The organism is Duganella sp. SG902 (assembly GCF_013376005.1).
In the GTDB taxonomy this organism is placed as follows: Bacteria; Pseudomonadota; Gammaproteobacteria; order Burkholderiales; family Burkholderiaceae_D; genus Rugamonas.
The window spans coordinates 1-57671 of sequence record NZ_JABMJK010000024.1; the positions used below are offsets into that span (position 1 = coordinate 1).

The 57671-nt window shown below is 65.1% G+C and carries 50 protein-coding genes (1 of these 50 running past the window's edge); 16 read left to right on the plus strand and 34 right to left on the minus strand.

What is annotated here, in order from left to right:
- Nucleotides 1–112: 112 nt before the first annotated feature.
- From FHW83_RS28730 to rpsB, 17 genes are all read right to left on the minus strand, one after another.
- Nucleotides 113–1312 carry an EAL domain-containing protein gene (locus FHW83_RS28730; protein ID WP_176649785.1) on the minus strand — a complete coding sequence of 400 codons (1200 nt, stop codon included), beginning with the start codon at nucleotides 1310–1312 and terminating at the stop codon, nucleotides 113–115.
- 30 nt (nucleotides 1313–1342) lie between these two features.
- On the minus strand, nucleotides 1343–2128 hold the full coding sequence (locus FHW83_RS28735; RefSeq protein ID WP_176649786.1) for an RNA methyltransferase: 786 nt from the start codon (nucleotides 2126–2128) through the stop codon (nucleotides 1343–1345).
- A complete protein-coding gene (gene rnhB, locus FHW83_RS28740) occupies nucleotides 2125–2766 on the minus strand; it encodes a ribonuclease HII (protein WP_176649787.1) in 642 nt (213 codons plus the stop codon). Before rnhB ends, FHW83_RS28735 begins: the two co-directional genes overlap by 4 nt.
- Complete coding sequence (lpxB, locus tag FHW83_RS28745) at nucleotides 2763–3941, minus strand: lipid-A-disaccharide synthase (RefSeq protein WP_373997282.1); 1179 nt, start codon at nucleotides 3939–3941, stop codon at nucleotides 2763–2765. Before lpxB ends, rnhB begins: the two co-directional genes overlap by 4 nt.
- Nucleotides 3925–4716 carry an acyl-ACP--UDP-N-acetylglucosamine O-acyltransferase gene (gene lpxA / locus FHW83_RS28750; protein ID WP_176649788.1) on the minus strand — a complete coding sequence of 264 codons (792 nt, stop codon included), beginning with the start codon at nucleotides 4714–4716 and terminating at the stop codon, nucleotides 3925–3927. The genes lpxB and lpxA overlap by 17 nt, the downstream gene beginning before the upstream one ends.
- A gap of 5 nt (nucleotides 4717–4721) precedes the next feature.
- Nucleotides 4722–5207 (minus strand): 3-hydroxyacyl-ACP dehydratase FabZ, encoded by a 486-nt coding sequence (fabZ, locus tag FHW83_RS28755; protein WP_176649789.1) that lies wholly within the window; start codon nucleotides 5205–5207, stop codon nucleotides 4722–4724.
- The gene (gene lpxD / locus FHW83_RS28760) at nucleotides 5204–6259 is read right to left on the minus strand and encodes a UDP-3-O-(3-hydroxymyristoyl)glucosamine N-acyltransferase (protein WP_176649790.1); all 1056 of its coding nucleotides are present in this window, start codon (nucleotides 6257–6259) and stop codon (nucleotides 5204–5206) included. Before lpxD ends, fabZ begins: the two co-directional genes overlap by 4 nt.
- 19 nt (nucleotides 6260–6278) lie before the next feature.
- Complete coding sequence (locus tag FHW83_RS28765; protein ID WP_176649791.1) at nucleotides 6279–6782, minus strand: OmpH family outer membrane protein; 504 nt, start codon at nucleotides 6780–6782, stop codon at nucleotides 6279–6281.
- Between the two features lie 58 nt (nucleotides 6783–6840).
- Complete coding sequence (gene bamA, locus FHW83_RS28770) at nucleotides 6841–9177, minus strand: outer membrane protein assembly factor BamA (RefSeq protein WP_176649792.1); 2337 nt, start codon at nucleotides 9175–9177, stop codon at nucleotides 6841–6843.
- A 30-nt stretch (nucleotides 9178–9207) separates the two neighbouring features.
- Nucleotides 9208–10563 (minus strand): RIP metalloprotease RseP, encoded by a 1356-nt coding sequence (gene rseP / locus FHW83_RS28775; RefSeq protein ID WP_176649793.1) that lies wholly within the window; start codon nucleotides 10561–10563, stop codon nucleotides 9208–9210.
- Nucleotides 10560–11753 (minus strand): 1-deoxy-D-xylulose-5-phosphate reductoisomerase, encoded by a 1194-nt coding sequence (gene ispC, locus FHW83_RS28780; protein ID WP_176649794.1) that lies wholly within the window; start codon nucleotides 11751–11753, stop codon nucleotides 10560–10562. The genes rseP and ispC overlap by 4 nt, the downstream gene beginning before the upstream one ends.
- Before the next feature lie 10 nt (nucleotides 11754–11763).
- Complete coding sequence (locus tag FHW83_RS28785; protein ID WP_176649795.1) at nucleotides 11764–12603, minus strand: phosphatidate cytidylyltransferase; 840 nt, start codon at nucleotides 12601–12603, stop codon at nucleotides 11764–11766.
- On the minus strand, nucleotides 12603–13355 hold the full coding sequence (uppS, locus tag FHW83_RS28790) for a polyprenyl diphosphate synthase (protein ID WP_176649796.1): 753 nt from the start codon (nucleotides 13353–13355) through the stop codon (nucleotides 12603–12605). The genes FHW83_RS28785 and uppS overlap by 1 nt, the downstream gene beginning before the upstream one ends.
- 156 nt (nucleotides 13356–13511) lie before the next feature.
- Nucleotides 13512–14072, minus strand: a complete 561-nt coding sequence (frr, locus tag FHW83_RS28795) for a ribosome recycling factor (RefSeq protein ID WP_176649797.1) — start codon at nucleotides 14070–14072, stop codon at nucleotides 13512–13514.
- Between the two features lie 36 nt (nucleotides 14073–14108).
- Nucleotides 14109–14825 (minus strand): UMP kinase, encoded by a 717-nt coding sequence (gene pyrH, locus FHW83_RS28800; RefSeq protein WP_176649798.1) that lies wholly within the window; start codon nucleotides 14823–14825, stop codon nucleotides 14109–14111.
- Nucleotides 14826–14946: 121 nt separating this feature from the next.
- A complete protein-coding gene (tsf, locus tag FHW83_RS28805) occupies nucleotides 14947–15861 on the minus strand; it encodes a translation elongation factor Ts (protein WP_176649799.1) in 915 nt (304 codons plus the stop codon).
- 97 nt (nucleotides 15862–15958) lie between these two features.
- The gene (rpsB, locus tag FHW83_RS28810) at nucleotides 15959–16711 is read right to left on the minus strand and encodes a 30S ribosomal protein S2 (RefSeq protein WP_161013578.1); all 753 of its coding nucleotides are present in this window, start codon (nucleotides 16709–16711) and stop codon (nucleotides 15959–15961) included.
- Between the two features lie 359 nt (nucleotides 16712–17070).
- Here rpsB and FHW83_RS28815 point away from each other — a divergent pair, with 359 nt between their 5' ends.
- The 8 genes from FHW83_RS28815 (at nucleotide 17071) to FHW83_RS28850 (ending at nucleotide 28661) form a co-directional block, all read left to right on the plus strand.
- On the plus strand, nucleotides 17071–17853 hold the full coding sequence (locus tag FHW83_RS28815) for an MHFG family PEP-CTERM protein (RefSeq protein WP_176649800.1): 783 nt from the start codon (nucleotides 17071–17073) through the stop codon (nucleotides 17851–17853).
- Nucleotides 17854–17987: 134 nt separating this feature from the next.
- Entirely contained in the window at nucleotides 17988–18809 is an 822-nt protein-coding gene (map, locus tag FHW83_RS28820) for a type I methionyl aminopeptidase (RefSeq protein ID WP_176649801.1), read from the plus strand.
- A gap of 18 nt (nucleotides 18810–18827) precedes the next feature.
- The gene (locus tag FHW83_RS28825) at nucleotides 18828–21395 is read left to right on the plus strand and encodes a [protein-PII] uridylyltransferase (protein ID WP_176649802.1); all 2568 of its coding nucleotides are present in this window, start codon (nucleotides 18828–18830) and stop codon (nucleotides 21393–21395) included.
- 21 nt (nucleotides 21396–21416) lie between these two features.
- On the plus strand, nucleotides 21417–22166 hold the full coding sequence (locus FHW83_RS28830) for a pseudouridine synthase (protein WP_176649803.1): 750 nt from the start codon (nucleotides 21417–21419) through the stop codon (nucleotides 22164–22166).
- 205 nt (nucleotides 22167–22371) lie between these two features.
- Entirely contained in the window at nucleotides 22372–23049 is a 678-nt protein-coding gene (locus tag FHW83_RS28835) for a flagellar brake protein (protein WP_176649804.1), read from the plus strand.
- A gap of 58 nt (nucleotides 23050–23107) precedes the next feature.
- Complete coding sequence (locus FHW83_RS28840; RefSeq protein WP_176649805.1) at nucleotides 23108–26476, plus strand: ATP-binding protein; 3369 nt, start codon at nucleotides 23108–23110, stop codon at nucleotides 26474–26476.
- A complete protein-coding gene (locus FHW83_RS28845; protein ID WP_176649806.1) occupies nucleotides 26460–27362 on the plus strand; it encodes a response regulator in 903 nt (300 codons plus the stop codon). The genes FHW83_RS28840 and FHW83_RS28845 overlap by 17 nt, the downstream gene beginning before the upstream one ends.
- A 33-nt stretch (nucleotides 27363–27395) precedes the next feature.
- Nucleotides 27396–28661 (plus strand): DUF445 family protein, encoded by a 1266-nt coding sequence (locus FHW83_RS28850; protein ID WP_176649807.1) that lies wholly within the window; start codon nucleotides 27396–27398, stop codon nucleotides 28659–28661.
- Here FHW83_RS28850 and ctaD read toward each other — a convergent pair.
- From ctaD to FHW83_RS28865, 3 genes are read right to left on the minus strand one after another with little or no spacing between them, the layout of a single operon-like run.
- Nucleotides 28648–31143, minus strand: coding sequence for a cytochrome c oxidase subunit I (gene ctaD / locus FHW83_RS28855; protein WP_176649808.1), 2496 nt, complete (start codon nucleotides 31141–31143; stop codon nucleotides 28648–28650). The genes FHW83_RS28850 and ctaD overlap by 14 nt on opposite strands.
- Complete coding sequence (locus tag FHW83_RS28860) at nucleotides 31140–32084, minus strand: cytochrome c oxidase subunit II (protein ID WP_176649809.1); 945 nt, start codon at nucleotides 32082–32084, stop codon at nucleotides 31140–31142. The genes ctaD and FHW83_RS28860 overlap by 4 nt, the downstream gene beginning before the upstream one ends.
- Nucleotides 32081–32440: a cytochrome c family protein gene (locus FHW83_RS28865; RefSeq protein WP_373997283.1), complete on the minus strand. Its 360-nt coding sequence runs from the start codon at nucleotides 32438–32440 to the stop codon at nucleotides 32081–32083. Before FHW83_RS28865 ends, FHW83_RS28860 begins: the two co-directional genes overlap by 4 nt.
- 81 nt (nucleotides 32441–32521) lie before the next feature.
- On the opposite strand from FHW83_RS28865, the gene FHW83_RS28870 reads away from it, so the two are divergent.
- The 3 genes from FHW83_RS28870 to FHW83_RS28880 are packed head-to-tail and all read left to right on the plus strand — an operon-like array spanning nucleotide 32522 to nucleotide 35224.
- Nucleotides 32522–33367, plus strand: coding sequence for a c-type cytochrome (locus FHW83_RS28870; RefSeq protein ID WP_176649810.1), 846 nt, complete (start codon nucleotides 32522–32524; stop codon nucleotides 33365–33367).
- 13 nt (nucleotides 33368–33380) lie between these two features.
- Nucleotides 33381–34445: an AI-2E family transporter gene (locus tag FHW83_RS28875; protein ID WP_176649811.1), complete on the plus strand. Its 1065-nt coding sequence runs from the start codon at nucleotides 33381–33383 to the stop codon at nucleotides 34443–34445.
- A 50-nt stretch (nucleotides 34446–34495) separates the two neighbouring features.
- Nucleotides 34496–35224, plus strand: coding sequence for a PEP-CTERM sorting domain-containing protein (locus FHW83_RS28880; RefSeq protein WP_176649812.1), 729 nt, complete (start codon nucleotides 34496–34498; stop codon nucleotides 35222–35224).
- On the opposite strand, the gene urtE is transcribed toward FHW83_RS28880, so the two are convergent.
- The 6 genes from urtE to FHW83_RS28910 all read right to left on the minus strand — a co-directional run bounded on the left by urtE (nucleotide 35221) and on the right by FHW83_RS28910 (nucleotide 41867).
- Nucleotides 35221–35919, minus strand: a complete 699-nt coding sequence (gene urtE, locus FHW83_RS28885) for an urea ABC transporter ATP-binding subunit UrtE (protein WP_176649813.1) — start codon at nucleotides 35917–35919, stop codon at nucleotides 35221–35223. The genes FHW83_RS28880 and urtE overlap by 4 nt on opposite strands.
- A gap of 4 nt (nucleotides 35920–35923) precedes the next feature.
- Nucleotides 35924–36718, minus strand: a complete 795-nt coding sequence (gene urtD, locus FHW83_RS28890) for an urea ABC transporter ATP-binding protein UrtD (protein ID WP_176649814.1) — start codon at nucleotides 36716–36718, stop codon at nucleotides 35924–35926.
- Nucleotides 36715–37788 (minus strand): urea ABC transporter permease subunit UrtC, encoded by a 1074-nt coding sequence (urtC, locus tag FHW83_RS28895; protein WP_176649815.1) that lies wholly within the window; start codon nucleotides 37786–37788, stop codon nucleotides 36715–36717. Before urtC ends, urtD begins: the two co-directional genes overlap by 4 nt.
- Nucleotides 37785–39365, minus strand: coding sequence for an urea ABC transporter permease subunit UrtB (urtB, locus tag FHW83_RS28900; RefSeq protein WP_373997284.1), 1581 nt, complete (start codon nucleotides 39363–39365; stop codon nucleotides 37785–37787). Before urtB ends, urtC begins: the two co-directional genes overlap by 4 nt.
- Before the next feature lie 110 nt (nucleotides 39366–39475).
- Nucleotides 39476–40672 carry an urea ABC transporter substrate-binding protein gene (gene urtA / locus FHW83_RS28905; RefSeq protein WP_229224408.1) on the minus strand — a complete coding sequence of 399 codons (1197 nt, stop codon included), beginning with the start codon at nucleotides 40670–40672 and terminating at the stop codon, nucleotides 39476–39478.
- 82 nt (nucleotides 40673–40754) lie between these two features.
- Nucleotides 40755–41867 carry a porin gene (locus FHW83_RS28910; RefSeq protein ID WP_218106483.1) on the minus strand — a complete coding sequence of 371 codons (1113 nt, stop codon included), beginning with the start codon at nucleotides 41865–41867 and terminating at the stop codon, nucleotides 40755–40757.
- Between the two features lie 119 nt (nucleotides 41868–41986).
- Here FHW83_RS28910 and FHW83_RS28915 point away from each other — a divergent pair, with 119 nt between their 5' ends.
- The 3 genes from FHW83_RS28915 (at nucleotide 41987) to FHW83_RS28925 (ending at nucleotide 43873) form a co-directional block, all read left to right on the plus strand.
- Nucleotides 41987–42214: a hypothetical protein gene (locus FHW83_RS28915; RefSeq protein ID WP_176649818.1), complete on the plus strand. Its 228-nt coding sequence runs from the start codon at nucleotides 41987–41989 to the stop codon at nucleotides 42212–42214.
- Nucleotides 42215–42307: 93 nt separating this feature from the next.
- On the plus strand, nucleotides 42308–43429 hold the full coding sequence (locus FHW83_RS28920; RefSeq protein WP_176649839.1) for a DNA topoisomerase IB: 1122 nt from the start codon (nucleotides 42308–42310) through the stop codon (nucleotides 43427–43429).
- Between the two features lie 30 nt (nucleotides 43430–43459).
- Entirely contained in the window at nucleotides 43460–43873 is a 414-nt protein-coding gene (locus FHW83_RS28925; protein ID WP_176649819.1) for a hypothetical protein, read from the plus strand.
- On the opposite strand, the gene FHW83_RS28930 is transcribed toward FHW83_RS28925, so the two are convergent.
- From FHW83_RS28930 to FHW83_RS28960, 7 genes are all read right to left on the minus strand, one after another.
- The gene (locus FHW83_RS28930) at nucleotides 43870–44823 is read right to left on the minus strand and encodes an ion channel (RefSeq protein ID WP_176649820.1); all 954 of its coding nucleotides are present in this window, start codon (nucleotides 44821–44823) and stop codon (nucleotides 43870–43872) included. The genes FHW83_RS28925 and FHW83_RS28930 overlap by 4 nt on opposite strands.
- 4 nt (nucleotides 44824–44827) lie before the next feature.
- Nucleotides 44828–45364: a peptide deformylase gene (def, locus tag FHW83_RS28935; RefSeq protein WP_176649821.1), complete on the minus strand. Its 537-nt coding sequence runs from the start codon at nucleotides 45362–45364 to the stop codon at nucleotides 44828–44830.
- Entirely contained in the window at nucleotides 45361–46260 is a 900-nt protein-coding gene (gene galU / locus FHW83_RS28940) for a UTP--glucose-1-phosphate uridylyltransferase GalU (protein WP_176649822.1), read from the minus strand. The genes def and galU overlap by 4 nt, the downstream gene beginning before the upstream one ends.
- A 2-nt stretch (nucleotides 46261–46262) precedes the next feature.
- Nucleotides 46263–48599: an NAD-dependent DNA ligase LigA gene (ligA, locus tag FHW83_RS28945; protein WP_176649823.1), complete on the minus strand. Its 2337-nt coding sequence runs from the start codon at nucleotides 48597–48599 to the stop codon at nucleotides 46263–46265.
- Nucleotides 48600–48611: 12 nt separating this feature from the next.
- Nucleotides 48612–49760: a cell division protein ZipA C-terminal FtsZ-binding domain-containing protein gene (locus tag FHW83_RS28950; protein ID WP_176649824.1), complete on the minus strand. Its 1149-nt coding sequence runs from the start codon at nucleotides 49758–49760 to the stop codon at nucleotides 48612–48614.
- Nucleotides 49757–53284: a chromosome segregation protein SMC gene (gene smc / locus FHW83_RS28955; RefSeq protein WP_176649825.1), complete on the minus strand. Its 3528-nt coding sequence runs from the start codon at nucleotides 53282–53284 to the stop codon at nucleotides 49757–49759. Before smc ends, FHW83_RS28950 begins: the two co-directional genes overlap by 4 nt.
- A 91-nt stretch (nucleotides 53285–53375) precedes the next feature.
- Nucleotides 53376–54008: a phosphatase PAP2 family protein gene (locus tag FHW83_RS28960; protein WP_176649826.1), complete on the minus strand. Its 633-nt coding sequence runs from the start codon at nucleotides 54006–54008 to the stop codon at nucleotides 53376–53378.
- A gap of 112 nt (nucleotides 54009–54120) precedes the next feature.
- Between FHW83_RS28960 and FHW83_RS28965 the strand changes: the two genes are divergently transcribed.
- Nucleotides 54121–54720 (plus strand): glutathione S-transferase family protein, encoded by a 600-nt coding sequence (locus tag FHW83_RS28965; RefSeq protein ID WP_176649827.1) that lies wholly within the window; start codon nucleotides 54121–54123, stop codon nucleotides 54718–54720.
- Here FHW83_RS28965 and FHW83_RS28970 read toward each other — a convergent pair whose 3' ends face one another.
- Nucleotides 54721–57201, minus strand: a complete 2481-nt coding sequence (locus tag FHW83_RS28970) for a DUF1631 family protein (RefSeq protein ID WP_176649828.1) — start codon at nucleotides 57199–57201, stop codon at nucleotides 54721–54723.
- Between the two features lie 194 nt (nucleotides 57202–57395).
- Between FHW83_RS28970 and FHW83_RS28975 the strand changes: the two genes are divergently transcribed.
- A protein-coding gene (locus FHW83_RS28975) for a methyl-accepting chemotaxis protein (RefSeq protein WP_176649829.1) crosses the window boundary here: on the plus strand, nucleotides 57396–57671 show its 5' portion. Its footprint extends 1137 nt past the window's final position; the window shows 276 of its 1413 coding nt (coding positions 1–276); it begins with the start codon at nucleotides 57396–57398; the stop codon falls past the right edge of the window.

The window sequence follows — 57671 nt, forward strand, 5'->3', positions numbered from 1 at the left end:
GAATTCGCACAACTGCAACCTTCACTCTTTTGAAACCATGTCAACAAAATTATTCCGGACAGCAGTGCGCCTGCGCGGGAATGACGGCTCTTAACTTGGCTGCCCCCGGATTTTAGAAAAAATGTTGCCAGTCGGCCAGCCAGGCCGGGAAGTCTTCCACCGGCATCGGCTTGGCGATGTAGTAGCCCTGGGCGTAGGTGCAGCCCAGCCCTTGCAGGAAGTCCCAGTCCTGCTTGGTCTCGACGCCCACCGCCACCGAGCGCCGGTCCAGGCTGCGGGCGAGCCCCAGGCAGGAGCGCAGCACGGTGCCGATGGCGGCCCGCTTGGCCGCGCCGTCCACAAAACTACGGTCGATCTTCAGTTCGGAGAACGGGATCCGCGCCAGCAGTTGCAGGTTGCTGCGCCCGGTGCCGTAGTCGTCGATCGCCAGCCCGAAGCCTTTCATGCGCAACCGCAGCAGGCGCTCGAGGAAGTGCGGGTCGGTGCTCAGCACCGCCGATTCGGTCATTTCGAAAGTGAGGTAGTCGGCCATGATCTGGTGCCGGTCCAGGCACGCCGCGATCTGCTCCATGAACTGCGGGTGCGCCAGCGTGCCTTGGTCGACATTGACGGAGACCGAGATCGGCACGCCCTGGTCGTGCAGCTTGCGGCAGGCCGCCACCGATTTCTCGATCATGGTCCAGTCGAGGAAGTCGACCCGCTGCGCCGCTTCCAGCGCCGGCATGAAGGCCGCCGGCCCCAGCACCCCGCGCAGGGGATGGCGCCAGCGCGCGAACATTTCCAGTCCTTTTACCTGACCGGTCTCCAGCTCGATCTTGGGCTGGAAGAAGGGATCGAATTCGCGGTTCTGCAAGCCCTGCCCCACTTCGGCGAACGACATGGCTTGTCCCGCCTCGCCCGCGCCATGCGGCTCGGCGGGTTGCAGGTGGTTGTTCACGAGCGCCATCAGGCGGCCGCCGATCACCGGCTTGCCGATCGCGCCCAGCACGTTGACGCCATACGCCAGCGCCATCGTCTCCACCGAGAACAGCACGGCGTTGCTTTGCGCGCCCACCACAATCACGCCGGCCTTGCAGCGCATCTCGCCCAGGCGGCGTATCAGCTCCAATGCATCCATGCCCGGCAGCGCCAGGTCGATGATGGCGATGTCCACCGCCGGCGTGATGCCGGCGCTGAAGTGGCGCAGCGCGGTGTGGCCGTCCGGCGCCTGCGTGATCCGTCCGACGCCGACGTGCACCAGGATGTCGGCCAGCGCGTGGCGTTGTACCTGATCCCCTTCGGCTACCAGAAAGTGCAACTGCGCGATATCCATGACGGCTCCACGTTTGTGCTTGAATCTTGCTTACGTCTGATTCTGCCTTACTTGCTCGAAAAAGCAAACCGCCGCGCACGCCGCCACGTTGAGCGACTCCACCTGCCCCAGGTGCGGTATCACCACCTTGTGCGTGGCCAGCGACAGCAGGTCGTCCGCCACGCCCTGCCCTTCATGGCCGAAGATCCAGGCCACCGGCTGGCGCAGATCGATGTCGTACAGCCGCTGCGCCGCGTAGCCGCTGGTGGCCAGCGTGGGCACGCGCGCATTGCGCACCAGTTCCGCCAGGTCGACGTTTTCAAAGATGTCGAGCACGAAGTGCGCGCCCATGGCCGCGCGCAGCACCTTGGGCGACCAGCAGAACGCCGATCCGGCGCTGCAATACACCTGCTTGATGCCGGCCGCCGCCGCGCTGCGCAGGATGGAGCCGACGTTGCCCGGGTCCTGCACGCCGTCCAGCAGCACCGCCGAGACGCTCAGCGCCTCAGTCACCGCGCGCTCCGGCGTGGCGATCAGGAACATCACGCCGACGCCGTGTTCGACCTGGCTGACCGCGTTGTACAGCGCATCCGGCAAGGCCAGCACGTGGCCGCGCCGCGCTTCCAGCTGGCCGATGATGTCCATCACTTCAGGATTGTGCAGCGCGCCTTCGCTGACCACGCACTGTTCCGGCAGGCCGCGCAGCTGCAGGTAGGACTGGCACAGGTGCACGCCGTCCAGCAGCGTGCGGCCGGCCTTGCGGCGCGCCTGCTGGCTGCCGGCCAGCTTGACCAGTTCCTTGTATTGCGCGTTGTCGCGCGAGCTGATGGTCTTCATGCCAGGCCTCCGGCACGCAGCGAGAACACTTCGATCACTTCACGCACCGGCGCGAACGAGCGGCGATGCACCGGCGAGGCGCCATGTTCGCGCAGACGCTCCAGATGCAGCGCGGTGCCATAGCCTTTGTGCTGGTCGAAGCAGTATTGCGGATATTGCGCGTGCAGCGCCACCAGCGCGGCGTCGCGCGCGGTCTTGGCCAGGATGGAGGCGGCGGAGATGGCTTCCACCTTGTCGTCGCCACCAACGATGGCGATGCTCTGGATTTTCATCACGGGGCAGCGGTTGCCGTCGATCAGGGCCAGCGTCGGCACGGTGCTCAGCGCTTCTACCGCGCGCCGCATGGCCAGCATGGACGCCTGCAGGATGTTGTGTTTGTCGATTTCCTCTTCCGACGCCTGCGCGATGGCCCACGCCAGCGCTTGCGCCTTGATCAGCGGCGCCAGCATGTCGCGTTTTGCCTCGTTGAGTTTTTTCGAGTCGCGCAGGCCCTCGATGGGACGCGCGGGGTCGAGGATGACGGCGGCCGCGAACACCGGGCCGGCCAGCGGCCCGCGGCCCGCTTCGTCCACGCCGCAGATGATTTCGTCCGGCGATTCCGGCAGGTCGTCGAACAGGCCGAGATTTTGGTTCTTCACTTTCGTCCTTCAATAACGCGCAGCACGGCGGCCGCGCTCTCCACCGCGCTGTTGCGCAGCAGGCTGTGATGCATGTCGGTGAAGCGCTGCGCCAGCCGCAGACGGTGCGGCGCATCGCTCAGCTGCTTCCACATGGCTTCCGCCAGCGCTTCCGGATTGGCCGCGTGCTGCAGCAGCTCCGGCACCAGGAATTCGCGCGCCAGGATGTTCGGCAAGCCGATCCACGGCTGGTAGCCGAAGTGGCGCAGGATCTGCCATTCCAGTTCCATCATCCGGTAGGCGATCACCATCGGCTTCTTGAACAGCGCCACTTCCAGCGAGGCGGTGCCGGAGGCCACCAGCACGGCGTCGGCGGCCGCGATCGCGGTGTGCGACTGACCGTCCAGCAGCTGGATCTCGATGTCCTGCAGGCCCGCCTGCGCCACCAGCTGCAGGAAGTACTGCTTCTGGCGCTCGCCCGCCATCGGCGCGACGAAACGCAGCGTGCGGTCGCGCGCCTTCAGCAGCCTGGCCGCCTGCATGAAGGCCACGCTGTTGTACTTGATCTCCGACATGCGGCTGCCCGGCATGATGGTGACCACGTTGGCGTCTTCCGGCATGCCCAGCGCGCGCCGCGCGGCGCCCACGTCCGGCGTCATCGGTATCAGCTCGGCCAGCGGATGGCCGACGTAGCTGACCGGCACGCCAGCTTTCTTGTAGATCTCTTCCTCGAACGGGAACACCACCAGCATGTGCGACACGGCGCGCTGGATTTTCTTGATGCGGCCACCACGCCAGGCCCAGATCTGCGGCCCGATGTAGTGCACGGTCGGGATGCCGGCCGCCTTCAGTTGCTCTTCCAGCCCGAGGTTGAAGCCCGGGTAGTCGGCGCCGATGAAGGCGGCCGGACGCTCGGCCAGCAGACGGTCGCGCAGCTGGTTCTGGATGCCTTTCAGTTCGCGGTAGCGCATCAGCACCGGCACCAGGCCGCGCACGGTCAGCTGGTCCATGGGCCAGTGCGACTCAAAGCCCTGCTCCATCATCGCCGGACCGCCGATGCCGTGGAAGTAAGCGTCGGGCAGGTGCGGACGCAGGCCCGAAAGCAAACGAGCCGCCAGCATGTCGCCGGACGGCTCGCCTGCCACGAGGGCGATGGCGGGACCGCGTCCCGCCTGCGTTTTATCGGACGATGCCACGGGTCGCCGTATCGAGGAACTCGCGCATGGCGCGCATGTGCTGCGCCACGTCGGCCGGCACCGCCGCCTCCTCGGCGATCAGCGCCGCCTTGGCTTCTTCCAGCGTCAGGCCCGAGCGGTAAATGATCTTGTAGGCCGCACGGATGCCGTTGATCTGCTCGCGCGTGAAGCCGCGGCGTTTCAGGCCTTCGATGTTGACGCCGTGCGCCGCCGCCGGATTCCCGTTCAGCAGCACGAACGGCGGCACGTCCTGGGTCAGCGAGGTGCTCATGCCGACAAACGCGTGCGCGCCGATCTTGCAGAACTGGTGCACGTTGGCGAAGCCGCTCATGATGACCCAGTCGCCGATCTCCACGTGGCCCGCGATCTGCGCGTTGTTCGAGAAGATGGTGTTGCTGCCGACCTGGCAGTCGTGCGCCAGGTGGACGTAGGCCGAGATCCAGTTGTCGTTGCCGAGCGAGGTCACGCCCTTGTCCTGCACCGTGCCGGTGTTGAAGGTGCAGAATTCGCGGATGGTGTTGCGGTCGCCGATGGTCAGGCGGGTCGGCTCGCCCTTCCACTTCTTGTCCTGCGGCGCGGCGCCGATCGACGAGAACTGGAAGAACTTGTTGTCGCTGCCGATGGTCGTGTGGCCTTCGATCACCACGTGCGGCCCCACCACCGTGCCGGAGCCGATGGTCACGTTCGGGCCGATGACCGAGTACGGGCCGATCTCGACGCTCTCGTGCAGCTCGGCCTTGCTGTCAACGATGGCGGTGGCGTGTATCTTTGCCATGATGCTTAACCCGCAGGCTGCGAAGCGTCGGTGGCGCTACGGATGGTGCACATCAGTTCCGCCTCGACCGCCACCTGGCCGTCGACCGAGCCGACCGCCTTGTATTTCCAGATGCCGCGCGCGTTGCGCAGGATCTCGACGTCCATTTTCAGCTGGTCGCCGGGACCGACCGGACGCTTGAAGCGCGCGTTGTCGATGCCGACGAAGTACACCACCGAGTTCTCGTCCGGCTTGAGGTTCATGGTCTTGAACGACAGCAGCGCGGCGGTCTGCGCCATCGCCTCGATCATCAGCACGCCCGGCATGACCGGCTTGTGCGGGAAGTGGCCGTTGAAGAATTCCTCGTTCACGGTCACGTTCTTGATGGCGGTGATGGACTTGCCCTCTTCGTACGAGATCACGCGGTCCACCAGCAGCAGCGGGTAGCGGTGCGGCAGGTAGGATTTGATCTCGCAGATATCCATGGTTTTGGAGGTTTCGGTAGTGGTCATGATTCGTTATTTTCTGATTGAGTCTTGATGATTTTTTCCAGCGCGCGGATCTTATCGCGCATGGCCGACAGGTTGCGCACGATGACGGCCGACTTTTCCCAGTCGGCGTTCTTGGCCAGCGGGTAGAAGCCGGTGTACTGCCCCGGCTCCAGGATCGAGCGCGACACCATGCTGCCCGAGCCCACGTGCACCTTGTCGACGATGGTCAGGTGGCCCAGCACCATGGCGGCGCCGCCGAAGGTGCAATACTTGCCGATCTTGGCGCTGCCGGCCACGCCGACGCAGCCGGCCATGGCCGTGTGCGCGCCGATGTGGCAGTTATGGCCGATCTGGATCTGGTTGTCGAGCTTCACGCCGTCTTCGATTATCGTATCGGCCAGCGCGCCACGGTCGATGGTGGTGTTGGCACCGATGTCGACGTCGTCGCCGATCAACACCCGGCCGGTCTGCGGAATCTTGATGTAGACGCCGCCCTCGTTGGCGAAGCCGAAGCCGTCGGTGCCGATCACCGCGCCGGAGTGGATGATGCCGCGCTGGCCGATCTGGCAGTAGGCGTGGAAGGTGACGTTGGCGAAGAACCTGGTCCCGGCGCCGATCAGCGCCTCGCGGCCGATGAAGCAGCCGGCGCCGATCACCGCGCCCTCCCCGATCACGGCGCCGTCCTCGATCACCACCCGCGGGCCGATGTGGGCCGAGGGCGCGACCTGCGCGCTGTCCGCCACCACCGCCGTCGGGTGCACGCCGGCCGCCGGCACGATGGCCGTCAGCGATTCGAAGTACTGCGCCGCGCGGGCGAAGTAGACGTAGGGATTCGGCACGACGATGCGCGCGCCGCCGTAGCCGGCCGCGATGAACGCGTCGTCGGCGGCCGACACGATCAGCGCCGCCGCCTTGCTCTGCAGCGCCTGCGCGCGCAGCTTGCTGTTGCTGAGAAAGCTGATGTGCGAAACGCCGGCGTCAGCCAGTGGCGCGATCCCGCTTACCTCCAGGTTCGCGTCCCCCACCAGCTGTCCGCCCAAGCGTTCGACCAATGCTCCTAGTCGAGTGCCCATCGGGTGATCCAATCTGTGTTTATTTGTCTTTGTCCAGCGCCGACAGTACCTTGTCGGTGATGTCGATGCGGTTGCTGGCCCACACGGCGTCCTGCAGCACGATGTCGAACCCTTCCACGCTGGCCAGCTGCTTGATGATCTTGGTGGCTTTCTCCGAGATCGCCTGGCGCTCCTCGTTGGTGCGCTGGCTCAGGTCCTCGCGGAACTCGCGCTGGCGGCGCTGGTATTCCTTGTCCAGCTCGAACACGTCGCGCTGGCGCTTGACGCGGTCGGCCTCGCTCAGCGAGGGCGCGTCCTTGTCCAGCTTTTCCGAGGCGGCCTTGAGGCGGCCGGCCATGTCGTTCATGGCTTTCTCGCGCGACTTGAATTCCTCCTTGAGCTTCTCTTCGGCCAGCTTGGCCAGCTTGGACTCGTTATAGATGCGCTCAGGGCTGATCCACGCGATGCGCGAAGCCGAGGTCTGCGCCTGCACCGGCGCCAACGCAAACCAGCCCAATGCAAGCCCGGCGAGATATTTGGTCATGGTTGCGGATGCAGTCTTCAACTTATTTCTCCGAGGTAAAGATTAGTGCCAAAAATCATCAGAAACCGCTGCCCATCTGGAACTGGAAACGTTCCAGGCGGTCGCCGGTCTTGGCGTTCAACGGCTTAGCATAACTCAGTTTCAGCGGACCGACCGGGGAAATCCAGCTGATCCCCAAGCCGCTCGAATAGCGCAGCTGCGACAGGCGCATCTTCTCGCCTTCCTGGTACACCTGGCCGCCGTCGATGAAGCCGAACCAGCGCAGGCTGCGGTCCTGGCCGGAACCCGGGAACGGCAGCTGCAGCTCGGCGTTGCCGATCAGGCGCGAGGCGCCGCCCAGCGCGTCGCCGTAGCGGGTGTCGACCGCGCCCAGCGAGGAGCTGTAGTAGCCGCGCACCGAACCGATGCCGCCGCCGTAGAAGTTCTTGAACACCGGGTAGCTGCTGTTGCCCAGGCCGCGGCCGTAGTCGATCTCGCCCTTCAGGGCCAGCGTGACCTTCTGGTACAGCGGCTTGTACCACTGGTGCTCGTACACCGCGCGGTAGTATTTCTGCTCGCCGATGATGTCCAGCTCCAGGTTGGCGCGCTGGTAGCGGCCCACGGTCGGCGTCAGCGCCGAGTCGCGGCTGTCGCGCGCCCACGCCGCCGTCAACGGCACGGCCTTGGTGGAGGCGGTGCCGACGCCGGTGGTGGTGCCGTTGATGGTGTTGACGTATTCCTGGAAGCGGATCGGCGAGGTGGCGTCGGTGGTGATCTTCGAGCTTTCCAGGCCGATGCCGAAGAACACCGTGTCCACTTCCGAGAACGGCACGCCATAGCTGATGCGGCCGCCCTGCTGCTTGATGGTGTAGTAACCGATGTTGACCGCCGGCGGCTTGGTGGTGCGCAGGTACAGTTCGTAGCCGCGCGAGACGCCGTCGTCGGTGTAGTAAGGGTCGGTCTGCGAGAACGAAATCGTGCGGCTGTACTTGGAGGTGTTCAACTCCAGGCCCACGGTGGTGCCCGAACCGGCGAAGTTGGCCTGCTGCACCGCCGCCTGGAACGAGAACTTCTCCGACTGCGAGAACGCGCCGCCGATCTGGAAGTTGCCGGTCGGCTTCTCGGTCACGGTCAGGTTGACGTCCACCTGGTCGGAGGTGCCCTGCGCCTCCGGCGTGTCGATGGTCACGTCCTTGAAGTAGCCGAGGCGGTCGACGCGGTCGCGCGACAGCTTGATCTTGTTGGCGTCGTACCAGCTCGACTCGAACTGGCGGAACTCGCGGCGGATCACCTCGTCGCGGGTGGTGGTGTTGCCGGCGATGTTCATGTGGCGCACGTAGGCGCGCTTGCCCGGATCGATGAAGAAGGTGAACGACACCTCGCGCTTCTCGCGATCGATGTCCGGGTTGGCGTTGACGTTGGCGAAGGCGTAGCCGAAGGTGCCCAGGCGGTCCGAGATCAGCTTGTTGGTGGCGGTCAGGCGCTCGCCGGAATAGACCTCGCCCTTCTTCAGCAGCACCAGCGTGCGCAGCTCGTCCTCGCGGCCGAAGGTCTCGCCCTCGAACTTGATGTCCTTGACGTTGTACTTCTCACCCTCGGTGATGTTGATGGTGATGTAGATGTCCTTCTTGTCCGGCGTGATCGACACCTGGGTCGACTCGATGTTCATCTCGATGTAGCCGCGGTTCAGGTAGTAGGACTTGAGCGACTCGATGTCGCCGGTCAGCTTGGTCTTGGAGTACTGGTTGGCCTTGGTGTACCAGCTGAACCAGCCGCCGGTGTTGAGCGCCAGCTGGTCCTTCAGCTCCTTGTCGCTGAACACCTTGTTGCCGACGATGTTGATTTCCTTGATCTTGGCGACGTCGCCCTCGTCCACCGCGAAGGTGATGTTGACGCGGTTGCGCTCGATCGGGGTGACGGTGGTGACCACCTTCACGCCGTACAGGCCGTGCGACAGGTACTGGCGCTTCAGCTCCTGCTCGGCGCGGTCGACCGAGGCCTTGTCGAAAATCTTGGTCTCGCCCACGCCGATGTCCTTCAGCGCCTTGACCAGCGTATCCTTCTCGAATTCCTTGGTGCCGGTGAACTCCACCTTGGCGATGGCCGGGCGTTCCTCGACCAGCACCACCAGCACCTGGCCATCCTTTTCCAGCCGCACGTCCTTGAAGAAGCCGGTGGCGTACAGGGCCTTGATGGCGGTGACCGATTTGTCGTCGTTGAAGGTCTCGCCGACGCGCACCGGCAGATAGCTGAAGACCGTACCGGCTTCCGTACGCTGGATCCCTTCGACGCGGATATCTTTGATGACGAATGGATCGATCGCCATGGCGCTGCCGCTGCACAGTGCCAGGACAGCGGCGCCGATCAGGCTGCGGCGCAAGGAAGTTGAAGTAATACGGTCAGAATATAATTTCATCGGGTTCAATGGCTAAATCAACGGGAACGGCTACAACAACCGGGCGACGTCGTTAAACACCGCCAGCAGCATCAGGGTCAGCAACAAACCCATGCCCAGGCGCTGAGCAATTTCGCCTACGCGTTCCGGCACAGAACGCCCAGTTAAAACTTCCAGCGAATAATACAGCAAATGCCCCCCGTCTAGAACGGGAATCGGCAGCAAATTCATTACCCCCAGACTAATGCTGATGAAGGCGATAAAGCTCAAATAGCTCGCCGCGCCCATCCGCGCGGTCTGGCCGGCGTAATCGGCGATCGTGATCGGGCCGGTGACGTTCTTGAGCGAGGCCTCGCCGGTGATCATCTTGCCGATCATCTTCAGCGTCATCGTACAAGTGTCCCAGACCTTGGCCACCGCCTTGCCGAGCGCCGCCAGCGGCGACGATGGCACGCTGATCATATCCGGCGCCAGCGCGACGTAAGCGCCGATCTTACCGACTGTTACAGTTCCTTTGCCGCTTTTTGCCTGCTCGGCCTGCGGCACCATGCTGATGGTGAGCGGCTGGCTGGCGCGCTCGAGCTGCACCTGCACGGTCTTGCCGGCGGCGCCGCGGATGATGTCGATGAAGGCGATGCCGTCCGCCACCGCCACGCCGTCGACGGACTTCAGCAGGTCGCCCGGCTGCAGGCCGGCGCGCTCGGCCGGGCTGCCCGGCATGACTTGCTGCACCACCGGCGCCGGCCGCGCGACGCCGACGCCCAGCTGGCCCGGCACGTCGCCTTCCAGATCGAGGCCGGCCAGCGCCGAGGCCGGCAATGTGGCGGCCAGGCGGCCCTGTCCCGCGCGCTCCACCGCCAGGCGCAGGTCGCGCTTGTCGATGGCGGCCTGGATGAACTGCCAGCGCAGCTCGGACCAGACCTGCACCGGTTGCTCGTTGATGGCGGCGATCACGTCGCCGCCTTGCAGCCCGGCCTGCGCGGCCTTGCCGCCGGCGGTCACGCTGATCTTGCTGCTGGGCTCCTCGATGCCGTGCATGTACAGGCCGGCGAACAGCACGATGGCGATCAGGAAGTTGGCCAGCGGGCCGGCGGCCACGATGGCGATGCGCTTCCACACGTTCTGGCGCGTGAACTCGCGCGCGAGGTCCTCGGGCGGCAAGCCGCCGAGGTCGCCTTCGCGCGCGTCCAGCATCTTGACGTAGCCGCCCAGCGGCAGCGCCGAGATGGCCCACTCGGTCTGGTCCGGGCCGAAACGGCGCGACCACACCACCTTGCCCATGCCCACCGAGAAGCGCAGCACCTTGACCCCGCACCAGCGCGCCACCAGATAATGGCCCAGCTCGTGGAACACGATCAGGGAGCCGAGGCAGACGATGAACGCCAGCACGGTTTGCAGGAAGTTCATTTTGCCAGTCCGGCGATATGGGTTTCGGCGGCGGCGCGGGCGGCCGCGTCCTGCGCCATCACCGCCTCGATGCTGTGGGCGGCGCCGTGCGGCAGCGTGTCCACCACGTGGCCGATCACGCGGTCGATCTGGCGGAAGCCGATCCTCAGGTCGAGGAAGGCTTGCACCGCCACCTCGTTGGCCGCGTTCAGCAGGGCCGGCGCGGTGCCGCCGGCGCGCAGCGCCTCGAACGCCAGCTTGAGGCATGGGAAGCGGTTGAAGTCGGGCCGCTCGAATTGCAGGGTGGCGATGCGGGTCAGGTCCAGCTGCGCCACGCCGGAGGCGATGCGCTCCGGGTAGGCCAGCGCGTGGGCGATCGGCGTGCGCATGTCCGGGTTGCCCAGCTGCGCCAGCACCGAGCCGTCGACGTAGGACACCATCGAATGGATCACCGACTGCGGGTGGATCACCACCTCGATCTGGTCGGCCGGCGCGCCGAACAGCCAGTGCGCCTCGATCACTTCCAGGCCCTTGTTCATCATGGTGGCCGAATCGACCGAGATCTTGCGGCCCATGGACCAGTTCGGATGCTTGCAGGCCTGCTCCGGCGTCACCGCGTCCAGCGTGGCGACGTCGCGCGTCAGGAACGGACCGCCCGACGCGGTCAGCAGGATTTTGGCGACACCGGCCGCGGCGTCGCGCACCGCCGGCACCTTGCCGCCAAACTGCGGCATGGACTGGAAGATGGCGTTGTGTTCGCTGTCGATGGGCAGCAGCACGGCGCCCGATTCGTGCACGGCGTCCATGAACAGCTGGCCGGACATGACCAGCGCCTCCTTGTTGGCCAGCAGGACCTTCTTGCCGGCGCGGGCGGCGGCCAGGGTCGGCGCCAGGCCGGCCGCGCCGACGATGGCGGCCATCACGCTGTCGACTTCCGGCGCGCTGGCGATGCTGCACAGGGCCTGCTCGCCCCACTCCACCTCGGTCTTGACGCCGGCCGCGCGCAGCAGCGCGGCCAGGCGGTCGGCGGCGGCGGCGCTGCCGACCACGGCGCGGGCCGGGCGGAACTGCACGCACTGCGCGGCCAGCTCCTCGACGCGGCTGTGCGCCGACAGGGCGTAGACGCTGTAGCGCCCGGGATGGCGCGCCACCACGTCCAGCGTGGAGACGCCGATCGAACCGGTGGCGCCTAAAACGGTAATACCTTGCATGATGAGTCTTTCAGATCCAGGACGTGACCAGGGCCGCCATCGGCAGCACCGGGATCAGGGCGTCCACGCGGTCCAGCACGCCGCCGTGGCCGGGCAGCAGGTTGCTGCTGTCCTTGATGCCGGCGCGGCGCTTGAGCGCGGATTCAAACAGGTCGCCGATGACGGAGAACATCACGATCACCAGCAGGATCAGCAGGGTCAGGCCCCAGCCGAAGCGGGCGTGCAGCTTGTAGGCGAAGGTGTCTTGCAGCCATGGCGCGGCGCCGTCGGCCAGCAGCACCGAGATGGCGGCGATCGCCAGCACGGCGATGGCGCCGCCGATCGCGCCCTCCCACGACTTGCCCGGGGAAATGGTGGGCGCCAGCTTGCGCTTGCCGAAGGCCTTGCCGGAGAAGTAGGCGCCGATGTCGGCGATCCACACCAGCGCCATCACCGACAGCAGGTACAGCGGCGAATGCAGGTACAGCCCGACGATGGCGAAGAAGGCCGCGAACACGGCGAAGGTGAAGGTGATCGCCAGCGACCAGTTGGCCGCGCCGGCCATCTGCGGCAGGCCCAGGCCCAGGGTCGGCGCGTAGCGGATGATCCACAGCAGCGCGGCCACGCCGTACAGCGCGTTGACCGAGCCCGGCTTGGCCGAATACATCAGGCCGACGAACAGCAGGCCGCCGGCGAGGCCGGCCACGCGTGCCTTGCCCTCGGCCAGGCCGAACAGGCGGGCGCCCTCCCACACGGCGGCGCCGACAAACAGCGTCACCACCAGGGCGAACGCGGGGAAATAGTTGAAGAACAGGACCGGCAGCAGCACCGCCAGCAAGACCACAGCGGTAATAATCCTCGTTTTCAGCATCAGTTTGTCTTTTCGGCCAGTTGCGCGCCGGTGCGGCCGAATCGCCGTTCCCGGTGCTGGTAGGAGGCGATGGCCTCGTCGAGACACTCGGCGGAAAAGTCCGGCCAGTAGGTGTCGGTGAAGTAGAGTTCGGTATAAGCCAGCTGCCACAGCAGGAAGTTGGAGATGCGCTGCTCGCCGCCGGTGCGGATGAACAGGTCGGGCTCGGGCGCGTAGGCCATGGCCAGGTGCGGCGCCAGCTGCTCCTCGGTGAAATCGGTGACGCCCGGGTGGGCCTTGACCATCTGGCCGACCGCCTGCATCACGTCCCAGCGGCCGCCGTAGTTGGCGCAGATGGTGACGGTCATGCGGGTGTTGGCGGCGGTCTTGCGCTCGGCGGCGGCGATCATGCCTTGCAGCTTGTCGTCAAAGCGGCTCAGGTCGCCCACCACCTTGAGGCGGATGTTGTTGGCGTGCAGTTTGGACACTTCGCGCTCCAGCGCCGTCACGAACAGGCGCATCAGCAGCGACACCTCCTCTTCCGGGCGGCGCCAGTTTTCCGAGCTGAAGGCGAACAGGGTCAGGTATTCCACGCCGCGGCGGGCGCAGGCTTCGACCACGGCGCGCACGGCCTCCACGCCCTTGACGTGTCCGCCCACGCGCGGCAGGAAGCGCTTGGTGGCCCAGCGGCCATTGCCGTCCATGATGATCGCCACGTGGCGCGGCACGGCGGGTGCGTCTGGAACCTCGGTAGTCGAACTCGTATATTTCATGAAAACGTTGGTGCCAAAGTATAAAGTATTGCAGGTGTGAGGCAAAAAGACAAGATTACCGCAAAAGCGTCATTCCCGCGAAGACGGGAATCCATAGGCCGCGTGCCGGGACACTCAGCATGGATTCCCGCCTGCGCGGGAATGACGTGGTCCTGCTTATACGGTCAGAACTTCTTTTTCCTTCTCGGCCAGCATCTTGTCGATGTCGGCGATGGCCTTGTCGGTCAGCTTCTGGATGTCGTCGGTGCCGCGGCGCTCGTCGTCTTCCGAGATGGCCTTGTCCTTGACCAGCTTCTTCAGGCCCTCGTTGGCGTCGCGGCGGATGTTGCGCACCGCCACCTTGGCGTCCTCGCCCTCGCTCTTGACCAGCTTGACCATCTCCTTGCGGCGTTCCTCGGTCAGCACCGGGGTCGGCACGCGGATCATGTCGCCCTGCGCCGATGGGTTCAGGCCGAGGTCGGAATCGCGGATCGCCTTCTCGATGGCGGCCGCCATCTTCTTCTCGAACGGCTGCACGCCGATGGTGCGGGCGTCGACCAGGGTCAGGTTGGCGACCTGGTTGATCGGGGTCGGATTACCGTAGTAATCCACCATCACGCTGTCGAGGATGCCGGCGTGGGCACGGCCGGTGCGCACCTTGGCCAGGTCGCCGCGCAGGGTTTCCAGCGATTTCACCATGCGCTCTTGCGCGCTCTTTTTAACGTCAGCTACGGACATTGCTGCTCTCCTGTGTGTATCTAAATAAAACGCGTGTTAAACGTGAACCAGTGTACCCTCATCCTCGCCCATGATGACGCGCATCAGCGCGCCCGGCTTGGTGATGGAGAACACCTTGATCGGCAGTTTCTGGTCGCGGCACAGCGCAAACGCGGTGGCGTCCATCACCTGCAGGTGCTTGGCGATCGCTTCGTCGAAGCTGATCGAGCGGTACAGCGTGGCGTTCGGGTCCTTCTTCGGGTCGGCGGTGTACACGCCGTCCACCTTGGTGGCCTTCAGCACGATTTCCGCGCTCACCTCGGAACCGCGCAGCGAGGCGGCGGTGTCGGTGGTGAAGAACGGATTGCCGGTGCCGGCCGCGAACACCACGACCTTGCCTTCTTCCAGGTACTGCAGCGCCTTCGGGCGCACATACGGCTCGACCACCTGCTCGATGCCGATCGCCGACATCACGCGCGCGGTGATGCCGACATGGCGCATGGCGTCGGCCAGGGCCAGCGCGTTCATCACGGTGGCCAGCATGCCCATGTAGTCGGCGGTGGCGCGGTCCATGCCCTGCGCACCGGGCGCCACGCCCCGGAAGATGTTGCCGCCGCCAATGACGATCGCCAGTTCCACGCCCAGTTTCGCGACCTCGGCCACATCGGCCACGGTCCGCTCGATCGTCGCGCGGTTGATGCCGTAAGGATCATCGCCCATCAGGGCTTCGCCGGACAATTTGAGGAGGACGCGCTTATAGGCTGGTTTGGACATGAGACGGGGCTCCTAATGATTGGGTTGTTCGGGGGTTGAGTCTGCGGCGCTATGATACCTTGCCCGGCGCCGCGTCCTGCTGCGGGCTTAAAAAAACGGGCCTCTCGGCCCGTTTTCTTTATTACGCTCCTTTGGAGGCGGCCATCTGCGCGGCCACTTCAGCGGCGAAGTCGTCTACCTTCTTCTCGATACCCTCGCCCACCACGTACATGGTGAAGGCTTTCACGGTGGTCGATTTCTCTTTCAGCATCTGCTCGATCGATTGCTTGTCGTTCTTCACGAAAGCCTGGTTCAGCAGCGACACTTCCTTCAGGTACTTCTGCACCGAGCCTTCCAGGCGCTTGGCGACGATGTCGGCAGGCTGCACTGGCTTGCCAGCGGCCACGGCGGCGGCCGCGTCCTCGTCGGCCTTCAGTTTTGCCACCGAACGCTCTTTTTCGATCAGTTCGGCTGGAACCTGTTCCGACGACAGGGCGACCGGCTTCATCGCGGCGATGTGCATCGCCACGTCCTTGCCCACTTGCTCGTCGGCGCCGTCGAACTCAACCATCACGCCGATGCGGGTGCCGTGCAGGTACGACGCCAGCTTGGCGGTGGTTTCGAAACGCTGGAAGCGGCGGATGGTCATGTTCTCGCCGATCTTGCCGATCAGGGCGGAACGCACTTCGTCCAGGGTCTTGCCGTCGGCGGCCGGCAGGGCCAGCAGGGCTGCCACGTCGGCCGGGTTCTTTTCAGCCACCAGGCGGGCGGCGGTGTTGGCCAGGGCCAGGAAGTCGTCGTTTTTCGCGACGAAGTCGGTTTCCGAGTTCACTTCCACCAGGGCGCCCACGCCGCCGGCGATGTAGGTTGCCACCACGCCTTCAGCGGTGATGCGGCTGGCCGCCTTGCCGGCCTTGCCGCCCAGCTTGACGCGCAGGATCTCTTCCGCACGACCCATGTCGCCTTCGGCTTCGGTCAGTGCTTTTTTGCATTCCATCATTGGCGCGTCGGTTTTCGCGCGCAGTTCGCCTACCATTGCTGCAGTAATCGCTGCCATGTATTTCTCCTGTAATTCGGTATTCGGGGGTGGTGATGTTAAAAAAAAGGGGGAGCTGTTGGCCACCCCTTTTTTCCTTACAGCCTGCCAGGAACGATTAAGCCTGTTCGCTGACTTCGACGAATTCGTCGCCGGCTGCGGCTTTCACCAGCTCAACAACTTCTGCGCCAGCGGCCGAACGGCCTTCCAGGATCGCGTCTGCCACGCCGCGGGCGTACAGCGTGATGGCTTTCGACGAGTCGTCGTTACCTGGGATGACGTACTGCACGCCTTCTGGCGAGTGGTTGGTGTCGACCACGCCGATCACTGGGATGCCCAGCTTGGCGGCTTCGGTGATGGCGCCTTTGTGGTAGCCAACGTCAACGACGAAGATGGCGTCAGGAACGCCGCCCATGTCTTTGATGCCGCCGATCGATTTTTGCAGCTTGACGATTTCGCGTTGGAACATCAGCGCTTCTTTTTTCGACAGCTTCTCTACCGAACCGTCTTCCAGAGCGGCTTCCATGTCTTTCAGGCGCTTGATCGAGGTCTTGATGGTCTTGAAGTTGGTCAGCATGCCGCCCAGCCAACGCTGGTCAACATAAGGAACGCCTGCGCGCTGGGCTTCAGCAGCGATGATATCGCGTGCTTGACGCTTGGTGCCTACCATCAGGATGGTGCCACGGCTTGCGGCAACCTGCTTCACGTGCTTCATCGCCTCTTGATACATACCCATCGTCTTTTCCAGATTGATGATATGGATCTTGTTGCGGTGACCGAAGATGAACGGTGCCATCTTTGGGTTCCAGAAACGGGTTTGGTGACCGAAGTGGACACCGGCTTCCAGCATTTCGCGCATAGTTACGGACATAATTTACTCCAGGGTTAGTTCTGGAATCCGATCAGTCACCTCGGCGATTGCCTTGGCACCCTTGTCGACCGGATTCGCGTGTTTAAGATTAAGGAACACAACATTGCTTAAACCAAATTCAAGCAACCCGAGATTCTACCCTGAAAACAGCCACTTGGGCAAGCGTTTCCCTCTATGACGGCGCCCCGCCGATGCCCCGGACTGGTGCATGCAGGATGCTAGTGTTGCGCCACGGCGCGCCAAAGTAGTGCGCGGCATCAAATAATTCTCAGAGGCATACCGCACATGCAGAAAATGTAATATCATCGCGGACATAAAAGTTTTGATTTATTAATTTTCCGCCGGCCTGAAAGAACAATATGCCTTTACTGCTCGCTGTGACACTTGCCGCCGCCACCGTGCAACCCGCATGTTCGTGGGACAATCCGGGGCATAATCCCTACACCGGCGGGGCCGCCGCCGCCATCGACCGCTACACCGACATTCCGGAAGCCGTGCGCAGCACGCTGAAGCGCCGCCTGGAAGAAGGCCAGTCGGACGACAAGGTCAGCATCACCCGCGACAACATCGCCGGCAAGTACCAGTACAACCCCGCCATCCGCGACATGCACTTCGGCAAGTCGTCGGTGTGCGCCACCGTCACCCGCGACAAATGGGCCGAGAGCCGCATCGAGCCGGGCGCCGTGTACTGCGTCGACCAGCACTGCATCCTGGTGCCGCGCATTTGCGGCAACGTCAGCCGCATCACCCGCAAGGCGGCCGCCGCCGCGACCGCCGCCGCGCCGGAGAAGAAGGAAGAAGGCCGCGAGCTCCACATTCCGGCCGAACTGGCCGATCTGGGCCTGGCGGACCCGGGCATGATGGACGACAACATGCTCAGCCCCGAGGAACTGGCCAAGCGCCGCGCCGCCACCCAGCGCGCGCTGGCAGCCATGGGCGGCGACCTGGAGGCCGAACTACTGGGCAACCCCGACGACAGCGACATCACCCGCCTCCGCACCGGCGTGTTCACCGGCCGCGGCGAGGACGAGCCCGCGCCGGCCGCCCCGGTGCCGGAAGCCGACACCTGGGCCATGCTGCTGGCCGGCCTCGGCCTGGTGGGCTGGCAGGCGCGCCGCCGCGCCCGCAAGGCCGCCCGGTAAGCTTGGCGGCGCCAGCCGCACGACTGCCCCGCTGTCGTTTATAATTTCGACATATTGCACGCCACGCCGCCCCGCTCCTCAACGAGCTGCGCGCCGGGCGTGTTCACCGTTTACCTAGCTGATTGCGATCCAATATGTCTATTTCCATCAAAACCGCCGAAGATATCGAAGGCATGCGCATCGCCGGCCGCCTCGGCTCCGAGGTGCTGGACTACATCACCCCCTTCGTCAAGCCCGGCGTCACCACCGGCGAACTGGATCGCCTGTGCCACGAATACATGGTCAACGTGCAGGGCACCATCCCGGCGCCGCTGAACTACTGCCCGCCCGGCTACACGCCCTACCCCAAGGCCATCTGCACCTCGGTCAACGACGTGATCTGCCATGGCATTCCCGGCGACAAAGTGCTGAAAAACGGCGACGTCGTCAACCTCGACATCACCGTCATCAAGGACGGCTACCACGGCGACAACAGCCGCATGTTCTTCATCGGCGAGCCGTCGATCCTGGCCAAGCGCCTGTCGGAAGTGACCTATGAGTGCATGTGGCTGGGCATCCAGCAGGTCAAGCCGGGCGCCTTCCTGGGCGACATCGGCCACGCCATCCAGCAGCACGCCGAAAAGGCCGGCTACAGCGTGGTGCGCGAATTCTGCGGCCACGGCATCGGCAAGGTGTTCCACGAGGAGCCGCAGGTGCTGCACTATGGCCGCCCCGGCACCGGCGTCAAGCTGGAGGCCGGCATGATCTTCACCATCGAGCCGATGATCAACGCCGGCCGCCGCGAAATCCGCGAGATGGGCGACGGCTGGACCATCAAGACCAAGGACCGCAGCCTGTCGGCCCAGTGGGAACACATGATCCTGGTGACCGAGACCGGCTACGAGGTGCTGACGCTGTCGGCCGGCAGCCCGCCGCCGCCGGCGTTCATCACTGGCGGCGCCGCCAAGGCAGCGTAAGCCGTGAACGCGGCCGTGATGAAGAAGGAACTGCGCGAGCAGCTCAAGCGCCAGCTGAAGGCCGACCGCCAGGTCGTGATCGCCGCCTTCAAGGAGGATGGCAAGCCGGAAAAGCTGCTGCGCAGCCTGCGCCAGACGGTGGACGCGGTGCTGTGCACGGCCTGGCACGCGGCCGGCCTGCCGGACAGCACGGCGCTGGTGGGCGTGGGCGGCTACGGCCGCGGCGAACTGTTCCCCTATTCCGACGTCGACCTGCTGATCCTGCTGGAGCGGGCGCCGGACGCCGACACCACGGCCAAGCTCGAGGAGCTGGTGCAACTGCTGTGGGACCTGGGGCTGGAGATCGGCCACAGCATCCGCACGGTGGACGAGTGCCTGAGCGAGTCGGCGGCCGACATCACGGTCCAGACCAGTCTGCTGGAGGCGCGCCTGATCTGCGGCGACCAGCAGCTGTTCCAGCAACTGGAAACGCGCTACGCGGCCGCCATGGACCCGCGCGCCTTCTTCCACGCCAAGGTGCTGGAGATGAAGCAGCGCCACGCCAAGTACGAGGACACCGCCTTCAGCCTGGAGCCGAACTGCAAGGAAAGCCCGGGCGGCCTGCGCGACCTGCAGGTGATCCTGTGGCTGGTGAAGGCGGCCGGGCTGGCCAATTCCTGGCGCACCCTGGCCACCAGCGGCCTGATCACGCAGACCGAGGCCAAGCAGCTGATGGAAAAGGAGCGCGCCTTCAAGGACATCCGCGTGCGCCTGCACCTGCACGCCGGCCGGCGCGAGGACCGGCTGGTGTTCGACGTCCAGACCGCCATCGCCGAGTCGCTGGGCCTGCAGGCCACCGGCAGTGGCGTGCACATGCGCCGCGCCAGCGAATACCTGATGCAGCGCTACTACTGGGCCGCCAAGACGGTGACCCAGCTCAACACCATCCTGCTGCAGAACATCGAGGAGCGGCTGTTCCCGCAATCGGGCGCGGCGGTGCGCATCAACGAGCGCTTCAACGACGTCAACGGCCTGATCGACATCGCCGAGGACGACACCTTCGAGAAAACCCCGTCGGCCATGCTGGAAATCTTCCTGCTGATGACCGAGCGGCCGTCGATCAAGGGCATGACCGCGCGCGCCACCCGCGCGCTGTGGCACGAGCGCTTCCAGATCGACGCCGCGTTCCGCGCCGATCCGGTCAACCGTTCGCTGTTCCTGCGCATCATGCAGGCGCCGGTGGGCATCATCCACGCGCTGCGCCGCATGAACGACCTGTCGATCCTGGGCCGCTACCTGCCCAACTTCCGCAAGATCGTCGGCCAGATGCAGCACGATCTGTTCCACGTCTACACGGTCGACCAGCACATCCTGATGGTGGTGCGCAATATGCGCCGCTTCACCATGGCCGAGCACGCGCACGAATATCCGTTCTGCAGCCAGCTGATGGCCAATTTCGCGCAGCCGTGGGTGCTGTTCCTGGCCGCGCTGTTCCATGACATCGCCAAGGGCCGCGGCGGCGACCACTCCGAGCTCGGCATGGCCGACGCCGAACAGTTCTGCCGCGACCACGGCATGAGCGAGGAGGACACCGAGCTGGTCGTGTTCCTGGTCGGCAACCACCTGACCATGTCGCAAGTGGCGCAGAAGCAGGACTTGTCCGATCCGGACGTGATCCAGGCCTTCGCCAAGGTGGTGGGCGACGAGCGCCACCTGACCGGCCTGTACCTGCTGACCGTGGCCGACATCCGCGGCACCAGCCCGAAGGTCTGGAACGCCTGGAAGGCCAAGCTGCTGGAAGACCTGTACAAGATCACCCTGCGCGTGCTGGGCGGCGAGGAGCACAGCGCCGACAACGAACTGCGCAACCGCCAGCAGGAGGCGCTGGCCACGCTGCGCCTGTACGGCCTGGCGCCGGACGCGCACGAGGCGTTCTGGAAGCAGCTGGACGTGGCCTACTTCCTGCGCCACGACGCCTCCGACATCGCCTGGCAGACGCGCGCCCTGTACGAGCGCTTCAACAGCGAGCAGCCGGTGGTCAAGTGCCGCCTGGCGCCGATCGGCGAGGGCTTGCAGATCGCGGTCTACATCAAGGATCAGCCGGACCTGTTCGCGCGCATCTGCAGCTATTTCGACCGCAAGAACTTCTCCATCCTCGACGCCAAGATCCACACCACGCGCCACGGCTACGCGCTGGACACCTTCCTGGTCACCGAGCAGAACTTCGCCAAGAGCTACCGCGACATCATCAGCCTGATCGAGCACGAGCTGTGCGGCCTGCTGACCTCGCCCGAGCCGCTGCCGCCGCCCGGAAAGGGCCGGCTGTCACGGCTGTCGCGCACCTTCCCGATCCAGCCGACGGTGGACCTGCGCCCGGACGAGCGCGGCCAGTACTACCTGCTGTCGGTGGCCGCCAACGACCGCACCGGCCTGCTGTACTCGATCGCCAACGTGCTGACCAAGTACAAGATCAACCTGCACACCGCCAAGGTCATGACGCTGGGCGAGCGCGTGGAGGACGTGTTCCTGATCGACGGCGCCGCCCTGTCCAACGCGCGCAACCAGATCCAGCTGGAGACCGACCTGCTGGACGCCATCAAGGTTTAACCTGTTTTAAAGAGTTGAGAAATGCCTGAAGAATTACTCCGCCTGTCCAAACGCATGTCCGAACTGGGCCTGTGCTCGCGCCGCGAGGCCGACGAATGGATCGCGCGCGGCTGGGTCCGGGTCGACGGCAAGGTCGTCAACGAACTGGGCACCAAGATTTACCCGAGCCAGAAGGTCACCGTGGAGCGCCAGGCCGCCGCCGAGCAGTCCAAGCGCGTGACCATCCTGATCAACAAGCCGATGGGCTACGTCTCCGGCCAGGCCGAGGACGGCTACCAGCCGGCCGTGGCCCTGATCAAGCCGGAAAACCGCTGGCCGGACGATCCGTCGCCGGAACAGTTCCACCCCACCCAGCTGCGTTCGCTGGTCCCGGCTGGCCGCCTGGACATCGACTCGGTCGGCCTGCTGGTGCTGACCCAGGATGGCCGCGTGGCCAAGCACCTGATCGGCGAGACCACCGAGGTCGACAAGGAGTACCTGGTGCGCGTCGAGTACACCAGGCCCGGCAAGCTGCCCGACAGCGACCTGAAAAAGCTCAACCACGGCCTGTGGATGGACGGCAAGCCGCTGCTGCCGGCCAAGGTGCGCTGGCAGAACGACGACCAATTGAGCTTCACGCTGAAGGAAGGCAAGAAGCGCCAGATCCGCCGCATGTGCGAAATGGTGGGCTTGAAAGTCGTCGGCTTGAAGCGCGTGCGCATCGGCAAAGTCAAACTGGGCGACCTGCCGGTGGGCCAATGGCGCTATTTGCGCCCGGATGAGCGCTTCTGAACCACACGACGAGAAAATTCTTGCTATTTTGCAAGCCAAAAAGTTGAATCCGCTGTAAACTGCGTAGATCGACCTCGCATTGCAGAAGTCATTATCAAAGAGATATGCCGTCGTGAACGATCCAATACCAAATGAATTTCGCCGCGGGCCCCCCACCCTAAAAGATGCTGTGGAGCCCATCGCGACGGGTTCGAATCCCCATGACATGACCGATGAACATGACATCGGTGATGCCCTGACCCTGCTCGCGGAATCCGGCGAGGCGGTGTCGATCTACCCCTCGTCCGCCACCAACGTGGTGATGGCGCGGATCAAGTCGGTCGATCCGAAAGACCCCTATTTCGTGCTGGAGCTGAACGAGGGCGAGTTCCTGCCGCCCGGCGAGGCCACATTTGTCGCCTGGCTGCGCTCGGCCAAGCTGCAATTCAAGCTGAGTTCGGAGACCTGGGCCTCGCTGCCGGAGCAGCCCACCCTGCTCAACCTGGAATTCCCGCTCAAGTGCCAGGTGCTGAACCGCCGCTCCTCGGTGCGGCTGGAAACGCCGCTGGGCGTGTACTACATGGCTTCCTTCGTCCTCAACGGCAAGCCGTACGAGCTGCAGCTGTACGATTTTTCCGCCGGCGGCGTCGGCATGCGCGCCGCCCCGCGCGACGCGGTCGGCCTGCACGTGGGGCGCAAGCTGCAGCGCGTGCGGCTGGAGCTGGGGCCGGAGTCGGTGATGATCGCCGACCTGGAAGTCCGCCTGTCGCGCACCTTCCGCTCCTTCCTGCTGGGCGAACAGGTGCAGATCGGCTGCCGGTTCACCAACCTGTCCCCCGCCATGGAAGAGGAACTCAAGCGCCTGCTCGACAAGCTGAACGCCGGCAAGCAGCGCTTCGGCTAGATCGCGGCATAGGCATGTTATTTGCTTAAAAAGCAGCTAGTTCACTAGCTGCTTTTTTATGACCACGACACAGCGCATCGTCAAAATACGGCGCGATTACAACACTTGGGTGGCCAACGAGACCATCGAGGACTATGCCCTGCGCTACACGCCGCGCGCGTTCCGGCGCTGGTCGGTGTTTCGGGTCTCGAACACGGCGTTCGGCGCGATCTCCTTCCTGGTGCTGGAAGCCATCGGCGGCACCATCACCGTCAACTACGGCTTCATCAACGCGCTGTGGGCCATCATGGCGGTCGGCCTGATCATCTTCCTCACCGGCCTGCCGATCAGCTACTACGCCGCCCGCTACGGCGTCGACATGGACCTGCTGACGCGCGGCGCCGGCTTCGGCTACATCGGCTCGACCATCTCGTCGTTCGTGTACGCCTCGTTCACCTTCATCCTGTTCGCGCTGGAGGCGGCCATCATGGCCTACGCGCTGGAGCTGTATTTCGGCCTGCCGCTATGGCTGGGCTACATGGTGAGCGCGCTGATCGTGGTGCCGCTGGTGACGCACGGCGTCACGCTGATCTCGCGTATCCAGATGGTGACGCAGCCGGTGTGGCTGATCCTCATGGCCCTGCCCTTCATCGCGATTTTCTACAAGCGCCCGGAACTGCCGGCGCAGCTGCTGGACTACGCGGGCCGCGACGGCACCCACGGCCACTTCAATGTGCTGATGTTCGGCGCGGCGACGGCGGTGGGCGTGGCGCTGATCACGCAGATCGGCGAGCAGGTCGACTTCCTGCGCTTCATGCCGCAGCAGACGCGCGAGAACCGGCTGCGCTGGCACTTCGGCGTGCTGATGGCGGGACCGGGCTGGATCCTGCTCGGCATCGCCAAGATGCTGGGCGGCGCGCTGCTGGCGTGGCTGGCCATCAGCAGCGCCATGCCGCTGGAGCAGGCGGTCAATCCCACCCATATGTACCTGGCCGGCTTCGGCCTGGTGTTCGAGCAGCCGCACATCGCGCTGGCCGCGACCGCGCTGCTGGTGGTGGTGTCGCAGGTGAAGATCAACATGACCAACGCCTACGCCGGCTCGCTGGCGTGGTCGAACTTCTTCGCGCGCCTCACGCACAGCCATCCGGGCCGCGTGGTGTGGGCCGTGTTCAACGCGCTGATCGCGGTGCTGCTGATGGAGCTGGACGTGTTCCAGGCGCTGGACCAGGTGCTGGGCCTGTACTCCAACATCGCCATCTCGTGGATCACGGCGGTGGTGGCGGACCTGGTCATCAACAAGCCGCTGGGACTGAGCCCCAAAGGCATCGAGTTCCGCCGCGCCTACCTGTACGACATCAACCCGGTCGGCGTGGGTGCCATGCTGCTGGCGTCGGCGTTGTCGGTGGCCGCGTTCATGGGCATGTTCGGCGCGCAGGCGCAGGCTTTCTCCGCCTTCATCGCGCTGCTGACGGCGCTGGTGGCGTCGCCGCTGATCGCCGTGGCCACCCGTGGCAAATACTACGTCGCGCGGCAGCCGGAACATGTGCACAGCAAGACCTGCGTGATCTGCGAAAAGGAGTACGAGGCGGACGACATGGCGCACTGCCCCGCCTACCAGGGCTCGATCTGCTCCCTGTGCTGCTGCCTCGACGCCCGCTGCAACGACACCTGCAAGCCGCACGCACGCGTGGCCGTGCAGTGGCAGGAGGCGATGCGCGCGCTGCTGCCGCAATCGCTGTGGCGCTACCTGAGCGGAGGTCTGGGACACTACCTGTTGCTGATGATCGTGACCGTGCTGTCGCTCGGGGCGCTGCTTGGGCTGATCTACTACCACGAACAATCGGTACTGCCGGATGCGGCGCTGCTGCCGCAGCTGCAGCTGGTGTTCTTCAAGATCTTCGCGGCGCTGCTGCTGTTGAGCGGGATCGTGGCCTGGTGGCTGGTGCTGACCAGCGAAAGCCGCCGCGTGGCGCAGGAGGAATCGAACCGCCAGACCGGCCTGCTGACGCGCGAGATCGAACTGCACCAGCAAACCGACGCCCAGCTGCAGCAGGCCAAGCAGGCCGCCGACCTGGCCAACCAGGCCAAGAGCCGCTACATCGCCGGCATCAGCCACGAGATCCGCACGCCGCTCAATTCCATCCTCGGCTACGCGCAGCTGCTGGACAACGACCCGGCGATTCCGGCGCATCGCCAGCAGGCCGTGCGCGTGATCCGCAACAGTGGCGAGCATTTGCTGTCGCTGATCGAGGGCACGCTCGATATCGCCCGCATCGAGAGCGGCAAGCTGAAATTCGACATGAAGGAGCTGGACTTCCCCGACTTCATCGGCCAGGTGGTGCGCATGTTCGAGCTGCAGGCGGCCAACAAGGGCCTGAGTTTCCGCTACGAGCTGACCGGCGCCCTGCCCCATTGCGTGCGCGCCGACCGCAAGCGGCTGGGGCAGATCCTCATCAACATCCTCGGCAACGCGGTCAAGTTCACCAGCCACGGCGGCATCGTCATGCGCTTGCAGTATGCGCGCGAGATGGCCTCGTTTGAAATCGAAGACACCGGCCCCGGCATCCTGCAGGAAGAGATAGACCACATCTTCGAACCGTTCTCGCGCGGCAGCGCCAGCGCGCACGCCAACGCCAGCGGCACCGGCCTTGGCCTGCCGATCGCCCGCATGCTGACGCAGTTGATGGGCGGCGAGCTCAAAGTCCGCAGTTCGCCGCGTGGCAGCGTATTCCATGTGCGGCTGTTCCTGCCCAGCGTCCATGGGCGCGATGGCGGAACCGGCGCCGGCCCGCGCCGCGGCGAGGCGCCGCAACGCACCGGCTACCGCGGCCCGCGCCGCCGCATCCTGGTGGTCGACAACGAACGCGTGGACCGCGAGCTGCTGCTCAACATCCTGTCGCCGCTGGGCTTTGAGGTGGCGCAGGCGGAGTCCGGGCTGGAATGCCTGGACCTCTACACCAGCTTCAAGCCGGACCTGATCCTGATGGACCTCGCCATGCCCGGCATGGATGGCTGGGAAGCCAGCTACATCCTGCGCCGGCGCGAGATGTCGGTGACGCCGATCGCCATCGTCTCCGCCAACGCCTTCGACAAAGGCATGGAAAACCCGGCCGCCATCCGCGCCGAGGATTTCTTCGTCAAGCCGGTGAATGTGACGGAACTGCTGGACTGGATCGGCGCCCGCCTGGCGCTGGAGTGGACCACGCAGGCCGCGCCACCCGCGCCAGCCGCCGCGCCGCCGGCGGCGCTGGTCTTCCCGCCGGACGACGTCATGGCCGCGCTGCGCGAGCTGATACGGGTCGGCTATGTGCGCGGCATCCAGAAAAAACTCGACGAGATAGAACCGCACTACCCGCAATTCACCCACACCATGCGCAACTTTGCCACCCGCTTCCAGCTGGACGCGATGGCCGATTTTGTGAAAGAGAACAATGAACTTCAACAGTGAATCCAGCATCGTGCTGGTGGTGGACGACATCCCTGAAAACCTCGCCGTGCTACACGACGCGCTCGACGAATCCGGCTACACCGTGCTGGTGGCGAACAACGGCGAGACGGCGCTGGTCCGCGCCGCCGAGGCGCAGCCGCACATCATCCTGCTGGACGCCGTCATGCCCGGCATGGACGGCTTCGACACCTGCCGCCACCTGAAAGCCAACCTCGCCACCCGCCACATCCCGGTGATCTTCATGACCGGCCTGACCGAGGCGGAGCACGTGGTGGCGGCGTTCGACGCCGGCGGCAACGACTACGTCACCAAGCCGCTGCGCACCAGCGAAGTGTTGGCGCGCATCGCCGCGCACATGCAGACCGCGCGCCTGATGGACCAGGCCCGCACCGCGCTGGACGCCTTCGGCAACGCCGTCATCGCCATGACGCCGCGCGACGGCAAGATCGTCTGGCAAACGCCGCTCGCGCGCACGCTGATGCAGGGTTACGCGGCCGACACCGAGCTGCCTGCATGGTTGCAAGCGACCCAGTTGGCGCACAGCCAGGGCCAGTCGCATCCGCCATTGACACTGGTGCGCGGCAGCCGGCGGCTGGTGTTCTCGGCGGCGGAGTTCAGCGAAAACGAACAGTGGATGATCGTGCTGCGCGAGGAGTCGGACACCGCGCAGATCGAAAAGCTGATGGCGACTTTCAAACTGACGCAGCGCGAATCCGAGGTCCTGAACTGGGTCATCAAGGGCAAGACCAACCGTGACATCGGCGACATTCTCGGCACCAGCCCGCGCACCGTCAACAAGCATCTGGAACACGTGTTCGTCAAGCTGGGGGTGGAAACCCGCACCTCGGCGGCCTCCGTCGCGTTGGCGAAAATGGAGCGTTCCTGAGCGATTTGTCTTACACTTGGTCGTATGGCGAATATGACCAAAGAAGATGAACTGAGACGCTCCAAATTGCTGGCGCTGGCGCTGCTGGCGAGTGCTTGCGCGTTGTTTGTCGTCACCTCGCTGATGCCGCGCGGCTTCTGGACCGACGGCTTGCGCGCCGTGTCGGAGGCCGCCATGGTGGGCGCCCTGGCCGACTGGTTCGCCGTGGTGGCGTTGTTCCGCCGGGTGCCGATTCCGTTCGTGTCGCGCCATACCGCCATCATCCCCAACAACAAGGACCGCATCGCCGACAACCTGGCGGACTTCGTGGAGGACAAATTCCTCAAGCCGGAATCGCTGGCCGCCGTCATCCTGAAAACCGATCCCGCCACCAACGTGGCCGAATGGCTGAAGGAACCAGCCAACCGTGCCTACCTCGCCGCCCATCTGGCGAAGCTGGTGCCGGAAATCCTCGCCACCGCCGACGACGACCGCATCCAGCAACTGCTGAAGGATGCGCTGCACGCCGCCATCGGCAAGCTCGATATGGCGCCAGCGTTGGGCACCGTGATCGGCAGCCTGACCAAGGAGGGCCGCCACCAGGAACTGCTGGACGATGGCATGCGCGCCCTGATCGGCATCCTCAACCGCCCCACCACACGCCAGTTGATGGCCGAGCTGATTACCTCATGGCTCAAGCGCGAGCACGCGGCCATGGAGCTGGTGCTGCCCACCGAGTGGATCAGCGAGAACGGCGCCGTCATGATCGCCAATACGCTCAACAACATCATGGAAAACATCGCCGCCGACAAGGACCACAAGCTGCGCCATCGTTTTGACGAGATGGTGCAGACCTTCGTGGTGCGGCTGCAAACCGATCCGGCCTTCATCGCCAAGGGCGAGGAGTTCAAGCGCTACCTGCGCGACAGCGAGACCTTCAACCGTTACAGCCACGACTTGTGGTCCAGTGTGCGCGACTGGATCCGGGCCGACATCGCCGCCGAGGACTCGCGTCTCAGCGCCGGCGTCACCAAGGCCGGCGCGTGGCTCAGCGAGGAACTGCTGGCGCACCCCGAGATGCGCGCCTCGCTCAACCAGCACCTGGCCGGCATGGCGCGCACGCTGGCTCCGGCCTTCTCGAGCTTCCTGACGCGCCACATCAGCGACACCGTCAAGGCCTGGGACAACAAGGACATGTCGCGCCAGATCGAACTCAATATCGGCAAGGATCTGCAATTCATCCGCGTCAATGGGACGCTGGTGGGCGCCATGGTGGGTCTGTTCCTGTATCTGCTCAGCGCGGCGGTCACCCTGCTGTGATGCGGATGGCGGCCGCCAGGCAGAACGCCTGCAGCGTGGTGTAGTGCCAGATCAGCGTGCAGTTATCCAGCGTGGCGCGGTTCAATTCCGTGAGCCGGCCGCTCCAGGAGCGCAGCCACAGGTAGGCAGCCAGTATCGCCAGCAGCACCGCGTGCAGGCCTTGATAGGCCAGCATCACCGCCACGGAGGCGCCCCATGCCGTGCCCACCGTGTCAAGCCGCGCCGCGATCCAGCTGCCGGTGTCTAGCCCCACACCCGCCAGCATGCAGCATAACGCCAGCGCGAACGCGCATCGCTGCCAGCCATGCGCCGCTTGCCGTCGCGCCCATGCCATCAGCAGCGATCCCGCCAGCAGCAGGCCGCATGCGGACCAGCTCCACACGGCCGCAGGCAGCGCCGCGCCGGGCGGCGGGCAAATGTCCAGCCGCATCGCGGTGTGAATGTGCGTGAAGACGAACGATGCGAACACGGTGGCGTCCACCACCAGCATGATGACGGTGGCCCACAATGAATGCGAGCGCAGGCCGCTGGCGCCTACCGGCAGCGTCACGCCGTCCGCCACACGCGCGCTGCGCATTCGCCGCGGGCCAGGCAGGCTGTCGGACTGCCACATCCACGCCAGCACGGACCCGATGGCGACCAGGCCGCACAACCACGCGATGATTGTCATGTGTATCGTCAGCAGCAGGAAGAAACCGGCCGTGCCCAGGGCGGCGGCCAGCGGCCACCAGCTGTCGCCGGGCAGCACCTGCAGGTACAGCGGCCTGGCCTGCACGGGGCTGGTGACGATGGTTTCGCGCCGTCCTGTCACGGAGCCTGGCAGCCAGTGCGCGCCGGCCCGCACCTGTTCCGGGAGTTGCGGGTCCTCCCACAGCGGTTCGCGCGAGCGCACGTCGGGGATGCTGCGCGTCGCATAGTCCTCGGCCGGGATCCACTCCAGCGTGCCGGCGCGCCATGGATTGCCATGTTCGCGCTTCGGCCGCCACAAGGTGCGCGCCGCGTCGAACACGAACAGCAGCACGCCCAGCGCGAGCACCAGCGCGCCGATGCTGGACGCCAGGTTCAACCCATCCCAACCCATATCCGGCCCGTAGGTGTAGACCCGGCGCGGCATGCCGAGCAGGCCGCTGATGTGCATCGGGAAGAAGGCCAGGTTCATGCCAATAAACATCAGACCGAAGATCCAGCGCGCCAGCGCTTCCGACAGCCGGTGGCCGTTCACCAGCGGCAGCCAGTAATACAGGGCGGCGAACATCGGGAACACCAATCCGCCGATCAGCACATAGTGCAGGTGCGCGACGATGAAATAGCTGTCGTGCGCCTGCCAGTCGAACGGCAGCACCGCCACCATCACGCCGGTCAGGCCGCCTAGCACGAAGATGAACAGGAAGCCGAGCACGAACAGCATCGGCGCATTCAGGCGCACCTGCCCACGCCATATCGTGGCGATCCACGCGAACACCTGCAGCGCGGTCGGTATCGCCACGATCATGCTGGCGGCCGAGACCAGTGTGGACGACCACAGGCTGAGCCCCGCCGTGAACATATGGTGCGCCCACAACGCGAAGCTCACAACGCCCACGGCGCCAAGCGCCATCACCACCGGGCGATAACCTACCAATGGCGTGCCGGCCAAGGTTGGAATCATCATCGACACCATGCCGGCCGCCGGCAGGAAGATGATGTACACCTCCGGGTGGCCGAAGAACCAGAACAAGTGCTGCCACAAGACCGGATCGCCGCCGCGCGCCGCGATGAAGAACGGCCAGTCGTAAGCCCGCTCCAGTTCCAGCAGCGTGGTGCCGGCGATGATGGCCGGGAAGGCAAACACGATCATCAGCGCGATGACCAGCATGGCCCACGCATACACCGGCATGCGGCCCAGCGTCATGCCGGGGGCGCGCGTGAACAGGATGCCTACGATCAGCTCAATCGCGCCGGCGATCGCGGAGATTTCGATAAAGCCTATCCCCAGCAGCCAGAAATCGGCGTTGATGCCGGGCGAATGCTCCTTGCCGGTCAACGGCGGATACATGAACCAGCCGCCATCCGGGGCCAGGCCAGCGAACAAACTGAGAAAGAAACCGATGCCGCCGGCGGCGTAAGCCCAGTAGGCGTAGGCGGACAAACGCGGAAACGGCAGGTCGCGCGCGCCCAGCATGGCGGGCAGCAGGAAGACCGAGATCGCCTCCACCACCGGGATCGCGAACAGGAACATCATCACCGTGCCGTGCATGGTGAAGACCTGGTTGTAGACGCCCGCGCTGAGGAAGCCGTTGTCCGGCAACGCCAGCTGCACGCGGAGCAGCAAGCCGAGTATCCCGGCCAGCACGAAGAACAGCAGCGCGGTGCCGATGTACAGCAGGCCGATGGTCGAGTTATTGACGGTGGTGAGGAAGCGCCATCCACGCGGCGTGCGCCAGACGCGCTCCAGCTCTTCCAGTTCGCCTTCAGGACGCGGCAGGGAGCTGGGTGTGCTCATTTCAGTTGCTCCAGATAGGCCGCCAACGCCCGCAGATCCGAACGCGAAAGGTCTGCGCTGGCCGGCATGCGCACACCGGGCTTGATCGTGTGCGGATCGGCGATCCAAGCCTCCAGCGCGCCACGCTCATTGCGCCGCGCGCCCGCGCCGAGATAGAGGCGGCCACCCACGTGTGTCAGGTCCGGTCCCAAGCCTCCGGCGACAGCGTTCGCAGGCCCGTCGCCGCGGATGACGTGGCAGGCGGCACAGCGCTGCCGCTCGAACACACGCCGGCCCGCCGCGGCCAGGCTGTCCGCAGCCGGCGGCGGGCTGGCTGCCTTCCCTTGCCACGCCAGCCATGCTGCGAATTCCGGCGCGTCCTGCGCCACCACGTGCAGCGCCATCTGCGCATGCTGCTGCCCGCAATACTCCGCGCACTGGGCGCGGTACACGCCGGCGCGATCAGCCTGCAGCGTCATGCCGTGCACGCGGCCCGGCACCATGTCCACCTTGCCCGCCAGCGCCGGCACCCAGAAACTGTGGATCACATCCGCGCTGATCAAGCCCAGATACACGGGCTGGCCGACCGGCAGCCGTATTTCGTTGGCCAGCACGATATCCGGTCCGCCCGCCGGATCGGTGTAGCGCACCTCCCACCACCACATCCTCGCCACCACCGCGATCTTCACCGCATGCCGCGACGACGGCATGCTCAGTTGCGCACTGCGGAAGGTCGAAAACGCGAGCAGCGCGGACAGCACCAGCACCGGCAACGCGATACCGCCGCCCCACAACCACCAGCGCGCATGCACCACGCGGCGGCCGCGCAAACCCATCACGCACAACACCATCACGCCGATAAAAATCACCGAGGCGCCGCCGGTCAGCACCCACGCCAGCTGCGCGATCACCTCGGCGTCCGGCCCGGCCGGGTGCAACGCGGATTGCTGGGGGTTCGTCATGGCAGCGCGTACAGGTAGGCCGCCATGTGGCGCGCATCTTCCGCCGACACACCCATCGCCGGCATGCTGGTGCCCGGCTTCATGGACGGCGGATCGATCAGCCAGCGCTCCAGCGCTTGCGGCGTGTTCGGCACGCTGCCGGCGATGTAGCTGCGCCGGCCAAAACCGTCGAGCGGCGGCCCAAGCTGCCCGCGTGCGGACGCCACGCCGGCAATCTGGTGGCAGGTCCCGCATTGGTACTGCGCCAGCAACAACTGCCCGCGCCGCGCATCACCTCCCGCCACGCGCGCGGGCGCCAGAGCGCCGCTGTCGCAAGCGGCCAGCCATGCCAGCGGTAGGAGGAAGAGGATGCGCACGATTGAGAACCCGCCTTAGCCTGAGGTCTCGATATACTATAAGAATCACAATATTCTTGTCGCTTCAACAGGACGCAGGTGATGACCACTTCCCGCCGCCGACTCGTTGCCCTCACGGTCGCCGCCACATTGGCGGTGCTGGCGGCACTCGGCGCAACAGGTGGCGCGCTGGTGTTGTATGGCGGCTTTTACAACGTCGCCTCCACCCGCCCGCACTTCCAGTGGGTCCACAGCCTGCTGGAAATCGGCATGCAACAATCGGTGCGCCGCCACGCGCGCGACATCGTGCCGCCGGCCTCCGCCAGCCCGGCGACGATCGCGCGCGGCGCGGGCCTGTATCGCGACAATTGCGTGGTCTGCCACGGCGCGCCCGGCGTGGCGCAAGGCGACATCGGCCAGAGCATGCAGCCGGTGCCAGGTCCGCTGGCCGACGCCGCGCGCCGCTGGCGGCCCAACGAACTGTATTGGATCACTCGCCACGGCATCAAGATGAGTGGCATGCCGGCCTGGGAATATCACCTTTCGGACCAGGATATCTGGACAGTGGCCGGCTTTCTGGTCGCGCTGCCCGCCTTGTCGCCGGGCGCTTACGCGGCGCTGATTGAGCAGGCGGGCCCCACGCAACGCGCCGCCCGGCCGGAACACGCAACCGCCAACGCTGAACGCGGCCGGCTCGCGCTCACGCAATACGCCTGCAACGCCTGCCACGTCATCCCCGGCGTCACTGGCCCGGACACCATGGTCGGCCCGCCGCTGCGTGACCTCCACGCACGCCAGTACATCGCCGGCGGCCTGCCCAACAACGCCGCCAGCCTCACGCAGTGGATCAGGGAACCACAGCGCGTTCGCCCGCAAAGCGCGATGCCCGCGATGGGCGTGACCGAATCCGACGCGCGCGACATCGCCGCCTACCTTCTGCAGCCATAAGGAGCCAAGTCCCATGCCCCCCTCCCCGCCACCTCCCGGCAGCGAACGCGGTTTCCTGCACCGCGTGGTGCTGGCCTACGGCATCGGCATGTTGTTCATCCTGGTGCTGGCGGCCTTGTGGTACGGCGCGGAAGTTTTGCTGCTGCTGTTTGCCTGCGCGCTGTTCGCCATCCTGCTGTATGAACTCAGCCGCCGCATGGCGCGCTATCTGCCGATGCGGCGTGGCGTCGCCCTGACGATCATCGCGCTGGTGCTGGCGGTTCTGATGGGCGCCGGCGGCTGGGCGCTTGCGCCGCAGATCGCCGAGCAGGCGGCGGAACTGGGATCGGTGGTGCCGGACGCCATCGAGCGTTTGCGCACGGCGGTGGCGCGGAACGCCTTCCTGCGCAGCATCCTGGCCGACCTGCCCAGCGCCGAACAGATACGCAAGCAGCTCACCGCCATGGTGCCGAATGCCGGTCTGGTATTCAGCGGCGTGTTCGGCGCGCTGGGCAACGCCGTCATCATCCTGTGCGTGGGCCTGTACTTCGCCGCCCAGCCCACGCTGTATATCGATGGTTTCATCAAGCTGATTCCACCGCCACGCCGCGTGCGCGCGCGCGAAGTGCTGGACGCGATCGGCGACACGCTGGCCCGCTGGCTGGTCGGCAAGGCGGTATCGATGATCGTGGTCGGCGTGGCAACCGCCGCAGGCCTGTGGGTGCTGGGCGTGCCGCTGGCGCTGGTGCTGGGACTAATCGCCGGCCTGCTCGACTTCATCCCCTACATCGGCCCCTTGATGGCCGGCGTGCCGGCGGTGCTAATCGCGTTTTCGCACGGTCCGGAGCTGGGCTTGTACACGGTGCTGCTGTTCCTCGGCATCCAGCTGGCCGAAGGCTATCTGCTGTCGCCGCTGATCGAAGCGCGCAGCGTGTCGCTGCCGCCGGCGCTGACCATCGCCATGCAGATGCTGTTCGGCGCGTTGTTCGGCCTGGCCGGGATCGCACTGGCGACGCCGCTGGCGGCCACTCTCTCGGTGCTGGTCGCCATGTTGTACGTTCAGGACGTGTTGGGGGATCCGGCCGACGACAGGCCGTGATTTTTTTTGATGACAAGTTCAATAATATCCGATGCCATGAGGGGGAAACGATGAAACATGTGATCACTACCGCACTTGCCACCGCGGCGCTGGCGTTTGGCCTTCCGGCTGGCGCGGCAAACTACGTCGCCATCAGCGGCGCCAATGTCGATTTCTATTACGACGCCGACCTGTGGGGCGCCGGCGCCGCGAGTGTATCCGGCAACACGATTTCATTCGCCATCAACCAGTTCAAGCAGCAAACAAGTGGCGGCGACTATTTGGACGCTACTGTCAGCGTCGGCGTGCAAGGCGCGCTTGGAGTGATCGCTGTCGCCCACAGCGGCTACCTGCTGAATGACAACCTCGGTACGTCGCCTAATGTTTTCGTCTATTCCCATGGCGACGACTCGGCAACCAACGGCGGCACCGGCATCAGCTTCGTCACAGGGTATGCCGCGGGGAGTTTTAACGATGGAGGCTTCACGTCACACAGCCGGTATGCGGAATATGTGTACTGGCTTCAGCACAGCTATAGTGACACTCACAACATCACCAACGAGTACGACCAATTGCACACCTACGACGATCCGCAGGCGAAGTACGGCGCACTTGGACTGGACATCTACTTTTCAGCCGACGCCACGATTCACGGACACGGCTCGATAGGCGCCTTCATGTACGGCGCCAGCTATTCATTCGACGTTAGCCCGGTCCCCGAACCGGCCGCGTGGTTGTCGCTGAGCGCGGGGCTGGCGGCGCTGGCCCTGGTCAACCGGCGCCGGCGCCGGCAAGCTTAAACCGCCAGATGGCGCTTCACCTCCGGATCGTTCATCGCCGCCTGCGCTCCGGAGGCGACCACCTCGCCGCGTGACAGCACCATGAACTGGTCCGCCAGCTCGTGGGCAAAGTCGAAGTACTGCTCGCACAGCAGGATGGCCATGTCGCCGCGCTGGCGCAGCAAACGGATTACGTGGCCGATGTCCTTGATGATCGATGGCTGGATGCCTTCGGTCGGCTCGTCGAGGATAATCAGCTTAGGCTCGGCCAACAGCGCGCGGGCGATGGCCAGCTGTTGCTGCTGGCCGCCGGACAGGTCGCCGCCGCGCCGGTGCAGCATTTCCTTCAACACTGGGAACAGCTCGTACACCTCGCCCTTGATGGTGGAAGCCTTCTTGCCACTGTGGGTGGCAAGGCCCATCAGCAGGTTCTCCTCCACCGTGAGCCGTGCGAAGATCTCGCGTCCCTGCGGCACGTAGGCGATGCCGGCCCGCGCGCGCTGGTGCGGCGCAAGCTTGGTGATGTCGCGCCCTTCCAGCCTGACGCTGCCCGCCGATACCGGCAATACACCCATCAGGCATTTGAGCAGCGTGGTCTTGCCCACGCCGTTGCGGCCCAACAGCGCCATGCACTTGCCCTTCTCCAGCTCCAGCGACACGCCGCGCAAGGTGTGTGCGGCACCATAGTATTGGTTGATGTTTTCTACTTGCAGCATATGGTCAGCGTCCCAGATACACTTCGATTACACGATCGTCGGCCTGCACTTCATCCATGCGGCCCTGCGCCAGCACCGAGCCCTCGTGCAGCACCGTCACCACGCCCTGCTGCGCGATTTCGGTGACGAAGGCCATGTCGTGCTCCACCACCATGATGGAATGCTTGCCCCGCAATTCGTTCAGCAGTTCCGCCGTGCGCGCCGTTTCGGCGTCCGACATGCCGGCCACCGGTTCATCCAGCAGGATCAGCTGCGGCTCCTGCATCAGCAGCATGCCGATCTCCAGCCACTGCTTCTGGCCGTGCGACAGCAGACCGGCGAGGCGCTGCTCGCTGCCGTTCAGGCGGATCAACTTGAGGATTTCCTCGATCTTGCCGCGCTGCTCGGACGACAGGCGCGCGAACAATGTCGGCCGCACGCGCTTGTCCATCTTCATCGCCAGTTCGAGGTTCTCGAACACCGTGTGCTGCTCGAACACCGTGGGCCGCTGGAACTTGCGGCCGATGCCGGCGTGCGCGATCTCATGCTCGCTCATGCGGCTCAGGTCCATGGTCTGGCCGAAGAACGCCGTGCCGGAGGTCGGCCGGGTCTTGCCGGTGATGACGTCCATCATGGTGGTCTTGCCGGCGCCATTCGGTCCGATGATGCAACGCAGCTCGCCCACAGAGATATCGAGACTCAGCTTGTTCAGCGCGCGGAAGCCGTCGAACACCACGCTGATCTCTTCCAGGTACAAAATGGCGCCGTGGGTGGTGTCCAGCCCTTGCAGCGCGATGCGACCGTCATTCATGGCACTCATGCCTGCTCCTTGCGTACCAATCCCGCGAGGCCGCGCGGCAGGTAGCGCGTCACCAGGATAAAGATTAAACCGAGGGCGAACAGCCACAGGTTGGGGAAGGCGCCGGTGAACCAGCTTTTCAGGCCATTCACCGAGAACGCGCCGATCACAGGACCGAGCAGCGTGCCGCGACCGCCCACCGCCGCCCAGATCACCATTTCGATCGAATTGGCCGGCGACATTTCGGATGGATTGATGATGCCCACCTGCGGCACGTACAGCGCGCCGGCGATCCCGCACAGCACCGCCGACAGCGTCCACACAAAGAGCTTGAACCACAGCGGGTTGTAACCGATGAACATCAGCCGCGATTCGGAATCGCGCACCGCTTGCAGCACGCGTCCCAGCTTGGACTTGACGATCCAGCGGCACAGCAACAGCGCGCCCACCAGCGCTGCCAGCGTGACCAGGTACAGCGTGGCCTTGGTGCCCGGCGCGCTGATGGAGTAACCCAGGATGCGCTTGAAATCGGTGAAGCCGTTGTTCCCGCCAAAGCCAGTGTTATTGCGGAAGAACAGCAGCATGAAGGCGTAGGTCATGGCCTGCGTGATGATCGAGAAGTACACGCCCTTGATGCGCGAGCGGAAGGCGAAGAAGCCGAACACGAAGGCCAGCACACCCGGCACCAGCACCACCAGCGCCAACGCCACCCAGAAGCTGTCGGTGCCGCTCCAGTACCACGGATAGGCCTTCCAGTCGAGGAACACCATGAAGTCCGGCAGGTCGCTCTGGTACACGCCATCCCGCCCGATGGAGCGCATCAGGTACATGCCATGCGCGTAGGCGCCCAGCGCGAAGAACACGCCGTGGCCCAGCGACAGGATGCCGGCGTAGCCCCACACCATGTCCAGCGCCAGCGCGGCCAGCGCGTAGCACATGAATTTGCCGATCAGGCTCACCATGTAGCTGGGCACGTGCAGCGGATGGCCGTCAGCGAAGACTAGATTCAACAGCGGCAGCGCCGCCAGCAACGCGGTGGCGGCAACGATGCCAGTCCACGCGCGGCGCGAAAACAGGGATGGATGGTTCATTCAGCGCTCCTGCCTTTCATGGCGAACAGGCCTTGCGGACGTTTCTGGATAAAGATGATGATGAAGATCAGGATGGCGATCTTGGCCAGCACGGCGCCGGCGAACGGCTCAAGGAACTTGTTTGCCTCCCCCAGCCCCAGCGCGGCGATCACGGTGCCCGCCAGTTGGCCGACGCCGCCCAGCACCACCACCATGAACGAGTCTACGATGTAGCCCTGGCCGAGATCCGGCCCCACATTCCCCAGCTGCGACAGGGCCACGCCGCCCAGCCCCGCGATGCCGGAGCCCAGGCCAAAGGTCATCATGTCGATCTTGGCGCTGGAGACGCCCACGCAGCCGGCCATGCGGCGGTTCTGCATCACGGCGCGCACGAACAGGCCGAGACGGGTCTTGTTCAGGATCAGCCACACGCCAGCGACCACCAGCGCGGCGAACACGATGATGACGATGCGGTTATAGGCCAGTACCAGCGAGCCAAGCACCGTGATCCCGCCCGACATCCAGGCTGGATTGGCGACCTCCACGTTTTGCGCGCCAAAGATGGTGCGCACAGCCTGCATCAATATCAGGCTGATGCCCCAGGTGGCCAGCAGCGTCTCCAGCGGACGGCCGTAGAGCCAGCGGATCACGGTGCGTTCCAGCGCGATGCCCACGGCGGCGGTGACGATGAAGGCGGCCGGCAGCGCGGCGGCCAGATACCAGTCCAGCGCGTCCGGCGCCCAGCGGCGGAAGGCCAGTTGGCACAGATATGTGGTGTAGGCCCCGATCATCAGCAATTCGCCGTGTGCCATGTTGATGATGCCCATCAGGCCGAAGGTGATGGCAAGGCCCAGCGCCGCCAGCAGCAGCACGCTGGCCAGTGACACGCCGTAAAAGACGTTGCCGATGAATTCAGTGCGCGCCAGGCGGCTGTCCAGCGCCTGCAGGGTTTGCGCGGCGGCCACGCGCACGCTGGCGTCGGGATCTTCCTTGAGCATGGATTGCAGTTGCGGCCGCAGATTGGCGTTGCTGCTGCCGGCCAGCGCCTCCACCGCGCCACGGCGCTTGGCGGCGTCGGTCGACTGCAGGTTGGCCGTCGCGGCGACCAGGCGCAGCAAGCCGCGGACCTCGGCGTCGGTTTCCTTGCCCAGCGCTTTTTCGATCAGGGGCGCCTGCGCCAGCGTGACGCTTTTCTGCAGGTCGGTGGCGGCGGCCAGGCGCTGCGCACGGTCGGGCGAGAACATCTTGAGCGCGGACAGCGCCTCCTCGATGGCGCCGCGCAGGCGGTTGTTGATCATCACGCCGTCTAGCCCCTCCGGCAGCGGGCCGCTGGCGCCGGTGGCCGCATCGGTGGCCTTGTCGTCGGCGACGATATACAGCTTGCCGTCCGGCGTGGCGTAGACGTCGCCGTTTTGCAGGGCGCTCAGCAGATGCGTCGCCTCGTCGGTGGCGAGCGCGCCGATGTTGGCGATGGCTTGAACGCGCGCGTCCGGATCGTCGCCGGCCAGCGGCGCCAGCACGGCGGGATCGATCGCCGCACGCGCAAAGCCTGCGAACAGCAGGCATGCAAGGAGCAGGAGTTTTTTCAAGATGCGGATTCCTTAGGTGATACGTGTTCCGGTTCGCTCAGCATGGGCTCCCGCCTGCGCGGGAGCGACGCCTGCCGTCATTCCCGCGCAGGCGGGAATCCATGCCGACGTCGTGCCGCTTACAGCTTCTGCTTGCCCTCGTTACCCGGGATGTACGGGCTCCATGGATTGGCGCGCACCGGACCAGGCGTCTTCCACACCACGTTGAACTGGCCGTCCGGACGGATCTCGCCAATGAACACCGGCTTGTGCAGGTGGTGATTGGTCGGGTCCATGGTCAGCGTGAAGCCCGACGGCGCCTTGAAGGTCTGGCCGCCCATCGCCGCGATCACCTTGTCGGTATCGGTCGACTTGGCCTTCTCCACCGCCTGCGCCCACATGTGGATGCCGACGTAGGTCGCTTCCATCGGGTCGTTGGTCACCACCGTGTTCGCGTTCGGCAGTTTCTTGGCGACGGCGTAGGCCTTCCACTTCTTGATGAAGTCCGCGTTCACCGGGTTCTTGATCGACTCAAAGTAGTTCCAGGCCGCCAGGTGGCCCAGCAGCGGCTTGGTGTCGACGCCGCGCAGTTCCTCCTCGCCCACCGAGAACGCCACCACCGGCACGTCGGTCGCCTTCAGGCCGGCGTTGCCCAGCTCCTTGTAGAACGGCACGTTGGAATCGCCATTGATGGTGGAGATCACCGCCGTCTTGCCGCCGGCCGCGAACTTCTTGATGTTGGCGACGATGGTCTGGTAGTCCGAGTGGCCGAACGGGGTGTAGACCTCGTCGATATCGCTGTCCTTCACGCCTTTGCTCTTCAGGAAGGCGCGCAGGATCTTGTTGGTGGTGCGTGGATAGACGTAGTCGGTACCCAGCAGCACGAAGCGCTTGGCGCTGCCGCCCTCCTTGCTCATCAGGTACTCGACCGCCGGAATCGCCTGCTGGTTGGGCGCGGCGCCGGTGTAGAACACGTTCTTCTCCAGTTCCTCGCCCTCGTACTGCACCGGGTAGAACAGCAGCGAGTTCAGTTCCTTAAACACCGGCAGCACCGATTTGCGCGACACCGAGGTCCAGCAGCCGAATACCACCGACACCTTGTCCTGGGCGATCAGGCCGCGCGCCTTTTCCGCGAACAGCGGCCAGTTGGAAGCGGGATCCACCACCACCGGCTCCAGCTTCTTGCCCAACACGCCACCCTTGGCGTTGATTTCATCGATGGTCATCAGGGCCACGTCCTTGAGCGACGTTTCCGAGATCGCCATGGTGCCGGACAGCGAATGCAGGATGCCGACCTTGATGGTGTCCGCGGCATAGGCGTGCGCGCCAGCGGCCATCAGGACGGAAGCGGCGGCGATGCGGCTCAGGGTGCCGATAAAGTTACGACGATTTTGCATGAATGAGCTCCGTGGTGGTTAATCAGTATTGAAGTTGCAGGGCGATCGAGAACTTGTCGTTGTCCGCCACGCCGGTGATCTTGGTCTTCGAGTACACGGCGCTGATCTGCGCGTTGTAGCCGTCGATGATGTAGTTGGTGCCGACGTCGAACTGTTTGGTGTCGATGTTGGTGTCGGCGGCGAACTTCTGCCAGCGTACAAACGGTTGGAACTTGCCCCATCCGGCCTTCTCTTCGAAGATGTAGGAGGCGCCGGCCGAATAAGCCTTGCCCTGCTCGGATTTGATGATGTCGTCGGTGTCGTACTTGTACCAGGCCGCTTCCACCGCGAACGCGCCGGCGCCCTTGATGCGCTTCTCCAGCAGGAAGTCGACGTTGTAGGAGCTGTAGTCGCCCACCTTGCCCAAGGTGAGGATGCCGTCTTTCTGCGAGCGGCCCGCCACGCCGATGGCGAGGATGTCGGCGCCGCCCAGGTAGTTGCCGGTGCCGTAGTAGCCCGGCTCCGGATCCCAGAAGTCGTACTGGATGCGGCCCGCGTACATCAGCGCGTCGTCGGCCTTGATGCCGGCGGCCTTGGCCTGGTTCTGCGTCAGCGAACCGATGCCGAAGGTGTGGCCCTCGAAGGCGCCGAACGAGTAGCCAAGGCGGCCACCGTCGCCCACGTTGCCCCACACGACCACGCCATCGTCACGGCCGCGGAAAATGCCGCCGTTGTAGCCGTAGCGCGAGGCCACGCCGGCCCAGTAGCCGCCGCCCAGCGAGTAGTAAGGACCGGCCATGTTGGCGCGGTCGGATGGCGACAGCAAGCGGCCGGCCCAGATATTCAGCTCGGGCGAGATGGCGAACTGGCCGGCGGCGTCCAGCACGCGGATTTGCTCGCCGTCCCATTCGGTGTTGAACATGCCCTTGATGTTCTTGTTGAGCGAGGCGCCGAAGAACAGGCGGCCGCTGTCGAGGTTAAAGTCGTTGGAGCGGCCGCCGTCCGGCGCGCCATTCTCCGCGCTGGTGTAACTCTCGCGCAGGCCGAAACCGACGCTGACCGACTTATCCTCGCCGAAGTTGACCGTCGCACCGGCGAACGCATTGCCCATCGCCGTCGCCACCGCTGTGGCCAACAACACCTTTTTTACCCCCATCTTGCTCTCCCGTCTGGTTTTGGATGAGTCAAGATTAACCAGCCGACAATCCGCTGGACATACGTTGAATGACGTAGTGGTAAAGGTGGCACAATACGCACTTTGCCCGGAGCACCGCCATGACCATATTTGCCGCCCCCGTTTTCGACGCCACCGTCATTTACGAAGGTAATGAACTATTCAAGGGCCAGGGCGCCGCCAGGGGCTGGGCCGAGAAGCTGGCCAAGGAGCTGGAATGCGAAATCGGCGTCGAGAAAATCGGCACCGGCTGGGCGCTGACGGGCACCGTGGACGGCCAGGCCTGCAAATGGGGCATCGTCGGTCAGCGCCTCAAGCGCATGGACTGAGCCGCCAGCACAAAGCGTGCGCTAGCGCACATCGTCCGCGCCCGGGTCGGCGTAGCATGCCTCGTGAACCTGACCAGCGAGGACCTAGCCAACATGAAGCGCGACCAGCACGCCGCGATATCGACCGCCGCCGGCGCCGCGCCGGCGGCGGAAAAGCAGGATGCCGCCAGCAGCGTGCCGCCGCAGGTGGCGGCCAAGCTGGCCGGCCTGCGCTACGTGCACGATGACCAGCCGGGCATCGCGCGCCGCGCGCGGGGCAAACAGTTCCGCTATCTCGACGCCGACGGCAGCGCCGTCACCGACGCGGATACGCTGGCGCGCATCAAGTCACTGGTGATCCCGCCCGCCTGGACCGACGTCTGGATCTGCAAACACCCGCTGGGGCACCTGCAAGCCACCGGCCGCGATGCGCGCGGGCGCAAGCAGTATCGCTACCATCCCCGCTGGCGCACGCACCGCGACGAGGCCAAGTACGGCCGCATGCTCAGTTTCGGCAAGGCCCTGCCGGCGATCCGCCGCGCCGTCGACGCGGCGCTGCGGCTACCCGGGCTGCCGCGCGAGAAGGTGCTGGCCACCGTCGTCTATCTGCTGGAAGCGACCCTGATGCGGATCGGGAACGAGGCATATGCGCGCGAGAACAAGTCGTTCGGCCTGACCACGCTGCGCGAGCGCCATGTGCGGCTCAACGGCGGCAAGGTGGAATTCCGCTTCCGCGGCAAGAGCGGCGTGCACCACGCGGTGGAAGTGCACGACCGCCGGCTGGCGCGCATCATCAACCGCATGCGCGACCTGCCGGGACAGGAGCTGTTCCAGTACGAGGACGACGACGGCAATCCGCACGCCATCGGCTCGGCCGACGTCAACGACTACCTGCAGACCATCACCGGCGCCGACTACACCGCCAAGGACTTCCGCACGTGGGCCGGCACCGTGCTGGCGGCCATGGCGCTGAGGGAATACGAAAAATACGATTCGCAGGCGCAGGCCAAAAAGAACATCGTTCAGGCCATCGAAGCGGTGGCCAAGAAACTCGGCAACACGCCGACGATCTGCCGCAAGTGCTACGTCCACCCGGCGGTGATCGAGTCCTACCTCGACGGCACCATGCTGGAAGCCCTGCGCCAGCGCGCGCGTGAAGAACTGCGGGAAGACCTGCACGCCCTCCATCCCGAGGAAGCCGCCGTGCTCGCGCTGCTGCAACACCGATTGGAGTAGAATTCAGGTTCGTAAAACGCGAGCCTGACCATGCCAACAGCACTGCCCTTCCCGATCCGCAAAGAGTGCCCGCCGGGCGCCTGTGTGTGCCGGCGCGAGGAGCTGCTGGACGCCTGGGAGCGCGAAGGCGCGGACATCCGCGTGCTGCGCCTGACTCGCGAGGAAGAGAAACGGCTGGTCGAGCGCATCGAGGCCATGACCACCTACGAGGACCTGGGCCGCATCAAGCAGCGCTTGCAGGAATTGCTCGGCATCCAGCTTACCATCACACCCAGCGCCCATGGCGTCAGCACGGTCATGGGTTTGTCGATCAAACTGGCCGAGCAACCAGGCCTGTGCCGCCGGACGCACGAGGCTCTGCCGGCCGCCGTGCGCCGCTGCTTCCGCGAGCACCCCGAAATCGTCTACGCCCTGCTTAACTCGCGCGACCTGCTCGGCAATTAGCCGGGGTGCGCCAGCGCGGCGCCTGGCATGCTGCCTTCGCGGCTGCCGTCCGGGTAGATGTCGTGGAACTTGCTGTAGTCGAGGATGCGCACATTGCCTTCCATCTTGTCGGACAGGATGTCGGCAAAATGGTGGTTGTAGTAGATGTGCTCCGCCGCATAGGTCTGGCGGGCGTGCACAAAGTCATTGAGGGTGTCGTCGGTGCCGGAGATGGCCACGGTCAGCGCCGTGCCTTCGTGCTGCAAATCCTGCTGCGTTTTGCCGTACAGCGGGCTGGATTCGTCGATCTTGTGCAGGATGGTCCAGGTCAACGCGAACACGCCGGAGTTTTCGCGCTCCAGCTTCAGGTCATAGAAGCGCGTGAACACCTGGCCTTCCAGCGTGGTTTCGCGCCGCACCAGCGAGGCGCGCACCGAGGCTTCCAGTATCAGGTTGGCGCGCTCGTTCCCGGCCCGCAGCATCAGGGTCGGCACGCCGTTGAATGGCGTGATCACCGCGACGTTGGAGAACATGATGCGCGACGTCGGCCGCGAGAAGCGCGCGAACAGCAGCCCGGTCACCGCCGCCACCTCCACCATGCCCAGCAAGATCTCGGTCGAGGCGACCACGTGGCCATAGGTGGTGGCCGGGTTCATATAGCCATAGCCGACGGTGGCCAGCGTCTCGATCGAGAAGAACACGCAATCCGGGAAGTAGCCGGGACGGGCGTTGGAGATGGAACCCGGCACCGCGAAGAACGCCAGGGCGAACACCAGGTTGGTGAGGAAGTACAGCGCGCCGACCAGCAGGAAGAAGCGCGGCCAGCTCACCGTCAACATCCAGTGGTAGATGTCGCCCCAGTGCCAGCGGCTCACGCCGACGCGCTTGATGCGCGAGGTGCCAAGCTGGAATTCACCGCGCACCTGTCCCACGCGCGGACGTATCGGTTGCTGCGGCGGCCGGGGCTTCATGATGTCAGTCGTCGTCGTTGGGGTCGAGGCCGGGGAACATCACCTCGGTGAAGCCGAACTTGGAGAAGTCCTTGATGCGCATCGGGTACAGCTTGCCCAACAGGTGATCCACCTCGTGCTGCACCACGCGCGCATGGAAACCGTCCACCTCGCGCTTGATCGGCTGGTTGTACTGGTCCACACCTTCGTAACGCAGCTTGACGTAGCGCGGCACGCTGCCACGCATGCCGGGCACGGACAGGCAGCCTTCGAAGGCTTCCTCCATCTCTTCCGACAATGGCGTCAGCACCGGATTGATTAATACCGTTTCCGGCACCTGCGGCGCGTCGGGATAACGCGGATTGCTCTTGAAGCCGTAGATCACCAGCTGCAGGTTGACCCCGATCTGCGGCGCCGCCAGGCCGGCACCATTGGCCGCGTGCATGGTGTCGAACATGTCGGCGATCAGCTCGCGCATGGCCGGCGTGTCGAACTCGGTCACCGGTTCGGCCACACGCAGCAGGCGCGGATCGCCCATCTTGAGGATTTCGCGGACGGTCATTTGGCCGCCCCCGTGATGTCGCACTGGATATCGCGCAGGAATTCGCAATATTCGGCGCCGGTTTCCAGGTGCTTGAGCCCCATCGCGGTGGTGGCCTTCAGATAGCCCAGCTTGGAGCCGCAGTCGTAGCGGGTGCCGTCGTAGCGATAGGCCAGCACGCGCTCGTGCTTCATCAGTTCCGCGATGCCGTCGGTCAGCTGGATCTCGCCGCCGGCGCCACTGCCGAGGTTTTCCAGATAATCGAAGATGCGCCCGGACAGCACGTAGCGCCCCACCACCGCCAGCGTGGACGGCGCATCCTCCGGCTTCGGTTTCTCGACGATGCCATGCACCAGCTCCAGCTTGGGCTGATAGCCGCTGGCGCTGACGATGCCGTACTGTCGCGTGGCCGCGCGCGGCACTTCCTGCACGGCCAGGATGCTAGAGCGCTCGTAGCCGTACAAATCGGTCATCTGCGCCAGCACCGGCTTGACGCCTTCGGCGGTGTCCATGAAGTCATCCGCCAGCAGCACGGCGAAAGGCTCGTCGCCAATCACCGGGCGAGCGCACAGCACCGCGTGGCCCAGGCCCAGCGGCTCCGACTGGCGGATGTAGATGCAGTTGACGCTCTTCGGTATCACGTTGCGCACCAACTCCAGCAACTGCTGCTTGTCGGCCGCCTCCAGTTCCGATTCCAGTTCGTAGGCCTTGTCGAAATGGTCTTCGATGGCACGCTTGTTACGGCCGGTGATGAACACCATTTCCGTGATGCCGGCCGCCACCGCCTCTTCCACCGCGTATTGAATCAGCGGCTTGTCGACGATGGGCAGCATCTCCTTCGGCTGCGCCTTGGTCGCGGGCAGAAAACGGCTGCCCAGGCCCGCGACCGGAAAAACTGCTTTTTTAATTTTTGGCATAGTTATTTTTCTTCGAGTAGTGCGAGCAATCCTGCTTCATCCAGGATGGTGACTTCCAGCTCCTGTGCCTTGGCCAGCTTGCTGCCCGCGTCCGCGCCGGCCACCAGGTAATGCGTCTTCTTCGAAACGGAACCGGACACCTTGCCGCCCTTCGCTTCGATCAGCGCGGCGGCTTGGTCGCGGCCCATGGTCGGCAAGGTGCCGGTCAGCACAAAGGTCTTGCCGGTCAGGTGGCCTTCGGAGGCGACGGTTTCCGGCAACTGAGCCAGCAGGTCTTCGCGCAGCAGATGCAGCGCCTTGACCTGTTCGCGGTTGCCCGGCTGCGCCATCCAGCTGTCCAGCGATTCGGCCACCGCCGCCGGCAGGCCGAACACATTGAACACCTGAAGATAAGCCAGCGCCTCCAATGTGACGCCTTCCTCGACCAGCTGCTTGCTGCGCGGTTCCGTCAGTTTGGGTATCGCCAGCGCGGCAAGCAGCTTGACCGGGTCGAGCTTCTCGCGCAGCTTGGCGCTCGGCGGGTGCTCGCCGGCCGGCTTGACGCCGGCGGCCAGCAGCGCGTCGATGGCTTCCTGGTTCTTTGGTTCGGCGAAGAAGTCGGCGATCGACTCGGCCACGGTGCCACCGATATCGGGCAGCACACGCAGCAGCGCCGCCGGCACACGGCGGATCAGATCGAAGCGGCCCAGCCACTCGGCCAACGTCTTGGCGGTGGACTCGCCCACATGGCGGATGCCCAGCGCGAACAACAGGCGCTCCAGCGGCGGATTCTTGCTGGCGGCGATGGCCTCCAGCAGATTGTCCGCCCACTTGGTGGCGATCTTGCCCTTGACGACGGTCTCCGGCGTGGTGCCATCGCGTTCATCGGCGAGACGCTTCATTTCCAGCAGGTCGTCCAGCGTCAGCGCATACAGGTCCGCCACGCGCTGCACCTTGCCCCATTCCACCAGGCTGTCGATGTAGCGGTCGCCCAAGCCTTCGATGTCCATCATGCGGCGGCCGGCGAAGTGGCGGATGGCTTCCTTGCGCTGCGCGGAGCAGAACAGGCCGCCGGAGCAGCGCGCGATCGCCTCGCCCTCCTCGCGCACCACGTGCGAGCCGCACACCGGGCAGGTTTTCGGCAGCTCGTAGGCCACCGTCGATTCCGGACGGCGTTCCAGCACCACCGCCAGCACTTCCGGGATGACGTCGCCGGCGCGCCGTACGATCACGGTGTCGCCCACACGCACGTCCTTGCGGCGCACCTCGTCCTCGTTGTGCAGCGTGGCGTTGGTGACGTTGACGCCGCCCACGAACACCGAGGCCAGACGGGCCACCGGCGTGATGGCGCCGGTGCGGCCGACCTGCACCTCGATCGCCTGCACCACGGTCAGCGCCTCCTCGGCCGGGAACTTGTGCGCCAGGGCGAAACGCGGCGCGCGCGAGACGAAGCCCAGCGAGCGCTGGTCTTCAAGACGATTGGCCTTGTACACCACGCCGTCGATCTCGTATGGCATGGTCGGCCGGGCCGCGCCGATCTGTTTGTAGTAGCCGATCAAACCGTCGTAGCCGCGCACCACCGTGGCTTCCTTCGCCACCGGCAGGCCAAGCTGGCGGTACCAGTCCAGCAGCGCGGAATGCGAGGCAGGCATTTCGACGCCCTCCAGCGCGCCGACGCCGTAGGCGAAGAAACTCAGCTTGCGCGATGCGGTGATGCGCGAGTCCAGCTGGCGCAGGCTGCCCGCCGCCGCGTTGCGCGGATTGACGAACTCCTTCTGACCCGCCTCGCGCTGGCGCGCGTTCATGGCCTCGAAATCCTTCTTGAACATCAGCACCTCGCCGCGCACGTCGAGGATGGCGGGCGGATTGTCGGTCTTCAGGCGCAGCGGAATGCTGCGGATGGTGCGGATGTTGGCGGTCACGTCTTCGCCGGTGTAGCCGTCGCCGCGCGTGGCCGCCTGCACCAGCAGGCCGTCCACGTAGCGCAGGTTGATGGCCAGGCCGTCGTACTTCACCTCGGCCGCGTATTCGATCAGCGCGGCGGTGTCCAGGCCCTCGCGCACGCGGCGGTCGAAGTTCTCGATATCTTCATCGGTAAAGCCGTTATTCAGCGACAGCATCGGCACCGTGTGGGTCACCTGCTCGAACTGCGGCAGCGGCGCCGCCCCCACGCGCTTGGTCGGCGAGTCGGGCAGCGCCAGCTCGGGGTGTGCTTCCTCCAGCTGTTGCAGCTCGATGAAAAGCTTGTCGTACTCCGCGTCCGGGATGGTGGGCGCGTCCTCGACGTGATAGGCGTGCAAATGCCGGTTCAGCTCCGCGCTGAGTTCAGCGATGCGCGTTTTGAAATCCACTTCCGTCATTACCGCAACCTTTTAGCTGAACAAACGCAGCGCGCGGGTGGAACCGGCCGGGATGTCGGCATCGTTCATCTCGGTGTAGAAGTCCTGTACCTGGCCGGCGATCTCGGTCAGCGCGGCGTCGGACAGCGGCTGGTTGTAATCATCGACAATGGTCGCGTCCAGGCGCGCCACCAGCGACTTGGCGCAGGCGACCATGGCGCCAAAACCGTCGCGCGCCGGCGCCACGCATGGCACGTCCAGCAGCAACGTCAGGCGCGAGGTGGTTTCCTCGGCCGGCGTGACATTGGTCGACAGCGAGAACAGGAAGCCGCCCTCGCCGTCCGGCATGACGAAGCGGCCGTCCGGACGCACATCGAAGCCCTGCTTTTCCAACGCGCCGATCAGGGTATTGACCGACCATGGCGCGCCATTGGTTTGCAGGTTGACGCCCAGCTGGGCGTCGTGACCAGCGACGAAGCGGTGCAGGTTGCGCGCCTCGGCCATCACCTCCATCATGTCCGGCACGGCCGGTTCGGCGCCGATTTCGTCGGCCATGGCGCGCAGGCGCGTCACCAGTTCCGAGTATTCCAGTTCATTCAATGCCGTGCTGCGGCTGGCCAGCTGCACGCCGCCCTGCAGTTCGGTGTAGACGCCGCCGTGGGTGATCGGTTCCCAGTCGCCGCTGACGGCCTTGCCGATGAAGTGCACCGGCTTGTTGCCGACCATGCGCAGGGTTTGCAGCACCGGCAGCAGCTTGTCGCCGCGCGCCGGCGCTTCCAGCGCCAGCGGCAGCAGGCAGTCGATCAGCGGATCGACCAGCGCCGTGGCCTGTTCCGCCGCCGCCGCCGACGCGGCGTTGGCGCGCGCGGCCAGTTCGTCGTCGCTGGCCGGCTTGCCGGATTCGTCGTCGGTGCTGAATTCCGCCGCCATCGCGCTCAACGCGGCGGCCGCCACGGACGCTTCGCCGCCGGCCAGGCCGGGCGTCGCGCTGTCGAGCGAGAAGCTGGGCTCCTGACGGGCGACCGGCTCGTCGCCGCTGCGCATCAGCACATCGTCATGGTCGGACGAGAAGGCGCGTTCCACGCTTTTCTTGGCCTTGTATTCCTGGATTTTGTTGTACGTGAAGACACCGGCGACAAATACGCCGGCGGCCGCGATTAAACTGAGTTGAAGATCTGTCATGCTGCTTGAGCCTCGGAAGCGAAGTTTGCGGCGGATTCCATATCCACCGCCACGATGCGCGATACACCTTGTTCCTGCATCGTCACACCGATCAGTTGATTGGCCATCTCCATCGCAATCTTGTTGTGCGAGATGAAGAGGAATTGGGTCTGGTCAGACATGCGCTTGACCATCCGGCAGAATCGCTCGGTATTGGCGTCATCCAGCGGTGCGTCGACTTCATCGAGCAGGCAGAATGGCGCGGGATTCAGCCGGAACATGGAGAACACCAGCGCGGTGGCGGTCAGCGCTTTCTCACCGCCGGACAGCAGGTGAATGGTGGCGTTCTTTTTGCCCGGCGGCTGGGCCATGACCTGCACGCCGGAGTCCAGGATTTCGTCGCCGGTCATGATCAACTTGGCCTGGCCGCCGCCGAACAGGATCGGGAACAGTTCGGAGAAGTGGCCGTTGACGCGGTCGAAGGTGTCCTGCAGCAGATCGCGCGTTTCCTTGTCGATCTTGGTGATGGCATCTTCCAGCGTGGTGATGGCTTCCTGCAGGTCCGCGTTCTGCGAATCGAGGAAGTTCTTGCGCTCGGAAGCGGTGGCCAGTTCGTCCAGCGCCGCCAGGTTGACCGCGCCCAGCGCGGCGATGGCGTTGGTCAGGCGCGTTACCTCGCCCTGCAGGTAGGATGCCTTCATGTCCGGATGCAGCTTCTCGGCCAGCGCCGCCTCGTCGGCCTGCACCTCGGCCAGCTGCGCGGCGAACTGCTCCTGGTTCAGGCGCGCGGCCTGCTCCTTCAGTTGCAGCTCCATGATCTTGTCGCGCTGCGGTTGCAGCGCGCGCTCGGTCGACATGCGGCCTTCCTCGAACATGCGCAACTGCTGGGCGATCTGGTCGAGTTCATGGCGCGCGTCGGACAGCGCCTTTTCCTGCGTGGTACGACGGTCCAGCAGTTCCTGCAAGCCGTCGTTGGCCGTGCCCTGCTCCAGGCCTTCCAGCTCCATGCGGCCGGATTCGATGCTCTCGTTGACCTGCGCCACCTGCGCATTGGCGGTGGCGATATTGCGGCGCAGTTCCTCGATCTTGCTGCGCTGGGTCTTCTCCGCGAACTGCACTTCCTGCGCGGCGCGTTCCAGGTCGCGCAAGGCTTCGCGGGCGTCGGCCAGGCGCTGTTCCTTGGCCAGGAAATCGGTCTGGCCGTCCTCATGCTCGCCTTGCAGGTTGCCGAGTTCCATATCCAGCTGCTCGAACTTCTCTTCCGACTCCAGCTTGATCTGGGTTTGCTCTTCCTCCTGCGCCGCGATTTCGGCCAGGTCGGTTTCGATCTGCGTGCTGCGCTGGTTGTAGCGCGCCTCGATCTCGGACAGCTTGACCACCTCCAGCTGCAGCGTATGCACCGACGATTGCAGGCTTTGCAGCTTGGCGCGGTACTCGGTCAGGCGGCGCGTCAGTTCCGTCACGGCGGCGTCGGCGCGCACCGAACGGGCGCGCGCCTCGTCGGCCAGCATCTGCTGCGCGCGCAGCTGCTTGGTGATGTTGTCGATTTCCTGCTGGCGGCCCAGCATGCCGTCCTGTTCGGAGTCGGCGGCGTAGAAACGCACGCTGCCCTGCGTGACCACGTGGCCCTGGCGCGTGATGATGGAACCGCCGGCCGGCAGCTTGGCGCGATCCGCGAACGCCTCGGCCGTGTCGTCGGCCACGTAGACGTTGTGCAGCCAGTCCTGCAGCAGGCCGCGCAGGCCAGGATCGTTGATCTTCAACAGATTCAGGAACGGCTTGAGGCCCGGCGCTTCCACCGGCGCCGGCGGCACGGCGGTCGATGGCGCATACAGCGCCAGCTTGGCCGGCGGCGCGTCGCTGAAGAAGGCCTTGGCCCATTCGATGTTCGACATCTGCAGCGCCGAGGTGCGCTCGCGCAGCACCGACTCCAGCGCCGGCTCCCAGCCCGCCTCGATGTTCAGTTTCTGCCACAGGCGCGGCAGCGATTCCAGCTCGTGCTTTTGCAGCCACGGGGTGACCTTGCCCTGCGTTTGCACGCGCTCCTGCAACTGGCGCAGCGCGTTCAGGCGCGCCTCCAGCTGGGCGTTGGCGGCGGTTTCGGCGTTGACCTGCTGCTGCGCCTCCTGGCGCTCCTGTTCCAGCTTGGGTTGCTGCTCCAGCGCTTCCTCCAGCAGGAAGCTTTGCTCTTCCAGCGCCTGCTGTTTTTCCTCCAGCTGCATGCGCAGATTGGCCAGATGCGCGCTGTCCGGCAAACTCAAACCGCTCTTTTCCTGTTGCAGGCGCTCGCGCCGCACGGCCAGGCCGTTCAGGATATTGTTGGCGTTGCGCTGATGCGCCGACTCCAGCTCCAGCTGCTGCTGCGCCTGCATAATGCGCGCGCGCGACTCGGTGCTCCTGGTCTGCGCTTCCTTCCACGCCTGTTCCAGCATCGGCAGCGACTCGGCCTTCTGCTCGGCCATGACCTGCGATTCCTCGACCTTGGCGCTCAGCTCTTCCAGCGTGAACTCGGCTTCCTCGATTTGCTCGCCGGCCTCGCTGGCCTGGCGCTGCCACTGGTCGCGCTGCGCGGTCAACGCCGCCAGCTGCGCCTGCAAACGGCCGCGCGATTCGACCACGAACTTGATCTGCGCCTCCAGGCTGCCGATTTCGGCGTTGGTCTGGTACAGCGCGCCCTGCGCCGTGTGCAGGCGGTCGCCGGCGGCAAAGTGCGACTGGCGCATCTGCTCCAGCGACAGCTCGACGTTACGCAGCTTGGCGGTTTGCTCTTCCAGATCGTTTTGCGCCTGCTCGACTTCGCGGAAGTATTTTTTCTGCTCGTTCTCGGCCTCCACCTTGCGCAGCAGCCAAAGCAGCTTTTGCTTCTCTTCCTGATCCGCCTGCAGCTGGTGGAACTTGGTGGCGACGGCGGCCTGGCCCTCCAGCTTTTCCAGATTCGAATTCAACTCGCGCAGGATATCCTCCACCCGCAGCAGGTTCTCGCGCGTGTCGTGCAGGCGGTTTTCGGTCTCCCGGCGGCGTTCCTTGTATTTCGAGACGCCGGCGGCCTCCTCCAGGAACACCCTCAGCTCCTCCGGGCGCGACTCGATGATCCGCGAGATCATGCCCTGCCCGATAATCGCGTAGGCGCGCGGACCGAGGCCGGTGCCGAGGAAAATATCCTGGATGTCGCGCCGGCGCACCGGCTGGCCGTTGATGTAGTAGGTGGAGGTGCCGTCGCGCGTCAATGTGCGCTTGACGGCGATTTCGGCATACTGGCCCCACTGGCCGGCGGCCTTGCCGGCATTGTTGTCAAACACCAGCTCCACCGACGCCCGTCCGGCCGGCTTGCGGTTGGTCGAGCCGTTGAAAATGACGTCCTGCATGGACTCGCCGCGCAGCTCGGAGGCTTTGGATTCGCCCAGCACCCAGCGCACCGCGTCGATGATGTTCGACTTGCCGCAACCGTTGGGACCTACCACGCCAACCAACTGACCCGGCACCTGGAAATTGGTGGGATCAACGAAAGACTTAAATCCCGACAATTTGATGGAGGATAGACGCACGTTGTTATCTGGTGTGTGGGCTGGACAAGTTCACAATAATACCATTTTGCGCATCGACCAAGGCCGGAAAACATGCAACGTTGCAGCGCCGTCAATCCAGCCGCGACTGCGGCAGGCGCCACATCTCCCGGGTATAGGGCTGGTCGCGGCCCGACAGGTAGAGCGCCGCCCTGGTGATCCACTGCTCGGTGGGGATGGGCTCGACGCGCGGCGCCACCAGCACGATCGGCAGGCACAGCATCACCAGGATGCGGCTCAGGGCCATGTGGTGCTCGGTGCTGGCGTAGCAGATGAACAGGCCGGCCACGGCCAGGCCGAGCAGGCAGCCGGTCAGCGCCTCGGACGGCGGGTGGGCGCGCACGTAGACGCGCGAGATGGCGATCAGCACCGCCAGCAGCACGCCCAGCGCGGTGCCCAGGTAGCGGGCCGCCGGGGCGGACATGGAACGGGTGGCGAGGTAGCCGGCCACCGGGAACACGGCGGCGGCGCGCATGGCGTGGCCGCTGAAGCCGGCGAATTCGACCGAGGCCACGCCCACGCCCCAGCCGATGAACGCCATCTTGGTCGCCACCACCAGCGCCATGCCGGCGCCGAACAGCGCCAGCCAGATGGCGGTCAGGCGCCAGGATTTGCCGGCAAGCAGCCAGACCACGATCGCCACGCCGATCGGACCGGTGACCGCCATGCTGCCAATCACACTCAACCAATGCCACCACATCATCATAGACCGCCTGCTCCTTGTATTCCGCACTGCAGCATGCATTAAAGCACACGCGCGCCGATCATGGCGATCTTTTTCCTTAAGGCAATATTAAGCATTGTGGCATACTGGCGGCATGCTGAAAATATACGGAAAATCAACCTCGATCAACGTGCGCAAGGTGTTGTGGACTTGCGCGGAAATCGGTCTGCCCTACGCGCTGGAGCAGCAAAGCGACGCGCATAGGGCACTCAATCCCAATGGTTTGGTGCCGGTCATCGTCGATGACGGGCAGGCGCTGTGGGAATCCAACTCCATCTGCCGCTACCTGGCCGGCAAGCATGGGCGCACGGACCTGCTGCCGGCGGAGCCGATGGCGCGCGCGCAGGTGGAAAAATGGATGGACTGGCAGGCCACGGAGCTGAACACCTCGTGGCGCTACGCCTTCATGGGACTGGTGCGCGGCAGCGCGGCCCACAGCGACGCCCAAGCCATCGCCGCCAGCGCGGCCGAATGGAACCGGCTGATGACGCTGCTGGACGCGCAACTCGCGTCGACCGGCGCCTACGTGGCCGGCGGCCAGTTCACCCTGGCCGACATCGCGCTGGGCCTGTCGCTGAACCGCTGGCTGTCCACGCCCATCGAGCACCCGGCACTGCCAGCGCTGCAAGCCTGGTCCAACCGCTTATCCACCCGCCCCGCCTACCTCCTCCACGGCGCCAACGGCGTGCCCTGATTAGCCGGCCGCGGCCGGTGCGGAGATCGAAGGATCGTTGTCGGCGCTGCGGGCCAGTGCTTCGCTGAGGGCGACCGTGACCACGCCTTCCGCGCGCACCACTGCGGCGCTGCCTTCACGGAAGCGCCTGGCCAGCTCCTCGCCGGCCATGGAGAACGCCTCCTGCCGCGCGGCGGTCGAGAAGATGTAGAGCGTGCGGCGCGGGCTGATCCACGCCAGTTTGACTTTGCGGCTGGCTCCCTCCTCGTCCGTGAATTCCAGCCACATGCCGCGCGTCAGGCTGTCGACTTCGATGATGGCGTCTTCCTCGTCCTCGTCCGGCGGCGGCTGTTCGGCGCGGACTTTTTCCTCGGCCTCCGCCTTGGCTTGCAGTTGCAGACGGCGCTCGGCGGCCTGCTGGGCGACCTGCATGGAGATTTCCAGCTGCCGTTCGGGCGACATTTCCAGCGGCGCGCGCACGATGGAAGCGTGGCATTCGGCCAGCTCGGCAAAGAACTGCAGACGGTCGGCGTCCTGCCACTTGATGACGTCCAGCCACTTGTTCAGCGTTGACAGCAGCCCGGGCAGCTTGGCGATCAGTTGCTTGCGCTCCTCTGGCTTGACCTTGGGCCGCACGCTCCAGATCAGGTCGTCCATGGCCCGGGTGGCGTTGTTGACCGCGCCCGGCTTCTCGTCCTCGATGCTGTAGGCGATGGTCAGCACCGAGACCCAGCGCTGTTCGAGGAAGGCCTCCACCACGGCGATCACCTCGCCGGTACCGATGCGCAGGGCGACGGAGTTCTTGGCCAGCTTCTGCGATTCGGCCATTTTTTCCTGCTTGAGCGCGGCGGCGATCGGCGCGGCGATGGCGGCGGCGGCGGCTTTTTCCTCGGCCTGAATCGAGGCCTCAAGTTCGTTGACTGCTTCGGTGAAGACGGACAGCTCCTGCTCGTAGTCGCGGCCGACGCGGTCGACGCTGCGCTGCATGGCCTGGAACAGCGGGTCGTCCGGTCCCTTGCGCTGCTCCCAGCCCATGCGCGACAACAGCTCCAGCAAGCGGCGCGCCGGGTGCGCTTCCTGGAAGAAGAAGTTCTTGTCGACCAGCGCGGCTTTCAGCACCGGGATTTGCAGGAAGCGGATCAGCTCGCGGATTTCCGGCGAGATGCCCGGATCGCGGAACACGGTGTCGAACACGGCGGACAGCAGGTCGATGGTGCTTTCATCGGCGCGCGACAGGCTGCCTTGCGGCATGCTTTGCTTGAGGTTCGGCAGATAGAAGACATTGGCCGGGGTCCCGGACGGCTGGCTTGGCAAGGTCTTTTGCAACTGGGCGAGATAGGACAGCAAGGGCTGTTTGGCGCCGATTTGCGCGGCAAGCTGAGCCCCCTCATTGGTCGTCGCGCCGACGTGGAAGCCTTGCGCCGCGCCGTGCACCCACGCCCCGCCCGGCGCCACCGGGACGCCCGGCTGGACCGCGACGAAACCGCCGGCCGGCACCGCACCGCCACCGGCCGCGCCGGGGACCAGGCCGGCCGCCGCCCCGGCCGCGCCCCCAGTCATGCCGGCCGCGGCTGCCGCGCCGACGGCGCGTGCGCGATCGGTGTTGGGCACCCAAGTGCTGCCGGCCGACAGCGCGGCGGCCGGCAGATCGGGAATACTCAGGTCGACGCCCTGCAGCATGCCGCTGGCGATACCGTCGACGATCTGCCCCGCCGCCGATCCCGCCACGTCGCTGGACGCAAAGAACTGCCGCAACTGCTGCGCCAGCGCGGCCTGGTTGGTGCGCGCCTTGTTCGCTCCTTCCTTGCGGGCGTCCGTCCGGCGGCGCTTGTAGCCATCCACCGAGCCCGGCAGCACGCCCTTGCTCTGCAACGCCAGGCTCAGCGCCTCCAGCATCGGCCCCAGCTCGATAAACATGCCCGGCTTGAGCAACGGCTGCAGCAATCCCGCCGATTCCTCCTCCGGATCGAACTCTGCCCACGCCTGCTGCAGGGCCACCAGGAACACCTCGGGCCGGAACGGATTCTGGTTCACGCGCAGGATGTCACGCTCCAGCAGGAAAGCCAGGCGCACGTTCAGCGTTTGCAACTGGTCCGCGTACAAGGTTTCGAACGGCTTGCTGACGCCGCTCAGGGCCACCTTGTTGTCCATCTCCTCGAACGGCACCAGCGACAAGGCCAGCCCGGCCTCGCGCGCGGCCGGCCTGACGGCGGGTGCCAGGTCGGCAATCTCGCGCCGCAGGGCTTTCTCCAGCGTGGTGGTGGCCAGGTGCAGGAAGGCGAAATTGCGGTTGCGCAGCTGGTTGCCGGCGCGCAGGCGCTGCTGGATCTGGCGCGCGTCGCCGTCGGTGGCATCGATCAGCGCCCCGGCCAGCTTGTTGGCCAGATCCAGGTACTGATCGCCCGCCTGCTTGACGGCGATGCCGATCAGCTCTTCCAACAGGGCATGCCGCGGCGACACCGTCTTTTTCGGCGTGGCGGCAGTGGTGGAAGTTGCAATCATCGGCGGACCTGCTCGGCTATATCGTCTTTATCCAGTATTGTTGCACGGCATTTCTACAAAGCAATACCACGAAACCAAGAATGTGCAATATTTCGCGTATTTTGCTGACTTTCAGCAACTTTGACGCGGCTCAAATAGCAAGATTGAGGTTTCCTTAAGATCGAAAACTCACGCCTCCGCCCTCAAGGAACCCCATGAAAATCCTGCACAACCTGGAAATCTCCAGCAAGCTGCTGGCCGCCTTCGCCCTCGTGCTCTGCCTGACAGCGTTGCTGGGCCTGAACGCCCTCGCGCGCATGCATGAGATTAGCGAAGTGACGACTGAATTGTCCGGCAAATGGCTGCCGCAGGCCAGCACCATCCTGTCGTCCCGCGGCGACACCACGGCCGATGAGGCCGAGCGGCTCAAGGCGTTGAACCTGCAAATGAGCAAGCTGCTGGTCAGCGCCATGCAGGCCAACCAGGACGCG

Bases quoted from the DNA above. Each gene is read 5' to 3' on its own strand.
- FHW83_RS28845 (WP_176649806.1), top strand. From the start codon at position 26,460: ATGAACTTCAACAGTGAATCCAGCATCGTGCTGGTGGTGGACGACATC.
- uppS (WP_176649796.1), bottom strand. From the start codon at position 13,355: ATGAAATATACGAGTTCGACTACCGAGGTTCCAGACGCACCCGCCGTG.
- pyrH (WP_176649798.1), bottom strand. From the start codon at position 14,825: ATGTCCAAACCAGCCTATAAGCGCGTCCTCCTCAAATTGTCCGGCGAA.
- FHW83_RS28875 (WP_176649811.1), top strand. From the start codon at position 33,381: ATGCCCCCCTCCCCGCCACCTCCCGGCAGCGAACGCGGTTTCCTGCAC.
- FHW83_RS28835 (WP_176649804.1), top strand. From the start codon at position 22,372: ATGACCGATGAACATGACATCGGTGATGCCCTGACCCTGCTCGCGGAA.
- FHW83_RS28960 (WP_176649826.1), bottom strand. From the start codon at position 54,008: ATGATGATGTGGTGGCATTGGTTGAGTGTGATTGGCAGCATGGCGGTC.
- ctaD (WP_176649808.1), bottom strand. From the start codon at position 31,143: ATGAGCACACCCAGCTCCCTGCCGCGTCCTGAAGGCGAACTGGAAGAG.
- FHW83_RS28970 (WP_176649828.1), bottom strand. From the start codon at position 57,201: ATGATTGCAACTTCCACCACTGCCGCCACGCCGAAAAAGACGGTGTCG.
- tsf (WP_176649799.1), bottom strand. From the start codon at position 15,861: ATGGCAGCGATTACTGCAGCAATGGTAGGCGAACTGCGCGCGAAAACC.
- fabZ (WP_176649789.1), bottom strand. From the start codon at position 5,207: ATGACCACTACCGAAACCTCCAAAACCATGGATATCTGCGAGATCAAA.
- FHW83_RS28930 (WP_176649820.1), bottom strand. From the start codon at position 44,823: ATGAAGCCCCGGCCGCCGCAGCAACCGATACGTCCGCGCGTGGGACAG.
- FHW83_RS28815 (WP_176649800.1), top strand. From the start codon at position 17,071: ATGCCTTTACTGCTCGCTGTGACACTTGCCGCCGCCACCGTGCAACCC.
- urtC (WP_176649815.1), bottom strand. From the start codon at position 37,788: ATGAACCATCCATCCCTGTTTTCGCGCCGCGCGTGGACTGGCATCGTT.
- rpsB (WP_161013578.1), bottom strand. From the start codon at position 16,711: ATGTCCGTAACTATGCGCGAAATGCTGGAAGCCGGTGTCCACTTCGGT.
- urtA (WP_229224408.1), bottom strand. From the start codon at position 40,672: ATGGCCGCTGGCGCGCACGCCTATGCCGCGGACACCATCAAGGTCGGC.
- frr (WP_176649797.1), bottom strand. From the start codon at position 14,072: ATGTCCGTAGCTGACGTTAAAAAGAGCGCGCAAGAGCGCATGGTGAAA.
- FHW83_RS28925 (WP_176649819.1), top strand. From the start codon at position 43,460: ATGCCAACAGCACTGCCCTTCCCGATCCGCAAAGAGTGCCCGCCGGGC.
- def (WP_176649821.1), bottom strand. From the start codon at position 45,364: ATGACCGTCCGCGAAATCCTCAAGATGGGCGATCCGCGCCTGCTGCGT.
- lpxD (WP_176649790.1), bottom strand. From the start codon at position 6,259: ATGGGCACTCGACTAGGAGCATTGGTCGAACGCTTGGGCGGACAGCTG.
- FHW83_RS28785 (WP_176649795.1), bottom strand. From the start codon at position 12,603: ATGCTGAAAACGAGGATTATTACCGCTGTGGTCTTGCTGGCGGTGCTG.
- urtD (WP_176649814.1), bottom strand. From the start codon at position 36,718: ATGAGTGCCATGAATGACGGTCGCATCGCGCTGCAAGGGCTGGACACC.
- ligA (WP_176649823.1), bottom strand. From the start codon at position 48,599: ATGACGGAAGTGGATTTCAAAACGCGCATCGCTGAACTCAGCGCGGAG.
- FHW83_RS28910 (WP_218106483.1), bottom strand. From the start codon at position 41,867: ATGGGGGTAAAAAAGGTGTTGTTGGCCACAGCGGTGGCGACGGCGATG.
- ispC (WP_176649794.1), bottom strand. From the start codon at position 11,753: ATGCAAGGTATTACCGTTTTAGGCGCCACCGGTTCGATCGGCGTCTCC.
- galU (WP_176649822.1), bottom strand. From the start codon at position 46,260: ATGCCAAAAATTAAAAAAGCAGTTTTTCCGGTCGCGGGCCTGGGCAGC.
- FHW83_RS28830 (WP_176649803.1), top strand. From the start codon at position 21,417: ATGCCTGAAGAATTACTCCGCCTGTCCAAACGCATGTCCGAACTGGGC.
- FHW83_RS28860 (WP_176649809.1), bottom strand. From the start codon at position 32,084: ATGACGAACCCCCAGCAATCCGCGTTGCACCCGGCCGGGCCGGACGCC.
- FHW83_RS28870 (WP_176649810.1), top strand. From the start codon at position 32,522: ATGACCACTTCCCGCCGCCGACTCGTTGCCCTCACGGTCGCCGCCACA.
- FHW83_RS28850 (WP_176649807.1), top strand. From the start codon at position 27,396: ATGACCAAAGAAGATGAACTGAGACGCTCCAAATTGCTGGCGCTGGCG.
- FHW83_RS28840 (WP_176649805.1), top strand. From the start codon at position 23,108: ATGACCACGACACAGCGCATCGTCAAAATACGGCGCGATTACAACACT.
- urtE (WP_176649813.1), bottom strand. From the start codon at position 35,919: ATGCTGCAAGTAGAAAACATCAACCAATACTATGGTGCCGCACACACC.
- FHW83_RS28920 (WP_176649839.1), top strand. From the start codon at position 42,308: ATGAAGCGCGACCAGCACGCCGCGATATCGACCGCCGCCGGCGCCGCG.
- FHW83_RS28735 (WP_176649786.1), bottom strand. From the start codon at position 2,128: ATGAAGACCATCAGCTCGCGCGACAACGCGCAATACAAGGAACTGGTC.
- FHW83_RS28765 (WP_176649791.1), bottom strand. From the start codon at position 6,782: ATGACCAAATATCTCGCCGGGCTTGCATTGGGCTGGTTTGCGTTGGCG.
- FHW83_RS28965 (WP_176649827.1), top strand. From the start codon at position 54,121: ATGCTGAAAATATACGGAAAATCAACCTCGATCAACGTGCGCAAGGTG.
- FHW83_RS28915 (WP_176649818.1), top strand. From the start codon at position 41,987: ATGACCATATTTGCCGCCCCCGTTTTCGACGCCACCGTCATTTACGAA.
- FHW83_RS28880 (WP_176649812.1), top strand. From the start codon at position 34,496: ATGAAACATGTGATCACTACCGCACTTGCCACCGCGGCGCTGGCGTTT.
- rseP (WP_176649793.1), bottom strand. From the start codon at position 10,563: ATGAACTTCCTGCAAACCGTGCTGGCGTTCATCGTCTGCCTCGGCTCC.
- map (WP_176649801.1), top strand. From the start codon at position 17,988: ATGTCTATTTCCATCAAAACCGCCGAAGATATCGAAGGCATGCGCATC.
- FHW83_RS28730 (WP_176649785.1), bottom strand. From the start codon at position 1,312: ATGGATATCGCGCAGTTGCACTTTCTGGTAGCCGAAGGGGATCAGGTA.
- lpxA (WP_176649788.1), bottom strand. From the start codon at position 4,716: ATGGCAAAGATACACGCCACCGCCATCGTTGACAGCAAGGCCGAGCTG.
- FHW83_RS28825 (WP_176649802.1), top strand. From the start codon at position 18,828: ATGAAGAAGGAACTGCGCGAGCAGCTCAAGCGCCAGCTGAAGGCCGAC.
- FHW83_RS28950 (WP_176649824.1), bottom strand. From the start codon at position 49,760: ATGACAGATCTTCAACTCAGTTTAATCGCGGCCGCCGGCGTATTTGTC.
- bamA (WP_176649792.1), bottom strand. From the start codon at position 9,177: ATGAAATTATATTCTGACCGTATTACTTCAACTTCCTTGCGCCGCAGC.